At 60.8% G+C, this 57037-nt stretch carries 55 protein-coding genes (1 of these 55 running past the window's edge); 29 read left to right on the top strand and 26 right to left on the bottom strand.

The genetic code is table 11. The features are described from left to right. Nucleotides 1–319, top strand: the 3' portion of a protein-coding gene (locus GSQ82_RS22605) for a hypothetical protein (protein ID WP_158794535.1). The gene continues 179 nt to the left of window position 1, outside the view; only the last 319 of its 498 coding nucleotides appear in the window; its start codon lies off the left edge, out of view; it ends in the stop codon at nt 317–319. Nucleotides 320–382: 63 nt separating this feature from the next. Here GSQ82_RS22605 and GSQ82_RS22600 read toward each other — a convergent pair whose 3' ends face one another. Continuing rightward, the gene (locus GSQ82_RS22600) at nt 383–2044 is read right to left on the bottom strand and encodes an acyl-CoA carboxylase subunit beta (protein ID WP_158794534.1); all 1662 of its coding nucleotides are present in this window, start codon (nt 2042–2044) and stop codon (nt 383–385) included. Between the two features lie 117 nt (nt 2045–2161). Between GSQ82_RS22600 and GSQ82_RS24810 the strand changes: the two genes are divergently transcribed. The 3 genes from GSQ82_RS24810 (at nt 2162) to GSQ82_RS22590 (ending at nt 3847) form a co-directional block, all read left to right on the top strand. Beyond that, nucleotides 2162–2278: a VOC family protein gene (locus GSQ82_RS24810; RefSeq protein WP_216847160.1), complete on the top strand. Its 117-nt coding sequence runs from the start codon at nt 2162–2164 to the stop codon at nt 2276–2278. 105 nt (nt 2279–2383) lie between these two features. After that, nucleotides 2384–2479, top strand: coding sequence for a VOC family protein (locus GSQ82_RS25845; protein ID WP_371417258.1), 96 nt, complete (start codon nt 2384–2386; stop codon nt 2477–2479). A 30-nt stretch (nt 2480–2509) separates the two neighbouring features. After that, complete coding sequence (locus GSQ82_RS22590) at nt 2510–3847, top strand: DNA polymerase (RefSeq protein ID WP_158794533.1); 1338 nt, start codon at nt 2510–2512, stop codon at nt 3845–3847. A gap of 2 nt (nt 3848–3849) precedes the next feature. On the opposite strand, the gene GSQ82_RS22585 is transcribed toward GSQ82_RS22590, so the two are convergent. Then, nucleotides 3850–4266, bottom strand: coding sequence for an RDD family protein (locus GSQ82_RS22585; protein ID WP_158794532.1), 417 nt, complete (start codon nt 4264–4266; stop codon nt 3850–3852). Between the two features lie 244 nt (nt 4267–4510). Between GSQ82_RS22585 and GSQ82_RS22580 the strand changes: the two genes are divergently transcribed. The 5 genes from GSQ82_RS22580 to GSQ82_RS22560 all read left to right on the top strand — a co-directional run bounded on the left by GSQ82_RS22580 (nt 4511) and on the right by GSQ82_RS22560 (nt 8837). Further along, nucleotides 4511–5455: an ABC transporter ATP-binding protein gene (locus GSQ82_RS22580; RefSeq protein WP_158794531.1), complete on the top strand. Its 945-nt coding sequence runs from the start codon at nt 4511–4513 to the stop codon at nt 5453–5455. A gap of 34 nt (nt 5456–5489) precedes the next feature. Next, on the top strand, nt 5490–6284 hold the full coding sequence (locus GSQ82_RS22575; protein ID WP_158794530.1) for an ABC transporter permease: 795 nt from the start codon (nt 5490–5492) through the stop codon (nt 6282–6284). A 45-nt stretch (nt 6285–6329) separates the two neighbouring features. After that, nucleotides 6330–7499: a sensor histidine kinase gene (locus tag GSQ82_RS22570; protein WP_158794529.1), complete on the top strand. Its 1170-nt coding sequence runs from the start codon at nt 6330–6332 to the stop codon at nt 7497–7499. Further along, a complete protein-coding gene (locus GSQ82_RS22565; protein WP_305794694.1) occupies nt 7484–8110 on the top strand; it encodes a response regulator transcription factor in 627 nt (208 codons plus the stop codon). Before GSQ82_RS22570 ends, GSQ82_RS22565 begins: the two co-directional genes overlap by 16 nt. A 106-nt stretch (nt 8111–8216) precedes the next feature. Then, nucleotides 8217–8837 (top strand): hypothetical protein, encoded by a 621-nt coding sequence (locus tag GSQ82_RS22560; RefSeq protein WP_254061858.1) that lies wholly within the window; start codon nt 8217–8219, stop codon nt 8835–8837. 70 nt (nt 8838–8907) lie between these two features. Here the strand turns inward: GSQ82_RS22560 and GSQ82_RS22555 are convergent, their stop codons facing one another. The 3 genes from GSQ82_RS22555 to GSQ82_RS22545 all read right to left on the bottom strand — a co-directional run bounded on the left by GSQ82_RS22555 (nt 8908) and on the right by GSQ82_RS22545 (nt 13242). Continuing rightward, entirely contained in the window at nt 8908–11337 is a 2430-nt protein-coding gene (locus GSQ82_RS22555; protein ID WP_254061857.1) for a DPP IV N-terminal domain-containing protein, read from the bottom strand. A gap of 110 nt (nt 11338–11447) precedes the next feature. Further along, on the bottom strand, nt 11448–12203 hold the full coding sequence (locus GSQ82_RS22550; RefSeq protein WP_158794528.1) for an RNA methyltransferase: 756 nt from the start codon (nt 12201–12203) through the stop codon (nt 11448–11450). A gap of 79 nt (nt 12204–12282) precedes the next feature. Continuing rightward, nucleotides 12283–13242: a YXWGXW repeat-containing protein gene (locus tag GSQ82_RS22545; protein ID WP_158794527.1), complete on the bottom strand. Its 960-nt coding sequence runs from the start codon at nt 13240–13242 to the stop codon at nt 12283–12285. A 374-nt stretch (nt 13243–13616) separates the two neighbouring features. Between GSQ82_RS22545 and dnaG the strand changes: the two genes are divergently transcribed. The 3 genes from dnaG to GSQ82_RS22530 all read left to right on the top strand — a co-directional run bounded on the left by dnaG (nt 13617) and on the right by GSQ82_RS22530 (nt 19376). Next, a complete protein-coding gene (gene dnaG, locus GSQ82_RS22540; RefSeq protein WP_158794526.1) occupies nt 13617–15410 on the top strand; it encodes a DNA primase in 1794 nt (597 codons plus the stop codon). Nucleotides 15411–15727: 317 nt separating this feature from the next. Further along, a complete protein-coding gene (gene rpoD, locus GSQ82_RS22535; RefSeq protein WP_158794525.1) occupies nt 15728–17437 on the top strand; it encodes an RNA polymerase sigma factor RpoD in 1710 nt (569 codons plus the stop codon). Nucleotides 17438–17585: 148 nt separating this feature from the next. Beyond that, nucleotides 17586–19376, top strand: a complete 1791-nt coding sequence (locus GSQ82_RS22530; protein ID WP_158794524.1) for a hypothetical protein — start codon at nt 17586–17588, stop codon at nt 19374–19376. On the opposite strand, the gene GSQ82_RS22525 is transcribed toward GSQ82_RS22530, so the two are convergent. Further along, the gene (locus GSQ82_RS22525; RefSeq protein WP_158794523.1) at nt 19357–20508 is read right to left on the bottom strand and encodes an acyltransferase; all 1152 of its coding nucleotides are present in this window, start codon (nt 20506–20508) and stop codon (nt 19357–19359) included. The two genes, GSQ82_RS22530 and GSQ82_RS22525, sit on opposite strands and share 20 nt — an antisense overlap. 176 nt (nt 20509–20684) lie before the next feature. Between GSQ82_RS22525 and GSQ82_RS22520 the strand changes: the two genes are divergently transcribed. Continuing rightward, complete coding sequence (locus GSQ82_RS22520) at nt 20685–21836, top strand: glycosyltransferase family 2 protein (RefSeq protein ID WP_216847159.1); 1152 nt, start codon at nt 20685–20687, stop codon at nt 21834–21836. Between the two features lie 146 nt (nt 21837–21982). Here the strand turns inward: GSQ82_RS22520 and GSQ82_RS22515 are convergent, their stop codons facing one another. Beyond that, the gene (locus tag GSQ82_RS22515) at nt 21983–22192 is read right to left on the bottom strand and encodes a hypothetical protein (RefSeq protein ID WP_158794521.1); all 210 of its coding nucleotides are present in this window, start codon (nt 22190–22192) and stop codon (nt 21983–21985) included. A 362-nt stretch (nt 22193–22554) separates the two neighbouring features. Here GSQ82_RS22515 and GSQ82_RS22510 point away from each other — a divergent pair, with 362 nt between their 5' ends. After that, nucleotides 22555–22989 carry an NINE protein gene (locus GSQ82_RS22510; RefSeq protein WP_216847158.1) on the top strand — a complete coding sequence of 145 codons (435 nt, stop codon included), beginning with the start codon at nt 22555–22557 and terminating at the stop codon, nt 22987–22989. Nucleotides 22990–23195: 206 nt separating this feature from the next. On the opposite strand, the gene GSQ82_RS22505 is transcribed toward GSQ82_RS22510, so the two are convergent. The 4 genes from GSQ82_RS22505 to GSQ82_RS22490 form a co-directional block, all read right to left on the bottom strand. Beyond that, complete coding sequence (locus GSQ82_RS22505; protein ID WP_305794693.1) at nt 23196–25448, bottom strand: TIM-barrel domain-containing protein; 2253 nt, start codon at nt 25446–25448, stop codon at nt 23196–23198. A 137-nt stretch (nt 25449–25585) separates the two neighbouring features. Further along, entirely contained in the window at nt 25586–25915 is a 330-nt protein-coding gene (locus tag GSQ82_RS22500; protein WP_158794520.1) for a hypothetical protein, read from the bottom strand. A 157-nt stretch (nt 25916–26072) separates the two neighbouring features. Then, a complete protein-coding gene (locus tag GSQ82_RS22495) occupies nt 26073–27011 on the bottom strand; it encodes a hypothetical protein (RefSeq protein WP_254061856.1) in 939 nt (312 codons plus the stop codon). Between the two features lie 223 nt (nt 27012–27234). Further along, on the bottom strand, nt 27235–27897 hold the full coding sequence (locus GSQ82_RS22490) for a hypothetical protein (protein WP_158794519.1): 663 nt from the start codon (nt 27895–27897) through the stop codon (nt 27235–27237). A 99-nt stretch (nt 27898–27996) separates the two neighbouring features. Between GSQ82_RS22490 and murQ the strand changes: the two genes are divergently transcribed. The 5 genes from murQ (at nt 27997) to GSQ82_RS22465 (ending at nt 33122) form a co-directional block, all read left to right on the top strand. Beyond that, nucleotides 27997–28905: an N-acetylmuramic acid 6-phosphate etherase gene (murQ, locus tag GSQ82_RS22485; RefSeq protein ID WP_158794518.1), complete on the top strand. Its 909-nt coding sequence runs from the start codon at nt 27997–27999 to the stop codon at nt 28903–28905. 462 nt (nt 28906–29367) lie between these two features. Continuing rightward, nucleotides 29368–29853 carry a Holliday junction resolvase RuvX gene (ruvX, locus tag GSQ82_RS22480; RefSeq protein WP_158794517.1) on the top strand — a complete coding sequence of 162 codons (486 nt, stop codon included), beginning with the start codon at nt 29368–29370 and terminating at the stop codon, nt 29851–29853. Between the two features lie 54 nt (nt 29854–29907). After that, nucleotides 29908–30318, top strand: a complete 411-nt coding sequence (locus GSQ82_RS22475; RefSeq protein ID WP_158794516.1) for a DUF4440 domain-containing protein — start codon at nt 29908–29910, stop codon at nt 30316–30318. A gap of 46 nt (nt 30319–30364) precedes the next feature. Then, nucleotides 30365–31564, top strand: coding sequence for a glycerophosphodiester phosphodiesterase family protein (locus tag GSQ82_RS22470; protein ID WP_158794515.1), 1200 nt, complete (start codon nt 30365–30367; stop codon nt 31562–31564). 79 nt (nt 31565–31643) lie between these two features. Next, on the top strand, nt 31644–33122 hold the full coding sequence (locus tag GSQ82_RS22465) for a serine hydrolase (protein ID WP_158794514.1): 1479 nt from the start codon (nt 31644–31646) through the stop codon (nt 33120–33122). A gap of 116 nt (nt 33123–33238) precedes the next feature. Here the strand turns inward: GSQ82_RS22465 and GSQ82_RS22460 are convergent, their stop codons facing one another. The 3 genes from GSQ82_RS22460 to GSQ82_RS22450 form a co-directional block, all read right to left on the bottom strand. Continuing rightward, nucleotides 33239–33715, bottom strand: a complete 477-nt coding sequence (locus GSQ82_RS22460) for a DUF1648 domain-containing protein (RefSeq protein WP_158794513.1) — start codon at nt 33713–33715, stop codon at nt 33239–33241. A 184-nt stretch (nt 33716–33899) separates the two neighbouring features. Beyond that, entirely contained in the window at nt 33900–34967 is a 1068-nt protein-coding gene (gene ruvB / locus GSQ82_RS22455) for a Holliday junction branch migration DNA helicase RuvB (RefSeq protein WP_158794512.1), read from the bottom strand. A 51-nt stretch (nt 34968–35018) separates the two neighbouring features. Beyond that, complete coding sequence (locus GSQ82_RS22450) at nt 35019–36392, bottom strand: glycoside hydrolase family 27 protein (protein ID WP_158794511.1); 1374 nt, start codon at nt 36390–36392, stop codon at nt 35019–35021. Nucleotides 36393–36636: 244 nt separating this feature from the next. Here GSQ82_RS22450 and GSQ82_RS22445 point away from each other — a divergent pair, with 244 nt between their 5' ends. Beyond that, on the top strand, nt 36637–38313 hold the full coding sequence (locus GSQ82_RS22445; RefSeq protein ID WP_158794510.1) for a M28 family peptidase: 1677 nt from the start codon (nt 36637–36639) through the stop codon (nt 38311–38313). Nucleotides 38314–38357: 44 nt separating this feature from the next. Here GSQ82_RS22445 and GSQ82_RS22440 read toward each other — a convergent pair whose 3' ends face one another. Further along, on the bottom strand, nt 38358–39167 hold the full coding sequence (locus GSQ82_RS22440; RefSeq protein WP_158794509.1) for an SDR family oxidoreductase: 810 nt from the start codon (nt 39165–39167) through the stop codon (nt 38358–38360). A gap of 94 nt (nt 39168–39261) precedes the next feature. Here GSQ82_RS22440 and GSQ82_RS22435 point away from each other — a divergent pair, with 94 nt between their 5' ends. Continuing rightward, nucleotides 39262–39900, top strand: coding sequence for a TetR/AcrR family transcriptional regulator (locus GSQ82_RS22435; protein ID WP_158794508.1), 639 nt, complete (start codon nt 39262–39264; stop codon nt 39898–39900). 77 nt (nt 39901–39977) lie between these two features. Here the strand turns inward: GSQ82_RS22435 and GSQ82_RS22430 are convergent, their stop codons facing one another. The 3 genes from GSQ82_RS22430 to GSQ82_RS22420 all read right to left on the bottom strand — a co-directional run bounded on the left by GSQ82_RS22430 (nt 39978) and on the right by GSQ82_RS22420 (nt 41247). Beyond that, on the bottom strand, nt 39978–40298 hold the full coding sequence (locus GSQ82_RS22430; RefSeq protein WP_158794507.1) for a hypothetical protein: 321 nt from the start codon (nt 40296–40298) through the stop codon (nt 39978–39980). A gap of 37 nt (nt 40299–40335) precedes the next feature. Beyond that, nucleotides 40336–40677 (bottom strand): hypothetical protein, encoded by a 342-nt coding sequence (locus GSQ82_RS22425; RefSeq protein WP_158794506.1) that lies wholly within the window; start codon nt 40675–40677, stop codon nt 40336–40338. A gap of 399 nt (nt 40678–41076) precedes the next feature. Then, on the bottom strand, nt 41077–41247 hold the full coding sequence (locus GSQ82_RS22420; protein ID WP_158794505.1) for a hypothetical protein: 171 nt from the start codon (nt 41245–41247) through the stop codon (nt 41077–41079). Between the two features lie 127 nt (nt 41248–41374). Here GSQ82_RS22420 and GSQ82_RS22415 point away from each other — a divergent pair, with 127 nt between their 5' ends. Continuing rightward, a complete protein-coding gene (locus GSQ82_RS22415) occupies nt 41375–41803 on the top strand; it encodes an OsmC family protein (RefSeq protein ID WP_371417267.1) in 429 nt (142 codons plus the stop codon). A 138-nt stretch (nt 41804–41941) separates the two neighbouring features. Here GSQ82_RS22415 and GSQ82_RS22410 read toward each other — a convergent pair whose 3' ends face one another. After that, complete coding sequence (locus tag GSQ82_RS22410) at nt 41942–42889, bottom strand: cation diffusion facilitator family transporter (protein WP_158794879.1); 948 nt, start codon at nt 42887–42889, stop codon at nt 41942–41944. A 97-nt stretch (nt 42890–42986) separates the two neighbouring features. Further along, nucleotides 42987–43496, bottom strand: coding sequence for a hypothetical protein (locus GSQ82_RS22405; protein WP_158794503.1), 510 nt, complete (start codon nt 43494–43496; stop codon nt 42987–42989). A 140-nt stretch (nt 43497–43636) separates the two neighbouring features. On the opposite strand from GSQ82_RS22405, the gene hslV reads away from it, so the two are divergent. From hslV to GSQ82_RS22390, 3 genes are all read left to right on the top strand, one after another. Next, complete coding sequence (gene hslV / locus GSQ82_RS22400) at nt 43637–44293, top strand: ATP-dependent protease subunit HslV (RefSeq protein ID WP_256370109.1); 657 nt, start codon at nt 43637–43639, stop codon at nt 44291–44293. Nucleotides 44294–44355: 62 nt separating this feature from the next. Further along, nucleotides 44356–45936: an ATP-dependent protease ATPase subunit HslU gene (gene hslU / locus GSQ82_RS22395; protein WP_158794502.1), complete on the top strand. Its 1581-nt coding sequence runs from the start codon at nt 44356–44358 to the stop codon at nt 45934–45936. A gap of 444 nt (nt 45937–46380) precedes the next feature. Then, nucleotides 46381–47376 carry a hypothetical protein gene (locus tag GSQ82_RS22390; RefSeq protein WP_158794501.1) on the top strand — a complete coding sequence of 332 codons (996 nt, stop codon included), beginning with the start codon at nt 46381–46383 and terminating at the stop codon, nt 47374–47376. A gap of 83 nt (nt 47377–47459) precedes the next feature. Here GSQ82_RS22390 and GSQ82_RS22385 read toward each other — a convergent pair whose 3' ends face one another. Then, the gene (locus GSQ82_RS22385) at nt 47460–47795 is read right to left on the bottom strand and encodes a YegP family protein (RefSeq protein ID WP_158794500.1); all 336 of its coding nucleotides are present in this window, start codon (nt 47793–47795) and stop codon (nt 47460–47462) included. A 576-nt stretch (nt 47796–48371) separates the two neighbouring features. On the opposite strand from GSQ82_RS22385, the gene GSQ82_RS22380 reads away from it, so the two are divergent. Beyond that, a complete protein-coding gene (locus GSQ82_RS22380; protein WP_158794499.1) occupies nt 48372–49643 on the top strand; it encodes a GGDEF domain-containing protein in 1272 nt (423 codons plus the stop codon). Between the two features lie 71 nt (nt 49644–49714). Here the strand turns inward: GSQ82_RS22380 and GSQ82_RS22375 are convergent, their stop codons facing one another. The 3 genes from GSQ82_RS22375 to GSQ82_RS22365 all read right to left on the bottom strand — a co-directional run bounded on the left by GSQ82_RS22375 (nt 49715) and on the right by GSQ82_RS22365 (nt 52885). Further along, on the bottom strand, nt 49715–50710 hold the full coding sequence (locus GSQ82_RS22375; RefSeq protein WP_158794498.1) for a transaldolase: 996 nt from the start codon (nt 50708–50710) through the stop codon (nt 49715–49717). Between the two features lie 78 nt (nt 50711–50788). After that, nucleotides 50789–51622 (bottom strand): fumarylacetoacetate hydrolase family protein, encoded by an 834-nt coding sequence (locus GSQ82_RS22370; RefSeq protein WP_174243128.1) that lies wholly within the window; start codon nt 51620–51622, stop codon nt 50789–50791. A 3-nt stretch (nt 51623–51625) separates the two neighbouring features. Beyond that, on the bottom strand, nt 51626–52885 hold the full coding sequence (locus GSQ82_RS22365) for a fibronectin type III domain-containing protein (RefSeq protein ID WP_158794497.1): 1260 nt from the start codon (nt 52883–52885) through the stop codon (nt 51626–51628). Between the two features lie 333 nt (nt 52886–53218). Between GSQ82_RS22365 and GSQ82_RS22360 the strand changes: the two genes are divergently transcribed. Continuing rightward, complete coding sequence (locus GSQ82_RS22360; protein ID WP_371417257.1) at nt 53219–54082, top strand: helix-turn-helix domain-containing protein; 864 nt, start codon at nt 53219–53221, stop codon at nt 54080–54082. Nucleotides 54083–54133: 51 nt separating this feature from the next. Here the strand turns inward: GSQ82_RS22360 and GSQ82_RS22355 are convergent, their stop codons facing one another. Both GSQ82_RS22355 and GSQ82_RS22350 read right to left on the bottom strand, forming a co-directional pair. Beyond that, nucleotides 54134–55255, bottom strand: a complete 1122-nt coding sequence (locus GSQ82_RS22355; RefSeq protein ID WP_158794496.1) for an A/G-specific adenine glycosylase — start codon at nt 55253–55255, stop codon at nt 54134–54136. Between the two features lie 123 nt (nt 55256–55378). Beyond that, nucleotides 55379–55765, bottom strand: coding sequence for a DoxX family protein (locus tag GSQ82_RS22350; protein WP_158794495.1), 387 nt, complete (start codon nt 55763–55765; stop codon nt 55379–55381). Between the two features lie 147 nt (nt 55766–55912). Here GSQ82_RS22350 and GSQ82_RS22345 point away from each other — a divergent pair, with 147 nt between their 5' ends. Both GSQ82_RS22345 and GSQ82_RS22340 read left to right on the top strand, forming a co-directional pair. Then, entirely contained in the window at nt 55913–56707 is a 795-nt protein-coding gene (locus tag GSQ82_RS22345; protein ID WP_158794875.1) for an SDR family NAD(P)-dependent oxidoreductase, read from the top strand. A 15-nt stretch (nt 56708–56722) separates the two neighbouring features. Continuing rightward, nucleotides 56723–57037: hypothetical protein (locus tag GSQ82_RS22340; protein WP_158794494.1), on the top strand; the 315-nt coding region annotated here is incomplete at its 3' end.

The following is a 57037-nucleotide window of genomic DNA, read 5'->3' as shown; positions in this document are numbered from 1 at the left end:
GCTTCATGTCATCCTTACCCCAACCTCCGAGATTGCAATCGAATCTCTCGAAGTCACGCTCCACGGTCTATCGCCGAACCCTCGCGTACTCCCCATCAAAGCTTCGTACGACGATGAAGTCACAAAGGCTTTCGACCTTCATCGCAGGAATGGAGAAAAGACTCTTACCGACTTCGACGTGTGGATGAGCAAAGTCGGCGCTCTGCGCTGGCTCGACGTCACCTCCATCACCTACGCCGACGGCACAAGGTGGAGTGCGCCAGCAAATGCAATCTGCCGCGCGATTCCCACTAACTTGCTACTCATCGGACAAAGGTAGCGCAACCGCACATAGAAGAGTTGTCGAAACGAGCCATAAAGGTTCGTTCACTCAGCACATCCTCTACAGCGGGATATTCCCGTGTTTCTTAGCAGGATTTTTATCCCGCTTCGTCGCCAGCATATCCAGTGCCGAGTTCAATCTCCTCCGCGTCTCACTAGGCCGAATCACCGCGTCGATATACCCACGCTCCGCCGCCACATAAGGATTCGCAAACCGCTCCGTAAACTCCTCCACCTTCTCCTTGCGAGCCTCGGCCAGCACAGCCAGCTTCTCCTCCTCGGTGAACGCCCTGCCCTGAGGCCACATCGCCTCCGCTCGCCGCACCGTCGTCTCCAGTTCGCGTTTATAGACGATATTCACCGCACCCTCCGGCCCCATCACCGCAATCTCCGCCGTCGGCCATGCAAGATTTAGATCCGTCCGCAGATGCTTCGAACTCATCACGCAGTACGCGCCGCCATAGGCCTTCCGCGTGATCACCGTCAGCTTCGGCACCGTTGCTTCGGCAAAGGCATACAGCAGCTTTGCTCCATGCCGAATAATCCCGCCGTGCTCCTGCTGTATCCCCGGCATAAAGCCCGGCACATCTTCAAACGTAATCAGCGGAATATTGAACGCATCGCAGAACCGCACAAATCGCGCACCCTTCACGCTGGCATTGATATCCAGAACGCCCGCAAGATACGCAGGCTGGTTCGCCACAATCCCCACAGGCCTTCCTGCCATACGCGCAAAACCCACCACAATATTCTTCGCAAAGTGCTCCTGCACCTGAAAGAAATATCCGTCGTCCACCACGCGCGAGATCACATCCACCATGTCGTACGGTTGGTTGCTCTCAGCCGGAATGATCGTATCGAGCGCAGCGTCGGCCCGCCCTGCGTCGTCCTGCGTCGCCCTCCGTGGCGCATCCTCAAGGTTGTTCGACGGCAAAAATCCAAGCAACTCCCGCACCATCGCCAGGCACTCTTGGTCGTCATGCGCCATAAAGTGCGCCACGCCGGAGATCTCGTTGTGCGTCAACGCCCCGCCCAGCGCATCTTTCGTCACATCCTCATGCGTCACCGTCTTAATCACATCCGGTCCGGTGACGAACATGTAACTCGTCTTCTCCGTCATCAGCGTAAAGTCCGTAATCGCCGGCGAATACACCGCCCCGCCCGCACACGGTCCAAGGATCGCCGAGATCTGCGGCACCACGCCGCTCGCCAGCGTATTGCGCAAAAAGATATCTGTATATCCCGCCAGCGAGACCACCCCCTCCTGGATGCGCGCCCCACCGGAATCGTTCAGTCCCACAATCGGCGCGCCCACCCGCATCGCCGTATCCATCACCTTCACAATCTTCGCCGCATTCGCCTCCGACAGCGACCCGCCAAACACCGTAAAGTCCTGCGCAAACACAAACACGACGCGCCCATTCACGCGCCCGTATCCGGTAATAAACCCATCTCCCGGAACCCGCTGCTCCGCCATCCCAAAGTCCGTGGCGCGATGCGTGACAAACTTGTCCGTCTCCTCGAACGTCCCCTCATCCAGAAGAAAGTCCACCCGCTCCCGCGCCGAAAGCTTACCCGCCTTACGCTCGCGCTCCCGCCGCTCCAGGCCTCCGCCCTCTTCGGCGATGGCGTGTCGCGCCGCAAGCTCTGCCAGTTTGCGCTGATGATTGGTTAACTTCGTGTCGGGGACGTTTTGCTTAATAGGATGCTCGGCTGCGGCCATAGAACGAGATTCTAGCAGCGCCTCCTCCATTCAGTCGTGCAGCACAACCTCCTCATTCCATACGCCTCGCTCTCCCATCGCTACAATCGACATCAAACGATGGCAGGAGCGTGTCCAATGTTCAGGTCAAACAACTGCGTAGCCATCCATCTGGAAGACATCACTGCCGCAGAGAACTTCTACACCAACGTCATGAAGTTTGAACTTCTGAGCCGGACTGAGAAAAATCTCTAATATGACACAGGCCACTTTCTTCTCTACGTCAATCAGGATCTGGACACCCGGCCTCCCATTCCCAGCTTTACCGTCAACGACATTCAGGCTGCCAAGCAATCCCTCATGGAAAACGGATGCACGATCCTGCGCGAAGACCAGAACTCGCTCTACTTCCGCGATCCATTCGGCATTACCTACGACATCATTCAAAGCAAATAAAAGGCGAATATATAATCGTCTTTATTCATCGTGTCCACCGCGCCCCAACCCGACCGTTTCCACTATCTGCACATCGACCTGAATTCTTTCTTCGCGTCGGTGGAGCAGCAGCTCCACGAGGAGTATCGCGGCAAGCCCCTGGCCGTCGTTCCCACTATGGCCGACACAACCATGTGCATCGCCGCCAGCTACGAAGCCAAGGCCCTGGGCATCAAGACCGGCACGCAGGTCGGGAAAGCCAAAGAGATCTGTCCCGACATCATCCTCATCGCCGGCAATCACACCGAGTACGCAAAATACTCCCACCTCATCGCCGAAGCAGTTGAACTCGCCTGCCCTGTCTCCCACACCCCATCTATCGATGAGATGGTCTGCCAGCTCATCGGCCGCGAGCAGGAGCCCCCGCGCGCCCGTCAGATCGCCCTCGACATCAAGCAGTCCATCTACAAAAACGCCGGCGTGGCCCTCCGCTGCTCCATCGGCATGGCGCCCAATCGCTACCTCGCCAAGATCGCCAGCGACATGCAGAAACCCGACGGGCTGATTGGCCTTTTACCATCGCAACTCCCTCGAGCCATAGCCCACCTTGAACTTCGCGACCTCCCCGGCGTAGGCGCCCGCACCGAGATCCGTCTCAACAAAAAAGGCATCACCACCATGGAGCAGCTCCTTGCCCTCGACCGCTCCGGCATGCGCACCCTCTTCGACTCCGTCTGGGGCGATCGCATGTATCACTGGCTGCGCGGCGCCCAGACCGAAGACTCCACCGGCAGCAACGTATCCCAGGCCGAAGTCCAGAAATCTCTCGGCCACTCCCACGTCCTCGCCCCCGAGCACCGTTCCCAAGAAGGTTCCTGGGCCGTTGCCCACAAGCTCCTCCACAAATCCGCCATGCGCCTCCGCATGGAGCACTTCTACACCGGCTCCCTCGCCGTCACCATCCGCTATCAACTCACGCGAGAACAGGCCGAGGCACGGGCAGCGCACAGCAAGGTCAAGCGGCATACCTCAGGCATCAAAAACTCGGGCTGGGCCATGGAAGCCCGTTTCCGTGACTGCCTGGACACCCTCACCCTCCTCGAAGTCCTCCGCGCTCTCTGGGCGCAGCGCCCCCAGGGGGCGGAGTTCAACAAGCCATTCTTCGTCGGCGTCACCCTCCGCAACCTCATCCCCGAAAGCGAGCATCAGGACGAACTCTTCGCCGACCCCAACAACCGCGCCCAGCTCTCCACCACCATGGACAAGCTCAATCTCAAGTACGGCCACACCACCCTGCACTTCGCCGGCATGCTCCCCGCACGCGAGTCCGCTCCCACTCGAATCGCCTTCACCCAGATCCCCGTCCAGTACGGCGTCGACTACATGTAGCGCTACGCCGCTCTCTCATCCACCACAATCGTCTCCGCGATCCTGTCATGCACGCACTGACGATTCCGGTTGATAAAAAACTGCAAAAATCCAAATCCCACCTCAAGCGCCGAAGCCCCATACCCCAGCGCCCGCTCCAGCGCCTGCCAAAGCGAAACCCGCTCGTGCGTCAAGCTCACCACGCGAATCCGAGCGACCCATTTTCCCACCGTCTTGCCGTTCCAGAAAAAGGTACACAGCCCGAAGTACAGCACGATCACCAAAAGACTGCGCCACTCATGAAAGTCCAGCGCGATCAATATCTTTTCGTTATGTTCCACGTAGCGCTGCCACACGTACTCCACAGGGGAAAAGAGCAAAACCGAAATCAATAAATCCACGGCAAACGCCACCGCCCTCTGCCAGAACGCAGCTAACAACCGATGATCCAGGCTATCGACACGCGCTGTCTCATGGGCATGAAATCGCCTTCTGGGTCTGCTCTCTTTTTCGCTCATGACAGACACTATAAACGTCAATCCCCGCACGCTGAACATTCCCTCACCATGTCTCTTCCATAGTTACCTCTGCATGACAACTGTCACATCCGATTCCTGACTCCCGCCACTAACTCCCGTCGCCGAACAAGCTCATGCTCTCTCTTAGAACCAGACAGGAGACGCCATGCCGCTAGCCGCCATCGCCTACGAGACGGAAAGACCCCAAGCGAACACCCCCCACTTCGCGCCCAAACAACCCGTGGCCTCACTCTCCAAAGTCACTCGTCGCTACGGCGGCACCGTCGCACTCGACGGCCTCAGCCTAGCCCTCCATCCCGGAGAAGTCGTCGCCCTCCTCGGCCCTAACGGCGCAGGCAAATCCACTGCCGTCAAACTCCTCCTCGGCCTCATCGCCCCCACCTCCGGCACCGCCCGCGTCTTCGGCAGCGATCCACGCGAAGCCACCACTCGCACCCGTGTAGGCGCCATGCTGCAGGTCGCCCGCATCACGGAGGCCATCCGCGTCCGCGAACACATCGATCTCTTCAGCAGCTACTATCCCAATCCCCTGCCACTCGCTGAAGTTCTCCGCGTCGCCCAGCTCGAAGGCATCGAAGATCGCCAATTCGGCCAGCTCAGCGGAGGCCAGAAACAGCGCGTCCTCTTCGCTCTCGCCCTCTGCGGCAACCCAGACCTCATCTTCCTCGACGAACCCACCGTCGGCATGGACATCGAAGCCCGCCGCGCCCTCTGGCAGCATATCCGCTCACTATCCGCGCAAGGAAAGACCATCCTCCTCACCACCCACTATCTCGAAGAGGCCGACGCCCTCGCCAGCCGCATCATCGTCATCAACAAAGGCCGCGTCATCAGCGAAGGCACCCCGGCCGAGATCAAACGAAGCAGCGGCGGTCGCACCATTCGCTGCAAGACCACGCTCTCCAAAGAATTCCTGCAAGCCCTTCCAGGCGTCACCAACGTCGGCATTCGCGACGGCATCGCAAACGTCACCTCTCCCGAAGCAGAGTCCGTCCTGCGCGAGATGCTACGCAGCGACTCCACACTCAGCGGTCTCGAAGTCGCAAGCCCAGCCCTCGAAGACGCCTTCCTCGCCCTGACCAAAAACTAATCCGCACGCCAAACACCGCACCACGGAGAATCCCATGTCCACCGCCGCCATCACCCACGCCGCCCCAACCTCCGCCCACACCTCTCGCATCTTCCGCAAAGAGACGAAGTACGAGTTCCTCAAACTCATACGCACGCGCTCCTTCTCCCTGGCCACCATTGGTTTTCCCGTCATGTTTTACGTCCTCTTCGGCATCGCCAATCGCAACACCTACGAGGGCAACGTCCACATCGCCAAGTACATGCTCGGCGGCTACGCCTGCTTCGGCCTCATCGGCGCGGCGCTCTTCGGCATCGGCGTCGGTCTGTCCTCCGACATCGCCGCCGGCTGGCTCGAACTCAAACGCGCGAGCCCGATGCCCGTCTCCGCCTACCTCTTCGCAAAGTGCGCCTCCGCCATAGCCTTCGGCCTCATCATCGTCACCATTCTCACCATCATCGGAACATCCTTCGGCGGAGTCCACCTCTCTGCCTCAGAGCTCATCCGCATGTACGGCATGACCGCAGTAGGCTCCGTCTGCTTCGCCAGCATGGGCCTGTTCATCGCGCTGCTCGTGCCCGCCAACGCCGCACCCGGCATCATCAACCTCATCTACCTCCCCATGTCCTTCCTCAGCGGACTCTGGGTGCCGCTCCGCTTCATGCCCCACTGGCTGCAGCATATCGCCCCTGCGCTTCCCACCTATCACCTCGCACAACTCATGCTCAGCATCTTCCACTACAACGACTCCATCTCCCTCGTCACTCACTGGAACGCCCTCATCGGCTTCGCCCTGGTCATGCTCGGCCTCAGCTGGCTGGTCTTTCACCGCAAAGAGCAGAACGCATAACTACGAGCAAAACTCGCAACGGCGTAAACTGCACTGGAACAATCTATGAATGAAGTTGAGATCAACCCGAGGAAGCGCGAACAGAAGTGGGCCTGGCTCTGGCTAGGCTACACTGGCTTCCTCTTCATCGACCCCATCCTCGAACCCAGCTGGCGCCTATGGCTCTGCACCCTCGCCGTCTTCATCACCTTCCTCGGTGTCTTCGCCTCGTACATCCGCGCCACGGACGAAGGCCATCCCACCCGCTATTGGATGATCGCCTTCACCTTCCTCCTCGGCCTCATCACCTTCCCATGGAACGGCGGCGGCTCTACCTTCTTCATCTACGCCGCCGCGTTCCTTCCCTTCACCATCCAATCCAAACGTCATGTTCTAGCCCTGTTCGTCGTTGAATCGATCGCAATCGTCGCAGAAGGCTTTTTCTTCCACGCACGCGGTCACTTCCTCGACATCGGCTGGCCGAACGTCTTCATCGCAATCCTCCTCCTCTTCATCATCGGTGGCAGCAACATCCTCTTCGCCGAACAGCGACGCTCCAACGCCAGACTTCTCAAAGCACAGGACGAGATCGAACAACTCGCCGCCGTGGCCGAACGTGAGCGTATCGCCCGCGATCTGCACGATGTCCTCGGCCACACCCTCTCCGTCATCGTCCTCAAAGCCGAGCTAGCCGGACGTCTTATCGAACGCGACCCGCAGCGCGCCACCCAGGAGATAGCCGACGTCGAACGAACCGCCCGCACAGCCCTCAGCGAGGTACGCGAAGCCATCGGAGGCTATCGCTCCAAGGGTCTTCCCGCCGAGATGGAGCGAGCCCGCACCACCCTTCAAACCGCCGGCGTCACCCTCGCCTGCGAGTCCACGCTCCCCAAATTCACCGCCGCCGAAGAGACCGTCGTCTGTCTCGCCGTCCGCGAAGCCGTCACCAACATCGTTCGTCACGCCAAGGCCACCCACTGCCGCATCAGCTTCACCGCCGCCACCGACGGCCACCATCTCCTCGTCATCTCCGACGACGGCATCCACTCCGTACTTCACGAGGGCAACGGTCTCCGCGGCATGCGCGAACGCATCCAGTCCCTCGGCGGACGGCTCTCCATCACCAACGATCCCGGCGTCACCCTCCACATCGAGCTTCCTCACGCCGCTCAAAGCAACGACGGCCAGCGCAACACCGACCTGCGCAACAAAGACCAGCGATGCGTGACCCTATGACCGCACCCATCCGCGTCGTCCTCGCAGAAGACCAGGCCATGGTCCTCGGCGCCCTCTCAGCCCTCCTCGAACTCGAGCCCGACATCTCCGTCATCTTCAACGCCGCCAACGGCCGCGAAGCCCTCAGCGCCGTAGGCCGTCTCACCCCCGACGTCCTCGTCACCGACATCGAGATGCCCCTCATGACCGGCCTTGAGCTCGCCGCCAATCTGCGCACCAGCCATCCTGCCGTCCGCACCATCATCCTCACCACCTTCGCCCGCTCCGGCTACCTCCGCCGCGCACTCGATGCTGGAGCACGCGGCTATCTCCTCAAAGATCGTCCCGCAGCCGAGCTCGCGGAGTCAGTCCGACGCGTCCATCGCGGCCTGCGTGTCATCGATCCCGCACTCGCCGCCGAAGCCTGGAACGCCGAGCTCGATCCTCTCACCGAACGCGAGCGACAGATCCTGCAGCGCGCCGGCGACGGCCGCAGCAGCACCGAGATCGCCACCGAACTCCATCTCTCCGAAGGCACCGTCCGCAACTACCTCTCCGAAGCCATCGCCAAGCTCGGCGCCTCTAACCGCATCGACGCCGCACGCATCGCACGCACCAAAGGCTGGCTCTAAAATACCCACTCAACAGGCAACCATTTCCGTATAAGACGTTCCCGCTCTCTTCTGCATCCCACGTCAGTGGAAGAAGACAAGAAAGATAAGAAGAGGAGAATCTCCAATGAACCCCCATGCTGTCCGCACCACCCTCCGCTCCGCTGCCATCTGTGGCGCCATCACTCTACTCACATTCGGCTGCAGCAAAAAAGCAGACAACACCATCAACTTCACCAGCGCGATCGACACCTACTACAGCGCACATCCCGCCTGCCTCTGGTCCGACTCCACAAAGTTCCCCGTCCAGGCCAACACCTCGGATACAAGCAAGACCTCAGGCTACGATGCGCTCGTAGACCAGGGCCTTCTCGTCCGCACCACCGGCGAAAAGAAAGTCATGATCATCGCCAGCAAACAAGTGAACAACTACGACCTCTCCGACAAAGGCCGCTCCGCCTGGACCGCCGATGTGAACCAGCCCGGCTTCGGCAACTTCTGCTACGGCCACCGCAAGGTCTCCGGCATCGACAGCAGCACCCCCACCACCAGCGATCCAGGTGCAACCACGCAAGTCGCCTATCACTACACCTTCACCGACGCTCCCACCTGGGCCACCGCAGCCGAAACTCAAAACGCCTATCCACAGCTTCACGCCGACCTCAGCGGTCCGCAGACAGGCCGTGCAACCCTCACCAACACCAGCAACGGCTGGCAGGTCACAGCCCCATCGACCTCAGGCAACTAGCAAAAGCCTGCCGCAAAAGAAAAGGCCGCCTGATGCAATCTCTCGCATCAGACGGCCCATCCACCTTTGTCTACTGCACGTCCACTGTCTCATCCGCATCAGACGGCCCACTCCGCATAGCCGCCATCGCCGCAGCATAAGACTTCATCTCATACTCATGCGGCGGCGTATTCCCCGCCAGATAACGTACAAAATAATCCCACCGCCGCCGCGTCATATACTGCGTCGCCTCGCCATAGCCATGCGCGACGTTCGGAATAATCAACAGGTCAAAGTCCTTGTTCGCCTTGATCAACGCGTCCACAACCAGCAACGTGTTATTCAGCGGCACATTGTTATCCATCGACCCATGCGCCAGCAACAGGTGGCCCTTTAGATTCTTCGCCACATACTGGTTCGCCTGACTGTCGTAGTTCGTCGTGCCGTCAGCATTCTTCACCAACAGCCCATTCCACTTCTCCGCCCAGTCATCCTCGTAGTCCCTCTGGTCGTGATTGCCGCTCTCCGCAATCCCCACCTTGAAGAACTCCGGATAGTGGAACATCGCCGCAGCCGTCGCGTTTCCGCCGCCCGAGTGACCATACATCCCCGCCGCATCCAGATCGATCCATGGATACTTCGCCGCCAGCTCCTTCATACTCGCCACCTGATCTGGAATCGTGTTGTCGCCGAGATCGCCAAAGTAAAACTCATGAAATGCCTTCGAACGAAACGGAGTTCCCATCCCATCGATGCACACCACAACAAAACCAAGCTCCGCCAGCGACTGCATATCTCCATGCGCCGCAGCGAACCCACGTCCACCGCACGAGCCCGTCTGCGGCCCCGGATACACATGGTTCACAATCGGATATTTCTTCGACGCATCCAGATTTGTCGGCTTGAACAGAAAGCCATACAGATCCGTCTTCCCATCCCGCGCCTTCACCGTAATCGGCACCGGAGGAGTCCAACCCGCCGCCACCAGCTTCGTAATATCCTGCTTCGCCACATCCACCACAACCTTGCCGCTGCTATCCCGCACCACCGCCGTCGACGGCTCCGTCACCGTCGAATACACATCCACAAAGTAGCGCCCATCCGCCGAAGGCGTCACCGCATGGTCCGCGTTCTCAGGCGTCAACAGCTTCAAATCCTTCCCATCGAACTTCACGCTGTAGTAGTACGAAAAATAAGGATCGCGTCCCTGCTCCTTGCCCACGCCAAGGAAATAGATCTTCCGCGCCTTCTCATCCACATGCAGCACCTGCGTGACATTACCCTCGCCCTGCGTAATCTGGTTCTTCAACTTACCCGTGGTCAGGTCATACAGATACATCTGCCCCCAACCGTCCCGTTCGCTGAACCACAGCAGCTCGTTCGTCTTCGACAGATACTTCCAGTTCACCTTGCCGTTGCCGCTCTCGAAGAACTTCGCCGTCGTCTCGCCCATCACATCGTGCACCTCACCCGTCGAAGCATCCGCGATCCGCATCCACTCCTGCTTGTGATCACGCGAGGTCGAAACGAACGCCAGGTGCTTGCCATCCTCGCTCCACTGCACGTCATCCCACCCGCTGCCCCCACGGCAGCTGACATCATCGCAAAGTGTAGACCGGTGCTGATCCGGCGGCGTCTGCAGGCGAATCACCTTCGCCCCATCCACATCGATAATCACCCTCTCGATCATCGTCACATCTTTGTCGCCCACCAACGGATACTTCCACGCCTTCAGCTCCGGATGCCCATTCGTCACCGGCACCATATACATCTCGCCCGTCTTGCGCTGATCCTGCTGAAACGTCGCAATCTTTTTTCCATCCGGCGACCACACCAGGATCGCGTTATCGCTCATCTGCCAGCCCGCGTTATCGGTCGCATAGCCAAAGTCCTTCACGCCGTCCGTAGTCAACTGCGTCTCCGCACCTGTCGTCAGATCGCGAACCCACAGGTTGTAGTCGCGAATAAACGCAGCCTTCTTCTTATCCGGCGAAACATCTCCGTGGCTCCGCGCGCTCGCCGCATCATCTCCATCCGTTGACTTCGCCCCCGGCACCACAACCTCCGTACAAACGCCAGCACCACTCAGGTCACAACGAAACTTCCTCGACCCATTCCCCACCACAACCGTCTTATCGCCGTCAGAAAAAGTCATCTCTGTGAGCGTCGTCATATGTTGTGGAGGAACCTTTACTTTGCCGTTCACCGCCGCCGTCAAAGCATTCGCGAGCTTTACATGGTCGAACGCAGGCGTCTTCGTCCCCTTCGCGGGATCGACCACCATGAACGTCAAACCATCCGGACCAAAATCTCTGTACCAGAACCGCCCATCCGCCATCCACATCGGTCGCGCCACCCCGTGGTACACCAGCGGATTGACGTTGTACGCCATGAACTTCTCCGCCCGCGCATAGTCCTCAGTCGTAAGCTGCTTCCCCTGGGCCATCGCACCCACCGTCAAAACCACAGGCAGACAGCACCCCAACATCATCCCAGCAGCCACCGATATCTTCTTGGTCACAAACACGCTCCAGCCTCCGGATCTCACTCGTTCAAAGTAAGGAATGACGCTTAGTCTACAGCCCATCCTCACTTCCTGATATATGAAATCCACCACGCCATCGTCAAACCTCACTCAGCGCCCTCTCCGCGCCCACGCACCTTCCACAACACCTGCCGAAGCACACCCATCCACACCGGCACATCGTCCGCCTTCAGCCCCATCCGCACCACCAGCCGCCGAATCTGAGCCTCATCGCAGTTCGCCGGATGCCGCTTCGTATATCCGGTCTCCTCCAGCATCTCGGCAAACAGCGCCGTCAGCCTCTCCACCTCACCCGCAGTCGCTGCATCACTTCCGGCATCCCCACGAAACTCTACACCTCGCACCAACTCATACAGACACACCGCCACCGCCTGCCCCAGATTCATCGACGGATGCCGCACGCCCTCATGCTCCTGCATCGGAATCGTCAACAACCAATGGCAGTGGCTCAACTCGTCGTTGCTCAACCCCGTCTTCTCCGACCCAAACAGCAGCGCCACCCGCCCCTGCCCCGCCATCTCCCGACCAATCCGTTCGCCCGCATCCGCCAGCGCATACACCGGATGTTGCAACGCCCGCTCCCCCACCGCCGTCGTCCCCACCACCAGCGTGCAGTCCGCCACCGCCTCCGCTACGCCCGCGAACGTCTTCGCCCCATCCAGCACCGCCGACGCATCCACCGCCGACCGCGCCGTCTCAAACGGCACAGCATAATCATTCACCACACGCAGATGCCGAAACCCAAAGTCATGCATCGCCCGCGCCACCGCACCGATATTATTCGGATTGCGCGCCCGCACCAGCACCACCACCACATCGTCCAGATTTTGTACGTTCTCCATCGCCTTCAATTCTAGGCCCGCCAAAAAGAAAAGCGGCCGGCGAAGACATCCGCCAGCCGCTCAGCTCTCTTACACGCTTCTATTTTTTCTCGTGCTCGCCGCCACCTTCATGCGGATGAGCCTGAGTATTCGCGTTGTGCTTATCGTTGTTGATCGATTTGCTCACATTGTTCTGCCGCTGATTGACCTGCTGATGCTCCTGCTGCGTCAGATGACCACCATTGGCCGCACGATCCGCCGACACCTGATGATTGATACTCGACTCGCGATTCTCCAGGTTGCCCGTCTCATGCGCCGTCAACTGACCCGACTGCACTCCCTGTCCAATGCGCTGCTGCTGATTTCCAGCACGAACCCCAGGCCGCGAGAACGCTGCATTCTGCGGACGCCCGCCGTTCACCGAAGCCAGGTTGCTGCGGTCCGAACGCGCCATCTGCATATGACTCTGCTGCTCAGACGTTGGTGCAATATGGTTCTCCCTGGAGAACGCCGCCTCCTGCGCCGAAGGCCGTGCCTGTATGCCTCCCGTCCCGCCATTGAAGCTCGTACGGTTGTAGACCGTCGTATGGTTGATCACCGTCCGGTCTTCGTAGACATTGTGAATCACCGTGCGATTCACATTCACCACCGCGGTGTTATAGGCAAAGTGACCGCCATCCCAGCGCCCGCCGCCAAAGCCGACGCCACCATAGCCGAAGCCATAGTTCACACCGCCATAGAAGCCCACATGCGGCCCCCAATATCCAGCATGGAAGAGATACACTCCACCACCCCAGCCCCAGTAGCCCGGCGTCCACAGCACCCCAACCTGCGGCGGCCGAACCCACACACCCGGAACCCAGTAGTAGCCCGCATCGCCATACGCCCAATAGCCCGGGTTCCAAAGATAGCCATCTCCTGGGCAGATCGGCTGCGTATAAACAGGCAACACTGGGGGAGCAATCGTGATGGAAACAAACACCCCGGCAAAAGATACCGCAGGCACAAGGGCCAATGCAGCACCCACAAACAGCTTACGAACTAAATTGGAAAATCTCATACAGCTACCTCGGAAAGTTGAATGACGGCAAATCTCTGCCGTCGTGTGGATCATTCGAACGGACCTGCTTGACCGTCCGCTCATCTTTAGTTATCCCGTTCTAACCCACCGCCTTGAGATAAGTTCCGCGCCCTGTTTAGATAAGACTCTGAAGATCGCAATAGCTATGACCCAATGGTTGCAGCCGCATCTTCCACAGCCATACAACCCATGCAACGGCTCACATGAAAAAAATGATCCTCATCCACTGCCTATAAAGTGATTAAGAGGCAGTGAAACCAGCATCCTCGCCGCCGCCCGTCTAAACTATCTGTTAGCCTGCCGCCCAGACTCACCCCGCACGCAGCGCCAACGAGAGAGCAACACAGTCACCCATGTCCGACAACTTCGCCCAGCTGGTCAAACAACAAGCCGACATCGTCCGCATCATCGGCGACTACGTCAAGCTGCGCAAATCCGGCGCCCAGAACTACTCCGGCCTCTGTCCCTTCCACAAAGAAAAAACCGGCTCCTTCTCCGTCAACGCCACCCACGGCTACTTCTACTGCTTCGGCTGCCACGAGAAGGGCGACGTCTTCACCTTCATCATGAAGCTCGAGAGCATCAGCTTTCCCGAGGCCGTCCGCGCCGTCGCCACCAAGTGCGGCATCCCCCTCCCCAAGCGCGAGTTCAACTCCCCCGAAGAGGCCCGCGAAGCCGGCCAGCGCCGTCAGCTCCTCGACATCCACGAAGCCGCCACTCAATACTTCGAAGCCGCCCTCAAAGCCCCCGAGGCCGCCCGCGCACGCGAGTACCTCACCGGCCGCGGCGTCACCCCCGACACCATCGCCAAGTTCCGCATCGGCTACGCCCCCGACGACTTCAACCACATGCGCAACGCCCTCAAGCCGCACTTCTCCGAAGACATCCTCCGCACCAGCGGCCTCTTCAAATCCAAGGAGCAAGCCGACGGCAACCAGGGCCAGCTCTACGCCCTCTTTCGCAAACGCATCACCTTTCCCATCTGCAACGAGCAGGGCAAGACCATCGCCTTCACCGCCCGCGCCCTCGACAGCCAGGACGAAAAAGGCCGCGACATCGCCAAGTACCTCAACTCCCCCGAAGGCCCCCTCTACAGCAAGGGACAGGTCCTCTTCAACCTCGACAAAGCCAAGGCCGACATCCGCTCCCTCGGCTTCGCGCTCCTCGTCGAAGGCCAGATGGACTGCATCTCCGTCTACATGGCCGGCATCAAGAACGTCGTCGCCACCTCCGGCACCGCCTTCACCGAGATGCAGGTCCGCCTCCTCAGCCGCTTCACTCCCAACAAGCAAGTCATCCTCAACTTCGATCCCGACACCGCAGGAAAAAACGCCGCCGAAAAAGCCAGCACCCTCCTCACCGAAGAGGACTTCGAAGTAAGAATCGTCACCCTCGAAGGCGGCCTCGACCCCGACCGCTTCATCCGCGAACAAGGCATCCAGGCCTACACCGCAGCCATCCGCGGCGCCAAACGCTACATGGACTACCTCATCGACCGCGCCCGAGAAGAGTTCCCCGGCCGCACCTCCGACGCCAAGGTCAAAGCCCTCAACTTCCTCCTTCCCCACATCCGCCGCATCCCCAACCGCATCCAGCGCGACGAGTTCGCCGCCGACGCCGCGCAAAAACTAGGCATCGACTCCGCCATCCTCCGCCAGGAGCTCAAACAAGCCGCCGCCCAGCGTGTCGAAAGCGTTCGCTCCCACACCCAGGACCCAGCCAGCGAGACCGAGCGCGTCCTCCTCCGCGCCCTCGTCCTGCCCGAAGGCGACCCCGCCCGCACCCTCGTCGTGGAACAGTTCATCCAGCACCCCGAGTGGTACGACGGCCTTCCCTCCTCCCCGCTCCTCGAATCCCTCGCCAACGGCCCCGCTCCACCTAACCTTCTTGACGCCGCGCCCGACCAGCAGAGCCGCGCTCTCCTCGCCCGCACCCTCCACGAGGCCGAAGATCCCTCCTCCACCACCCAACCCATGACCGAGCAGGTCGAAAACGCCCTCCACACCCTCGAGCATCGTCAGCTCGAACGCCGCCAGCGCGAACTCCGCACCCTCATCGCCGAAGCCGACCGCCGTAACGACCACGAGATGCTCACCCGCCTCACCTCCGAAAAACTCCAAATCGATCGCAAACTACGCCTTCACTAACCTCTCCAGTCCCGAATCTCTCACGCTGCAACCACGACGGACAGGATTCGGCCATTCAGTGCCGCCGAAAACCCACTCCCATGAATCTTTTTCCCCTAAAAAACGTCTAAATATTGTGGTATCCTATGATTCGCTGGGAACGTGTGCCTTCGAATGCCCCGACCTTCTGAGGTCATCGGGCTTGCCAAAGCGGTCTAAACCGCAATCTGTTCCCCGCCCAATCACGCAACAACCAAGGGATGAGTTCGCCTGGATACCAATGATTACCTCCGGCGGCATCCCAACCAAAAGAATCTTTCGCAGGAGTGCGCACAGCCGTGGCTGAAGAAATCGACAAGTACGAAGACGACATAGACAAGCTCATCGACACCGGGAAAGAAAAGGGCTATCTCACCTACGGCGAGGTCAACGACCTCCTCCCAGGTGACATCACCACACCCGACGACCTCGATGACCTTCTGACCACCATCAACACCCAGGGCATCGACGTCCTCAACGGCGACGAGCGCATGGGCGGCCGCGACAAGTACGAGCCCGAAGCCGGAGAAGAGTCCGACGACGTAGAGCTCGACCTCTCGCCAGGCACCCTCGAGAAGACCAACGACCCCGTCCGCATGTACCTCCGCGAGATGGGCACCGTTCCCCTGCTCACCCGCGAGGGTGAGGTCGAGATCGCCAAGCGCATCGAACGCGGACAGCTCCGCGTCATGAAGGCCATCTCCCGCTCGCCCATCGTCATCCGCGAGATCGTCGGCCTCGGCGAAGACCTGCGCCGTGGCGTGCGCAACATCAAGGAAGTCGTCACCTTCGACGAAGAAGAGCTCACCGAAGAGATCCTCCAGGCCCGCGTCCGCGCCACAGCTGGTCGTATCGACGTCATCGTCAAGCACCAGAAGAAGCTGCAGGGTCTTGAAGAGAAGCTCGAAGCCCCCGCCGCCAAGGACGCCAAGACCAAGGCCAAAGAGGTCCGCAAGACCCGCTGGCTCATCGGTCGCGAGCACGTCTACATCAATCGCATCGTCCGCGAGCTCAAGTACACCAACGGCGAAAAGAAGCGCCTCCTCGACAAGGTCAACAAGACCGTAGACTCCATGCGCACCCTCGAGCGCCAGATCAAGACCCTCGAGACCAAGCACGAAGCCTCCAAGTCCGAGGAGCTCCGCAAGGAGTACCGCCGCCAGCAGAAGAACTGCCGCATCGACCTCGAGCGCGTTGAAGCCGACGCAGGCATCTCCATCACTGACCTCAAGCGCACCCAGCGCGAGATGATCCAGGGCGACATGGACGCCGAGCGCGCCAAGCGCGAGCTCATCGAGGCCAACCTTCGCCTCGTCGTCTCCATCGCCAAAAAGTACACCAACCGCGGCCTCCAGTTCCTCGACCTCATCCAGGAGGGCAACATCGGCCTCATGAAGGCCGTCGACAAGTTCGAGTACCGTCGCGGTTACAAATTCTCGACCTACGCCACCTGGTGGATTCGTCAGGCCATCACGCGAGCAATCGCCGATCAGGCCCGCACCATCCGCATCCCGGTGCACATGATCGAGACCATCAACAAGCTCATCCGCACCAGCCGTCAGCTCGTGCAGGAGCTTGGCCGCGAAGCCTCCTCGGAAGAGATCGCCCGCCGCATGGACATCCCCGTCGCGAAGGTCCGCAAGGTCCTCAAGATCGCGCAGGAGCCCATCTCGCTCGAGACCCCCATCGGAGAAGAAGAAGACTCGCACCTTGGAGACTTCATCGAAGACCGCATGGCCGTCAGCCCCTCCGACGCCGTCATCTCGGTCAACCTCAAGGAGTACACCTCGCAGGTCCTCCGCACCCTGACCCCGCGCGAAGAGCGTGTCATCAAGATGCGCTTCGGCCTCGAAGACGGCTCCGAGCACACCCTCGAAGAGGTCGGCCAGTCCTTCCAGGTCACCCGCGAGCGCATCCGCCAGATCGAAGCCAAGGCCCTCCGCAAGCTCCGTCACCCCAGCCGAAGCCGCAAGCTGAAGGCCTTCGTCGACGGCGTAAAAGACGTGTAACCATTACTGTCACAAATAAGAGACTGGGCAACGGCGCAAGCTGTTGCCCACTTCCATTTGCAGCCCGTCCAAATCCCACCCGAAGCAAATCAACCGAACATCTCCTCCGCCAAGATGATACAAACACATCGGAGGGAACACCCGCCGCATGACAGCCATCTCCCCGGAGCCCACCCGTCTCCCCTACTGGATGCGCCGTCTCTGGCCTGCCTACTGCCTCCTCGCCGCACTCGCCACCTTCGGCTACGCCCTCTACGACCCCTACCAGATCGACGGCGACGCAGTCTCCTACATGGACATCGCCGACCTCATCCGCGCCCACAACTGGCACGCCGTCATCAGCGGCTATTGGAACCCCCTCTACCCCGCACTCCTCGCTCTCGGCCAAACCGTCTTCCACCCCACCCGCTTCACCGAGCTCCACGCCTACTACATGGTCAACTTCGGCATCTTTCTCCTCCAGATGCTCGCCATCGTAGTCTTCACCGATGCCCTCATCCAACTCCGCACCCTCCGCGAAACCTCCACGGCCAAACCAACCGCAGCGCCCTTCCTCCTCGACCGCTACACCATCCGCTACCTCGGCATCGCCCTTCTCGTCCTCTCCGCCCAGCGCGAACTAAGCATGGGCAAGGTCCGCCCCGACGCCCTCCTCCAGGCCTTCCTTCTCTTCGCCCTCGCCGCACTCCTCAAACACCTCGCCACCCACCACCTCCGCTACGCCGCGCTCCTGGGCCTCGCCCTCGGCCTCGCCTACCTCACCAAATCCTTCGCCTTCGCCTTCACCCTCCTCTGCATCCTCGCCCTCATCATCTTCCGCATCCTCTGGCAGCGCAGCTCTCCCACCCTAGCCATAGCCTCCGGCCTCCTCGCCCTCCTCTGCTTCGCCATCATCACCGGTCCCTACATCGCCGCACTCTCCCATCAGAAAGACCGCTTCGACATCGGCGACTCCGGCCCCCTCAACTACGCGTGGTTCGTCAGCGGCACCGAACAAATGCATCTCCAGCCCAACCAGCCCAGCCTCTACGGCACCGCCGAGGTCCACCTCAAACACCCTCAGCAGCAGCTCCTGGCCTCACCCCGCATCTACAGCTACCGCCAGCTCCCCTACGGCACCTACCCCAACTGGTTCGACCCCTCCTACTGGAACGACCAGGTCAAACCCCACATGAACCCCCGCCTCCAAATAGCGATCCTCAAAGACTGCACACTTCGCAACCTCCGCTTCCTCGCCAACCACCCCGAACCCTGGCTCCTGCTCTTCCTCCTCCTGCTTACAGGAGCACGCCTTCATCGCGAAGGCACCCCATCCACCAACGCCTTCTGGATCTGCCCCATCGCACTCGGCCTCGCCCTGATCTGCATCTACAGCACAGTCCACGTCGAAGATCGCTACGTCACCACCGGCTTCCTCTTCCTTCTGCTTCCTCTCTTCGCATCGCTTCGTCTCTCTCCATCCATCGAAGCCGCCATCCCCCGCACCGCCGCCACATCCGCCATCCTTCTCCTCGCTCTCCTCGCCGTCGGTGAATCCGCCCGCTCAGTCGGCGAGCTTCGCCGCGCCCTCATCAACGCCGGCTCTACCTCCGGCTGGTATCAGCTCGAGATCTTCCAGGCCGCCCACGCCCTCAACGCTCTCGGCGTCGGCCCCGGCGACACCATCGCCTGCGTCGGAGACCGCGCCTGCCTGCGCGATCAGTACTGGGCCCGTCTCGCCGGTGTCCGCATCCTCACCGAGATCGACGAACCCGCCGAACCCCTCAACGCCGCATTCGCCTCCATGCCAAACCGCGACCAGGCCCTCGCACTCCTCCGCCAGCAGGACGCCAAACTCCTCGTCGGTCACTTCAAAGGCAACTCCTCCGTCAGCCCCATCTGGCACCAGCTAGGAGACTCCCGCTTCTACTTCCTTCCCCTCAATCCCGCGTGGCCATAGCCTGACTACGGCCACGCTCCAGCCCAGCAAAGAACGAGCGCAGTACTCTCCTCGCCGGATCTTCCACCGCCTTGAACAAAAAGAATGAGACTCCAAGGAGCACAACCATCGTCAGCCCCATTCTGACGATCTCCGACCGCACATGCAGATGCCCCGCAACCGAACTTACCGAGCTCTTCACCGGCATCTGCATCAAATAAACCGAGTAGCTTATCCCTCCGCCAAGCAGCATCGTCTTCGTCGAAAGAAAGCGCGAGAGCAGAGTCCTCTCTGCTGCCAACCCGAAGATCAGCGCCGAAAACCCAATCACGACAAGCGACGTCCAGCGGCCCGGCGCACGGCACAACAAACCAACAGTGGCTAAGGCCGAAAGATAAGTCCAAACACCCGCGCCGCGCAGCACGGCACCTCCGCTCCCAGCCGAAGCGAATACAAAACGCTGCAGAAAATAGTTCCCCAGTCCAACTCCGGCGATGAACTCAAACAGGTGCAGCGGAGCAAGAGGAATCCAGCGATAGACCCCCTGCGCCTCAGATCCGAGAGTCCTCGAAGCCGAGTTCGTCGCAACACACAACAGCAGCATCACTCCAATAAAGAAGAGCATCATGCGAGGACTGCGCCGCTCCAGCCAGATCTGTATCCACGGAAAGCACAAATAAAATAGCGCCTCTGCCGACAACGTCCAGCAGACGATATTCCACGCCCCCGCCATCCCCAGGTTGAACGGGTTCCAGGCCTGCACCATCAGCAGCGTCGCCAACCCCACAGCCGGCTTCGGAAGAGTCATGCTCACAACCGAGGAGAGCAGCAGTGACACGGCATACACCGGCCAGATACGCGCAAATCGAGCCTCCCAGAAGCGTCGATAGTCCCCTCGCCCCTCAATCTGGCCGTTATACGTGTACGCCAGAATAAACCCCGACAGCAGGAAGAACAGCGGCACCGCAAGGTACCCGCTCCCGAAGAAATAACCCGCGGCCCGGTGGCCATGATCCGACAACACCGCCGCAATCCTGGTATGAAACACAACAACATAAAACGCCGCGAAGAAGCGGATTCCAGTCAGAGCCCCCAGAGGTCTTCGATGGGCCGTCAGTTCGCTGGCTGCAGCCCGCGGTAAAGCACCTTCCATTACGGAACTCCTTCAATCCCGGCCAGGGCTCTAAGCTGCAACCCGCTCGACCGTCCTTCTCTTTCTACAGCAAGCCAGGAGAAAAACGTCAGGATTCTTCACCACCTGATAGCCCCTCTGAGTCCGCACCAAACTCCGTGCCAAGTCCCCTCAGTCTCTTTGGTAGCATGCAGACAATGAGTGAGCTGACTGTAACCATCCTTATGCCCTGCCTCAACGAAGCAGAGACACTCGCCTTCTGCGTTCGGCAGGCCGTAGCCGCTCTCCGAGACAACAATGTCACCGGCGAAGTCCTCATCGCCGACAACGGCAGCACCGACGGCTCCCAGAAGATCGCCACCGACGAAGGAGCCCGCCTCGTCCCCGTCCCCACCCGCGGCTACGGAGCCGCACTCATGGCAGGCATCGAAGCCGCCCGCAGCAAGTACATCCTCATGGCCGACGCAGACGCCAGCTACGACTTCGGCCACCTCCCCCGCTTCCTCGTCAAACTCGAAGAGGGCAACGACCTCGTCATGGGCAACCGCTTCGGCGGCGAGATCAAACCCGGAGCCATGCCGCCACTCCACCGCTACCTCGGCAACCCCGTCCTCAGCTTCATCGGCCGCCTCTTCTTCAACATCCCCGCCCGCGACTTCCACTGCGGCATCCGCGCCTTCCGCCGAGAGTCCATGCTCGGCCTCAACCTCCGCACCACCGGCATGGAGTTCGCCAGCGAGATGGTCGTCAAATCCTCCCTCGCCGGCCTCCGCCTCGCCGAAGTCCCCACCACCCTCTCCCCCGACGGCCGCAGCCGCGCCCCGCACCTCCGCACCTGGCGCGACGGCTGGCGTCACCTCCGCTTCCTTCTCCTCTACAGTCCCCGCTGGCTCTTCCTCTATCCAGGAATCGCTGCCTTCGTCGTCGGTCTTCTGCTCTCGTGCTGGCTCATCCCCGCCCCCCGCACCATAGGCCGTTGGACCTTCGACGTCGACACCCTCACCTACGCCCTCGGTCTCGTCCTCATCGGAGCCCACATCTCCGTCTTCGCCGTCAGCGCCAGGGTCTTCGGCACACAGGAGGGCTTCCTTCCACCCAATCCGAAGTTCGAACGCATCTTCAAATACATCAACCTAGAGGTAGGACTGACCTTCGGCTGCCTGCTCCTACTCGCAGGCTTCAGCATCCTCGGCTACGCACTCCACATCTGGCACGCCGCCGGATTCGGCAATCTCTCGCCGCAGCGCATGCTCCGCCTCACGCTTCCGTCAGCCACCTGCTTCATGCTCGGAGTCGAAGCCATCTTCGGCAGCTTCTTCCTAAGCCTTCTAGGCCTGAACCGCCGCTAACCAATCAGCGCCAAAGCCGAGCAACGCGAGGCCCATCGCACATCACCCTGCCGAGACAAGGTACAAAAGTCACGAAGTGACCTCCCGCCGAGCAGGCGGCCCGTCCGGCAGGACAAAGTCTTTCCGCCTGCAGACAATCTTTCTAACTAAGCCTGAGCCGCCGGCACAAACCCATCGCATCCACTAATCGGCGACACCTTCAAATGCAGCGCCGCATGCTTCGGATGCCCGCACTCATCCAACACATCCGCATCTGCTTTCTTGCTCGACAGAATCGTCACCAACACCTTGCTCTTCGCATGGTGCTCGCCAAAGTGATTACAAAGACCGCACTGTCCGCTGTGAACTGCCTGCATAAAAACCTCCTGGTTTCTCTTCCTTTTCAGACTCGCGTTTCACTGCTTCCGTTGCATCCAAATCTCCACGAATCGCAATCACCCGATCACCAGAGCCGCTCCAAACGCCCTTGCCTTGGAACTGCCCCTCAATCTACGCCCCACCCAACTCCATGTAAATTGCGACCACAATCGTCGGAGAATCCCGGAGCATGCAGTACCTAACCTGCTGTGCTTCAAGAATCCAAGCCATAGCCTTAGTTCTCTCAACCTCACAAGTAACGAGGACAACGACAGATACGCCCCGCAGGAACCGCAGCTCCCGCCTTCACGTATATCTCTATGCAGCTCACGCAGCTGCCGCAACTCAGGAAGGACAGAACATGCGAGTAGCCGACCCCATCCACACCGCCGCCATGACCGACCAGCAACGCGCCTGGTTCCACGCCGAATATCAACGCGCCAGCAAAGATGAAGTCGTCGGCGTCCTCTTCGCGCTCCTGCTCGGCAGCTTCGGCATCCACCAGTTCTATCTCCGCCGCGACGGCCTCGGCATCCTCTATCTCGTCTTCTCCTGGACCGGCATCCCCGCCATCCTCGGCTTCATCGAGTGCTTCTTCATGCCAGCCCGCGTCCGCCAGTACAACGCCATCCAGGCAATCCACATCTCCAACCAGATCCTCGCCTCCTCCAGCCCCTACACTGCACCGGCAGTCGCCCCTCACTGTCCCGCCTGCGGCATCCCCACCGACCCCACCGCCGCCTTCTGCACCCACTGCGGAGCTGCCACCCACCCCACACCCCAACCCACATATTAGAGCCAATTCGCTACCGCTGAAGGGCAACTGATCCACTAATTAGAAATCAGAAGGCCGTCATTCTGAGCGAAGCGAAGAACCCCTGTATTGCGTCGTTGCCGTTGCATCTGCTTTTGCAGTTGCATCTGCAGTTGCAGTTGCAGTTGCAGTTGCAGTTGCAGTTGCAGTTGCAGTTGCTTTAAATCAGCTGCGAAATGCCTACTAACTCACTGCCAACTCACCACACTCTCCTTCAAGTGGTCGAACTCCACATACGATCCACCCTCCCCCGTCTGCACCTTCACCTCCGCACCACCCACCGTCACGCTCCGCACCTTCGCAAACCTCCACCGCACCACCACATGCGCCGCTGAATCCCCGCTGATCACAAGCCTGTTTCCCGTCCGCGTCACCACCCTCCCCTCAAAATCCCTCATCTTCGACTCAGCCGACTCGCCCCCGCCATACACCTCATACACCCGCCTGTCGTCCATCGACCGCACCTGCGTATTCCCACTCTCGCTCTGCGGCACCAGCGTCATCACGTCCTCAGGAATCTTCGCAATCACCGCCCCCGCCCGCACCCACAGCGGAAGCGAATCCACCGCAGCCTCCACCACTACCGTCTTTCCCCCGCTCACCTGCGCCCCCGTCCAGTAGTCCACCCACTCCCCCACCGGCAGATACACCGGCCGCGCCGTCCCTTCATCCAACACCGGAGCCACCAACAAATCCGGCCCCAGCATGTACTCATCCTTCGCCTCACGAGCGCGCCTGTCATCCTGATTCCCCAACACCAGCGACCTCATCAACGGCATCCCCGTCTTCGCCGCCTCCTGCGCCGCCGCATACCGGTAAGGAAACAAACTCATGTGCAACACCGCGAACTTCCTGTACGTCGCCAGCGCCTGCTCGCCGTAGTCCCAAGGCCCCCGGTTCGACTCCGACATCACCTCCATCACCGGAGACATCGCCGCATACTCCGTCCATCGCTGAAACAGCACCGGATCCGCCGCCCCCGAACCCTCATACCCACCCAAATCCGAAGTCCAAAGCGGCATCCCGCTCAACCCAGCGCCCAGCCCCGCCGTCACTACCGTAGGCAGGCCATTCTCTTTACTGAAGTTCGCCTCATTATCCCCGCCCCACAACATCCCAATCCCATTCGCCCCCGCATGCCCGTCAGTCGAAACGCTCCGCGCAAACAAAACCCCATTCCCCTTCAGGTCCTTCTGGATCAACTCCTCCATCGCATTGTTGTAGAGCACCGCATACCTGTTCCTCATCAGCCGCGAATCCGACCCATCCGCAAACTTCACCCGCCCCACATAACTTCCCTCGCCATCATCGTCTTTGAACCCGTCCGCCCCTGCATGAATCGCCTGCCTCACCTGGTCCTGCCACCACCGCTTCGCCGAAGGATTCGTAAAGTCGATCATCGACCCCATCCCCTTCCACCACCGCCCCACATACGGCGTTCCGTCCGCATTCTTCACGAAGTACCCATTCCCCGCCGCCTCCGCATAGTTCTCCGCCATCGGCGCAATCTTCCCCTCAAATCCCGCCTCATGCGGCGCATCCGACTGCGAGTTGATCCACGGCGTATGCCACAGCACCAATTTGTAACCGTGATCGTGAACATACTTCACCATGCCCGGCGCATCGTCAAACTGTTTCGGATTGAATTTGTAACTGTTATAGGTCGTAGCCCACGGAGAATCGATCAAGATCACGCTCGCCGGCAGCCCCAGCTCCCGCGTCTTGTCCACATCCTCCTTCACCTGTGCATCGTTCTGATGAAAGTCCCTCGCCTTCCAAGGCGCAAACGCCCAATACGGAGGCAGAATCGCCCGCCCCGCCAACCCCGTGAACCGCTCCAGAATCACCGGAAACTCCGGCCCCGCAAACAACACCAGCCGCAGCTTCTCCGCCGTCACATCTACGATCACATCCGTATCGCTCGACGCATTCATGTCGAACGTAGCCTCCGCCGTCGTATCCACCCACATCCCATACCCCGTCGTGCTCATAAAAAACGGCACCGGCTTATAGCTCGAACTCCCCTTCGGCCCACCCGTATCCTGCGACACGCTCTTCACCACCGTATGCGCATGGTTCAGCGCGTCAAACCGCTCCCCCAACCCGTAGTAGTTCCCACTGTCCCGCACCCGAAACCTCCACTCTCCCACCGAATAAGCAACGCTCGTCACCTCCACCACACCCGGCGAAAGCTCCTTGAAGTGCAGCTTGTTCGTCGGCACCACCTCACCCTCAAACTCAAACTCCCGCACCTCCAGCTCATGCCCACCCGGCAGCGCCATCGTCACCGTATACGCGTCCTTGCGCGCCATCCCCGCAACCTCAGCCTCCGCTGCACGCCCCACCGGAGCCGCCTGCGCCACCCCCACAACCTGAGCCCCCAGCCCACGACCACACACCACCGCCGCCGCAACCACCAACATCACTCGAACAATCCGCATCCCTCTACGATAAACACTCCCGACAAGCACTCGCCGCAAAACACCCGCTCATCAACCACGCAAAAAGGAAAAGGGCCCCAACCGGGGCCCTTCCTATCAACCTTCTGAACACACAACAGGCTCAACCGTCTCCGGTCTTATACGCCCGAGTCGTGCTTCACAGCGGCTTCATAACCAGACACAAAGCTCGAACGATATTCATCGCGAGCCGTGCCCTTCACCGGTGGGTGAACATACAGGTGAGACGACTTCGCGTCGATCTTCCGCTTCGCCGCCTTATCCAGCTGAGCCGCCTGCAGTCCATCGCGGTAGCCCTGCTGTGCCTGTTCCGTACCCGCCGGAGGTGTATTCCAATCCTGCACCTGCGAGGTTGTTGCCTGGTTATTCTGGGCATGCGCGAAAAGTGGCGCGCCGCTCATAAGTGCCACTGCAATCAGTGGTGTTGCAATCCGAATTAGTTTTTTCATCCTTGTTTCCTCTCGCCCTTCAGATCCAAAATGCACCTTGGGGCCAGACGGAAGTTACCACACCCCGATAATCATTGGCAAATCATCATGACAGTCCGATGAACCCCAATAAACTCGCGGCTTTTATTCAAACAACATACACCCTTTGCCCGCCAGCCTACATATTCGTATGGCCGCCGCGCATATCCTCGTTGAACGTCGGCTTAATGAACGCCAGCGCCGCCGCAACCTCAGCAGCATACTGCGCGCGATGCCCCATCAGAGCCTCCGTAGGCCTCGCATACTCCGTATCCATCGCAAGCGTCACCAGACCCTCACCCGCCAGCACCGCCGTCGTCTTCTTCAACTCTTCCACCGTCGTGTTCAGATACTGCGCATCCCGCGGATCCAGCGTCCACACCGGCTCCCCGCCGCCCAGCACACCCGACAGCCAGAACACCTTCGCCGCCAGATACTCCTGCCGCTGCGCCTCGGTCGTATCGTTGAAATTAAACTTCTTCTGCCACGAGCTGTAGTACCGCGTCGTCACCGGCACCGGCTGACGGTTCCCGCTCTTCACCAGCTCCAGCTGTCCCTGGTCCATCGTCTTCCGCACCGCGTTATAGATAAACGTCTCCGCAAACGGCTGCTCCGGAGCCTTCACAATCTCCGCAAACGTCACCGTCATCGCCGCCGCAACCTTCGCATGCAGCACGCTCTCGGTCCCATCCTCCAACCTCACCTCGCCGTGCACCAGGAACGTATCCGCTCCCGACGTCGATCCATGGAACGGCCACGCAAACTTATCGAACCGCAGCGGCAGCCCATGCAGCGTCACGTAGCAGTCCTGCTGCGGATTCTTCAACCGCTTCGCTGCCTCCTTCAGATACACCGCCACATCCGCCAGCAGGTCCGCCCGGCTGAAGTCGAACTTGTCGCTCAGCTCCAGCACCTGTGTCTTCGCGGTATTCTCCGCCAGCGCCAACTGAAACCGTGTCGTCGGGTTCCCTGAAAAATCCTGTCCTACCGCGCTCGAAGCGACGACCAGCCCAGCCGCCTTCGCTGCTGCCTCTACCTGCCCAGCCAGAACTGCCTGCGCGTCCATTCCAATACCCATCTCTCGAATCGTCCTTTAGGTTTACGTTATCCCCTCTATTTTACCTTTTAAATGCGTATGTCCTGCCGGACGGGCCGCCTGCTCGGCGGGAGGTCACTTCGTGACGTGTATACCTGCCAAGCCCGCGCAGGCAGTAAATCTCCTCCCGTTGGAGTATACAAGTCACGAAGTGACCTCCCCACGAGCAGTGGGCCCGTCCGGCAGGACAGAATCTTTCCAATCCCTAAGGCTTCTTCTCAGCAGCAGCCAGCGCCCGCCGAAACTCTTTCACCGCAGGCATCGCCGGCGGACGCAGCCCATCCCGCTCGACATAGCTCCACCCCACCTCACCCGTCGCATCATGCGGACGCTCCGGATCGCCCTTGTACACCAGAAACAAATCATTCGTCCCCGCAGCCGTATCAGGATGCCCCAGCGTCTGCGTACCAGCATCGTGAGTCCCCGCACCCCACCCATCCGGCTGCCGACCGTTCTGCGCCCCAATCCCCGCCCCCGGACTCATCGGACTCACCACATGCGTCCGATCATCCTGCCGAGGATCGCTAAGACCATTGGTCGTACTATCCAACGCCTGCCCGTTCCCCTTGCGAACCACGATCACCAGATCAGGCACATGCCCATTCATCACCGGCTCAAACCGCCCCCAGCTCTGCAGCGCCGCCTCCACATCCCTCCGCGCCGCCAGATTCGCCTGCGTGTCCTCCACCGACGTCCCCGCCTCCGGACTCATGATCACCGCCACCGTCTTCGCATGAAGAATATAGTCCGGCAGCTCCTTCTTGTTCTTCGCCAACGCCAAGCCCGAAACCATCAGCCCCAAGCCAATAACCGAAATGAAGAACCGAAAGCCAGCCGCAGAAAGAATCAAACCACCACGCCTACGCATACTCAGCCTCCTCCTCCATCGGCACAGATTCTACGCCCGCCCACACAGAAAAACACCCACCCCAACTAACCCCATCCTCATGCATCATGGAGACACACCATGAACCTCGCCACCCTCCTCACCGAAGCCCGCAACCCCGCCACCGAGCACATCGACCAGCTCCCCACCCTCGACATGCTCCGCCTCCTCAACGACGAGGACGCCAAAGTCGCCTCCGCCGTCGCCGCCGTCCTCCCCGAAATAGCCCACGCCATCGACGAGATCGCAGCCCGCATCCACGACGGCGGCCGCCTCTTCTACATCGGAGCAGGCACCAGCGGCCGTCTCGGCGTTCTCGACGCCAGCGAGTGCCCCCCCACCTTCTCCGTCCCTCCAACCCTCATCCAGGGCCTCATCGCTGGCGGCGACTCCGCCCTCCGCAAGTCCAGCGAACAATCCGAAGACTCCCCCGAACAAGGCGCCGCCGACCTCGCCGCCGCAGGCTTCACCGGCCAGGACACCCTCGTCGGCATCGCCGCCAGCGGCCGCACCCCCTACGTCCTCGGAGCACTCCAGCACGCCAACCCCCTCGGCGCCCTCACCATCTCCCTTACCTGCGTCCCCAACTCACCCATGGCCGCCCTCGCCGACATCGCCATCGCCCCCCTCACCGGCCCCGAAGCCCTCACCGGCAGCACCCGCCTCAAAGCCGGCACCGCCACCAAGCTCGTCCTCAACATGCTCTCCACCGGCGTCATGATCAAGACCGGAGCCGTCTACGGCAACCTCATGGTCAACATGCAGACCACCAACGCCAAACTCGTCGACCGCGCCCAGCGCATCATCATCGCCGCCACCGGCCTCGAAGGCCCCGAAGCCCAGCCCGCCGCCGCCGCCCTCCTCACCGAAGCCGGCTCCATCAAAACCGCCATCGTCATGCAAAAACTCTCCCTCGACCGCCCCACCGCCGAAGCCAAACTCGCCGCCCACCACGGCAACCTCACCGCCCTCCTGCACCCGAAGCCCTAGGCAGTATCGACATCTAGCCTAAGCGTAAGTGATAGATGGATAGATAGTGTCTTGACCTGAGCGTAAGTGATAGATGGATTGATAGAAAGCGTCATCCTGAGCGGAGCCTCTCGCAGTTTCATCGCGAGAGGCGCAGTCGAAGGACCTGCCACACCCTCAATGTGCCAATACTCTCTCCTCATCTCGCACCACATCCGAACAGTTTCCGCATCGTTCTATAGGTCGATATCACCTAGTCCGCCCTCTCGTCTAAGAAGCTATCCAAAACCACCACGAAGAACCTGCGTCGTTGCCTGTTTTGCTCCGTTGCCTGTTTACGTCGTCATCCTGAACGCAGTGAAGGACCCCTGTATTTGTCCCTGCAGTTGCTTTTGTCCATTCTTCAGGTCAGCCCCGTACACATCCATGCCAAACCTTCAGTTCCTGGACAAATCCAAACAGCCGCAGCAGTAAACTAACTCCATGACGACCGGCCGCATCATGGCGTTGGACGTAGGAAAGATCCGCGTCGGTGTCGCCCTCTCAGACCCCCTGGGATACACCGCCCAACCCCTCCTCACCCTCTGGCGCAAGACCCGCGGCGAAGACATGCGCAGCCTCCTCCGTCTCATCCGCAAGCACGAAGTCGTCAAAATCATCGTCGGCAATCCCCTCCACATGTCCGGCGACATCAGCCCCTGGGCCGCCAAGGTCCACGAGTTCGCCGACGAGCTAGAAAAGCGCTCCGGCCTGCCCCTCCAACTTTGGGACGAGCGCCTCAGCTCCGTCGCCGCCCACGAGATCCTCAACGAAGCCGGACACGACCGCCGCGACCGCAAGTACGTCATCGACCAGGTCGCCGCCGTCGTCATCCTGCGCGGCTGGATGGAAGCCGCAGAACAAGCCGCCGCCAAAGCCTCCCTGCAACAAACCGACCCGAGCAACGAAGACCCCACCGAAGAAAAATGAAGTGAAGTAACGCCTTGCACAGCAAGAGCCGCATCTGCTATCCCTGTTCCGCATATGGCCGAACTCATCGACGCCGTCATCCGCCAGATCGAGCAGATCCATTCAACCTGGATCGCCTACGAACTCGCCGGAGACAATCGCATCGCAATGGCACTGTGCGCCGACGACATCGAACTGTGGCCCCCTGACGCCCAGCCCGTGCTTGGACGCGCCGCCGTCGCAGCAGAGATGGCGCAGTGCACCGCGAAGATCCACTCCATCGACATAACCGACCGCCGTATCCGAGGCTCAGACAAGATCGCCTATCTAACCGCCAGCTACAAAACCACCTTCACCAACGCCGAAGACCCCACTCCCCAACAAATCCTCGGCAGCCACCTCTGGATACTGCGAAGCCATACCGGCACCTGGAAAATTCATCTCATCAGCTGGTCGTCCTGGCCGTCCAGCAACCCCAAAACATAACCCGTGTTCACACCTCATCCACTCCAACCCGCTATCATCAACCGCAATGCCAGCCTTCACCCGAACGCTCCTCACCACCGCGAGCATCCTCCTCACCACGACCCTCACCGCCCAGCAGGCTCCTATGCCAAATCCCTTCCTCACCCTCATGATCGCCGCCGCCGCCCACGCCAAATCCCACGGCGCACCCACCCCCACGCTCTCCCCCCTCGACGTCACCCTCCTCGGCCCCAACCCCTCCGTCGACGTAGTCCAGCTCCACGCCGACGGCTTCAAAGTCATTCCTTGGACCACCAACGACCCCGCAAAGATGCGCGCCCTCATCGCCCTCCACGTCGACGGCATCATCTCCGACTACCCCGACATCCTTCAGCAAGTCCTCGCCGAAGAAAAAGCCGCCCACCCCGAAGACGCCGCCTACCTCCGCACCTTCGACGTCGCCGCCCATCGCGGAGGCCGCGGTCTCCGCCCCGAAAACACCCTCCCCTCCTTCGAGTCCGGCCTCGACCACCTCGCCACCACTCTCGAGACCGACACCGGCGTCACCACCGACCACGTCTCCCTCATCTGGCACGACCAGTTCCTCAACCCCGAGTCCTGCCGCCGCGCCGACGGCCAGCCCTACACCCACGAACACCGCATCTACACCCGCGACCTCTCCCTCGCCGAAGCCCAGCGCACCTTCATCTGCGACAAGCTCCATCAAGGCCCCACCTACAGCGCCCACTTCGACCAGCAGCAAAACGACCTCGCCCTCTCCCCCGTCGCCGTCGCCTTCGCCAAGCACGAGCACCTCATCAGCCCATACGTCCCCACCTACGTCGAGCAACTCTTCCGCTTCACCCGCTTCTACGCCGACTTCTACACCGCCGGCCCAGGCAAATCCCACCCCGACGCCGCCGCCCGCGCCGCCAACGCCCGCACCGTCCGCTTCAACCTCGAAACCAAGATCTTGCCCCTACCCGAAGATCCCGCAAATCCAACCGCCCCACCACCGCCAATCCCCGACCACACCGAACCCACCACCAACCACACCGTCGACCCGCAAACCTTCGTCACCGCCCTCTGCGGCGCCATCACCCGCAGCCACATGGAGTCCCGTGCCGAAGTCCAAAGCTTCGACTTCCGCACCCTCATCCTCGTCGAAGAGCAGTTCCCCAAAATCCCCACCTTCTACCTCACCGAATCCCCCGACACCCTCTCCACCAACCTCGTCCCCCCATCCCTCCGCCAACCCAATCCATAGAAACCTGCTTCGGAAGCCACAAAAAAATAGCCTCCCCAACATCTAAACTCCAGCGCGGACGCGGTATCCTCTCCCTACCATGCCCAGCCATCGTGCAGCCTCCCTCCTGCTTGCGCTCTCTCCCTGCCTGATCGCACAAACCCCCGCGTCCCCCGCCCCATTGGACGGCATATGGCTCGGCACCCTCCACACCGGCGGCCCCTCCCTCCGCATCCAGATTCATCTCCATCAGGACGCCGCCGGCAAGTGGACCTGCTCCCTCGACTCCCTCGACCAGAACGGCGTCGGCATCCCCTGCACCCTCAGCTCCGCCACCAACCCCATCGCCATCGACATCCCCGCCGTCCACGCCAAATGGTCCGGCAGCCTCACCGCCAACACCCTCGACGGCACCTTCACCCAGGGCGCCGATATGCCCCTCACCCTCGAGCGCCAATCCACCATGACCAAACCCACGCCGCCCGCCACGCCCGACGCAGCCCTTCCCCCCGCCGACGCCACCACCATCCGCGCCATCCTCGACAAAGACCTCGCCGCCGCTCTCTCCTCCGGCGCACTCGCCCCCTCCACCAACGCCGGCGTTACCATCGGCGTCCTCGCCCACGGCAAGCGCACCATCTTCACCTACGGCACCGCCAAACCCGACTCCGTCTTCGAGATCGGCTCCATCTCCAAGACCTTCACCGGCCTCCTCCTCGCCCAAATGGTCGAACAGAAATCCGTCCAGCTCAACGAACCCGTCCGCGATCTCCTTCCCCCCGGCACCGTAGCCAAGCCCGCCTCCGGCTCCGAGATCACCCTCCTCGACCTCAGCGACCAGCACTCCGGCCTCCCCCGCATGCCCGACAACTTCGCCCCCGCCGACACCACCAACCCCTACGCCGACTACGACTCCAAACTCCTCTACGCCGACATCGCCCACCACGGCGTCTCCATCGCCCCCGGCGCACCCTTCGGCTACAGCAACCTCGGCGTCGGCCTCCTCGGATCCGCACTCGCCAACCGCGCCAACCTCCCCTACAACGATCTTCTCCACCAGCAGATCACCGGCCCGCTCAACATGACCGACACCTCCGTCGTCCTCTCCCCCTCCATGCGCTCCCGCCTCATCCAGGGCCACGACGCCGCCCACAACTCAGCCCGCCCCTGGGACCTCGACGCCCTCGCCGGCGCAGGCGGCATCCGCTCCACCGCCGCCGACATGCTCACCTACCTCGAAGCCCAGCTCCACCCCAACCAGCTCCCCGCCACCGCCGCATCCACCCCCCAGGGCAAGACCCTCCCCGCCGCCATCCTCGCCTCGCACACCATCCACGCCGACGTCCCGCCGGGCATGCACATCGCCCTCAACTGGTTCCGCGCCGACGCCACCGGCAACTTCTGGCACAACGGCGCCACCGGGGGCTACAGCTCCTTTGCCCTCTTCAACCCCGACAAGGACTTCGCCTTCATCGTCCTCTTCAATACCACCATCAGCGACAAGAGCTTTGCCGACCGCCTGGGCCAGCACATCGCCCAGCGCCTCGCAGGCGACCCAGCAGTCTCCCTAGCAAACTAAGAACCCGACCAGCGGGAGGACCCACGCATCTCACATCCCCCCGACCGGTACAAAAGTCACGAAGTGACCTCCCGCCGAGCAGGCGGCCCGTCCGGCAGGACAAAGCCTTTTAGCCTCTAAACAGCATCCGACCGCTGCAGCAACCCAAAGATCTTCGCCAGATAAAACCCACACGTAACCCCCGTCACCGCCATCATCACCGGCAGAAACGCCCGCTCCGCCCCCAGCTCGATCCCCATCCCGCTCCGCACAATCGCCACGCAAAGATAAGCGAACACCAGTACCATCTCCGCCTTCACCCACCCCACCATCGACAGCACACTCGTCCAGATCACCCGTCTCCGCTCCGGTCCCAGCGCACGCAGCGAGATCATCACCGGAGGCAGAAAGTTGATCGCCGTCAGCAGTCCGTACAGCAGAGCCGCCACCCCCACCAGCACCCACAGCGACGACCTGCCCCCAAACCCATTCGCCTCCCCCGCCGCATTGAAGTGCGTCGCCAGCCTCTCCGGCAGACGCGTATAGAACTCCGCCACCAGTGCGACTGTAAACACCAGCCCAACCAGCGCAATCGCCTCACGAACTGTCTTCATGCGCTCCTCCGAAAAATAAACTTCAAAAATCTGGCGTACGTTTCGGGCTCGTACGACCGTCCTCCCGCACCACACATCTCACCATCCAACAACCACATCCACCATGCAACTCACCACATCCTGCACACCGAAAAACCCAAAAACCCTATAAAAAACGCCACTCCACCACGCAGAAAAAATTCCGCTAAAACAGACTCAACTTCCGCGGCATCTCGATCCCAAGATGCTCATACGCCAGCCGCGTCGCCACCCTCCCCCTGGGAGTCCGATCCAAAAATCCGATCTGAATCAAAAATGGCTCATACACCTCCTCCAGCGCGTCCTGCTCCTCCGCCAGCGCCGCCGCCAGCGTATTCAAACCCACCGGCCCACCATCGTACTTCTCGATAATCGTCCGCAGCAGCCGCCTATCCAACTCATCGAACCCATGCGCATCCACCTCCAGCAGCGTTAGCGCCGCCTGCGCCGTAGGCCGATCAATCACGCCCTGCGCCCGCACCTGCGCATAGTCCCGCACCCGCCGCAGCAGCCTGTTCGCAATCCTCGGCGTCCCCCGCGACCGCATCGCAATCTCCGCCGCGCCGTCCCGATCGATCGGTACCCCCATCACCTCGGCGCTGCGCTCCACCACAAACCGCAGCTCATCGTCCGTATAAAACTCCAGCCGCAGCAAGATCCCAAATCGCGACCGCAGCGGCGAGCTCAACATCCCCGGCCGCGTAGTCGCCGCCACAAACGTGAACGGCCGAATCTCCATCACATGCGTCCGCGCCGCAGGCCCCTGCCCAATGATGATGTCCAGCTTATAGTCCTCAAGCGCCGTGTAGAGCTTCTCCTCCAGCACCGGTTGCAGCCGATGAATCTCATCCAGAAACAGCACCTGCTTCTCCCGCAGATTCGTCAGAATCGCCGTCAGATCCCCCTGAATCTGCAACGCAGGCCCCGACGTCTGTTGATACCCCACTCCCAACTCATTCGCAATAATCGTCGCCAGCGTCGTCTTTCCCAGCCCCGGCGGCCCAAACAGCAGCACATGGTCCAGCGCCTCGCCACGCGACTTCGCCGCCTCCAGCGCAATCGCCAGCTGCTCCTTGGCCTTCTCCTGCCCGATAAACTCCGCCAGCCTTACCGGTCGCAGCTTCAGCTCAAACGCCGCATCATCGTCCACCTTGCCGGCAGACACCAGCCGCTCTGCCTCAGCCGAGGCACTGCGGTTCAGGTCAATCTTCGCTTTGTTCTTGAAAGAGTCCACTCAGGGCGATACTAAGGCGAAGCCAATCTCGAAGCAACCCCGCCCCCCTGCCTACTCCCGTATCGACAGCAGCACCACCCCATGCGGAACCAGGTCGACCGTAAACGCATTCATCACCCCCAGCTCCTTCCTCTGCCACACGTCCCGCACGTTGTACTGCGCCCTGCCCACAAATCCAAACTCCGAGAACGATTTGTTGATGTGCGCCGGCGCATCTCCCGTATTAAATATCGCCACATAATGCGCACCATCCGTCGTCGACTCCGACGTCCACACCGCCACATCCCCATCCGACTCCAGCGGGTGCGCCCCCGCCGAGTGCTGATCCACCGCAATCACCCCCGGATTCGTCAGCAGCACCTTCATCTCATCGTCCATCTGCGTCAGGTTTCCCCCGATAAACAGCGGCGAACGCGCCATCGCCCAAAGCGTAATCATCGTCCTCTGTTCGTCCGTCGTCAGCCGCGAAGCCCTCGCCTTCCCCCAGCCCGGATTAGGCCGCAGCTGCCCTATCGGCAACATATCCGCATCCGGCCATGTCCCCGCCTTCGCGTACTTCGCCCACCCCACCAGCAAACCGAACTGCCCCAACACACCCTGCGGAAAGTCCTTCTCGCTATCGCTCTTCCACAGATCCCACACATCCTCCGAGATACGCCACATCTGCGCGTTCTTCGATACCTCCTCCGCATGAATCAGCGACGTCGGACCCGGCGACAGGCTCAGCACCATCTCCCTCCCCGACCTTCCAATCGCCTTGTGAATCATCCGTATCTCGTCTCCCCGGTACGGATGCGACGAAATGCAGTCCACCTTGATGTAGTCCACTCCCCACGACGCATACTGCTTCATCAGCGCGTCATACCACGCCTGCCCCGCCGCATTGTCGTTCACGCCAAAGTTGTCCGGATTCCACGGACACACATCCTTCGTATTCGCCGCCAGCGACGCGCGAAACCTCGTCGTCCCGATCCGCGTATCCGCCATCGCCGTCTTCTTCGGGATCCCGCGAATGATATGGATGCCGAACTTCAACCCATCCGTATGCGCCGCGTCGCTCAGCGTCTTAAAACCCGCTTCACCCTTCGCCGAAGGAAACCGGTTCACCGCCGGCTCATACTGCCCCTTCGCATTAAACGTATAGCGCAAATTCGCCGGCACATCCGCCGTCTCAGGATTCTCCAGATACCATCCCTCATCCACCACCACATACTGCCACCCAAACTCCTTCAACTGCGCCGCCAGCACCTCCATGTTCGCGCGAAACTGCCCCTCGTTCACCGTCAGCCCATACGAATCCCAGCTGTTCCATCCCATCGGAGGCGTAGGCGCAAGTCCCCTGTCCTCTCCGGCCACCGGTAAAACCATCATCGACAACGACAACGCCGCCGCACAAAGGCGCTTGATTCCCATGCGAATAACCATACCAAAATTATCCTGCAGGACGGGCCCACTGCACGTGGGGTGACCACTTCGTGGTGTGTATACCGGTCAGGGCAGCGCAATTGCCAAAGTCCTCCCGTTGGTCCGGAAAAATAATTCCGACCAACGGGAGGACCAAAGCAGCATATCCTGCAAAGACAAGTTAAAAAGGCGTGCGAACGCCCTCCCGCCGAGAAGGCGGCCCGTCCGGCAGGACAGAGTCTTTCAGAATCCTCAGGAGAACGCAGTGATCAAGACCCTCACCACCCTGGCCCTCACCCTCTCCACCGCCCTCCTTGCCCAATCCATCCCGCCCGCCATCCAGGCTGCCGAGCAGTCCATCAACCCCGAAAACATCCGCGCCCACGTCAAGTTCCTCTCCGACGATCTCCTCGAAGGCCGCGGCCCCGGCCTACGCGGCAGCGAGCTCGCCGCCAAGTACATCGCCACCCAGTTCGCCCTCGACGGCCTCCAGCCCGGCGGCGACAACGGCACCTACCTCCAGCAGATCAACTTCGTCGGCATGAAGATCGTCCCCGCAAAAACCACCTTCTCCCTCGTCCCCAAAAAACCCACCACCGGCATCTCCATCGACCTCTACTCCTACGACCTCACCTACGCCGACGACTACACCGTCTCCAACCCCTCCCTCACCCCCACCGTCGACATCGACGCCCCCATCGTCTTCGTCGGCTACGGCGTCACCGCACCCGAGTTCCACTGGAACGACTACGCCAACATCGACGTCAAAGGCAAGATCATCCTCTGCATCGTCGGCGACCCACCCTCCACCGACCCCAGCTTCTTCGGCGGCGACGCCCTCACCTACTACGGCCGCTGGATCTACAAGTTCGAACAGGCCGCCCGCATGGGAGCCGTCGGCGCCCTCATCATTCACCGCACCGACCTCGCCAGCTACGGCTGGGACGTCGTCAAAAACTCCAACACCAGCGAAAAAACCTACCTCCGCGACAACAAAAATCCCCAACTCGAAGCCGCCAGCTGGATCCAGCTCGACGTCGCCAAAAAACTCTTCACCGCCGCCCACCTCGACGCCGACACCGAGATCACCGCCGCAGGCAAACCCGGCTTCAAACCCATCGAACTCCCCGTCCGCCTCCACGCCCACATCGAGAGCACCGTCCGCCCCTTCCAGTCCCCCAACGTCATCGGCATCCTACCCGGCGCAGCCGCCCCAAACAAAGACCAGGCCGTCCTCTACACCGCCCACTTCGACCACCTCGGCTTCGTCCCCAACATGCCCGGCGACAACATCTACAACGGCGCCGCCGACAACGCCACCGGCGTCGGCATGATCCTCGAACTCGCACGCGCCTGGGCCCAGTCCGGCATCAAGCCGCCCCACACCCTCATCTTCGCCTCCGTCACCGCCGAAGAACAAGGCCTCCTCGGCAGCGAATACCTCGGCCAGCACCCACCCATCCCCGCCGGTCAGATCGCCCTCGACATCAACTACGACATGATCCTCCCCATCGGCATCCCGCTCGAAGCCAACGTCAACGGAGCCCAGCGCACCACCTTCTACCCCACCGTCGAAGCCACCGCCAAACGCTTCCACCTCGCCCTCGTCCCCGACCCGCGCCCCTCCGCCGGCAGCTACTACCGCTCCGACCACTTCTCGCTCTCCCGCGTCGGCATCCCCGCCTTCTCCATCGAGACCGGCGACCTCTACGAAGGCCACGACGCAGCCTGGGGACGCCAGCAGCACGCCGACTTCACCGCCCACGACTACCACAACTTCTCCGACAACTACCACGCCGACTGGGACTTCTCCGGCAACGCCAAACTCGACCGCTTCGGCATGGAGCTAGGCTGGCAAGCCCTCACCGCACCCACCATCATCCAGTGGAATCCCAACGACGAGTTCGAACCCGCCCGCAAAGCCAGCCTCGCCATCAAATAGCCAAAGCCTACGAATCGTGGACACGGCACATCCTCGGCACACTGCTATCGGTCGAAGCCCATACTCTTGGACACATTCGCAGCGATACTCGCAGCAAGGCCCCGAGGAAGAATGCGAGCGATCAAAGTGACCAGGCGTGTGCTGACGCGGCCTGGATATGAAACGACCTTACCGGCGACGAAATCATCCAACGTCCTGCGAGCGACGTCTTCGGCACTGTCCATCTTCTCCAGCTTCACCGTGGTAGGACTCTGATCGAAGAACTCTGTTGCGGTCGCGCCGGGGTTCGCTACCATCACACGCACGCCTGAACCTTTCAGCTCTTCAGCCACCGCCTCGCTAAACATCAGAACAAATGACTTCGTAGCCGCATACGTTGCGTTATATGGAACCGGTTGGAACCCGCCGTTTGACCCGATATTGATAATGCCGCCACTTCCACGCGCCACCATCCTCTCTCCCAGAAGGTGGGTGAGCGCCACGAGACTATGCACATTCACCATCACCGGGGTTAGCTCCTCACCGATCGGCCTGCTGAAGAACTTGCCGCTATAGCCGACCGCCGCGTTGTTCACCAGCAGATCGACATCGACTCCCATCCGCGTAAGTTCATCCAGGATCAACTCCGGCGCAGCCACGTCTGCCAGATCCGCTTGTATCACCTCAACCCGCACGCTGTGATCTCGTCGCAGACCTACGGCAAGCGTCTCCAACGCCGCTTTGGTCCTGGCCACAAGCACCAGATTCGACCCTCTCGCGGCAAGCTCTTCGGCGTAGGCCTTGCCCAGACCTTTCGAAGCCCCCGTGACAAGACTGAACTTCCCCTTGTAATCGAACCTGATTCGCTGTTCCATAACGCCTCCACTAAACGACAACGATCAATGTCGTTACATACGACACTATGCGTTGTCGTATGATGTGTCAAGAGACCTGAATCATGGAGCGACCTTGAAGACCTGGCAGGATGATGACCCAAAGGCATCGTTGATGAAACGGAAGCGCGCACTGATCGTGAACGCTGCGCGGGAGGCGTTTTTGACCGGAGGCTACGCCGACACCTCCATGGACAGCATCGCAAAGGGAGCCGGCGTCTCCATCAAAACCGTCTACCGGCACTTTGAGAACAAGGACGACCTGTTCATGGCAGTGATGCAGGCCGCCTGTTCGGTCGAAGGGAACGAGAGCCCCGCGCCACGCGACTGGCCGGCGAAGAGTCCTCGAACAGGCCTAAATCTCGCGGCCATCGAGTATCTCCGGCATGCCTTGTCGTCAGAGCAACTGGCGCTCTACCGAGTTGTCTTACGCGATGCCGGGAGGTTCCCGGAGCTTGGAAAGCGCTACTCCAAAGAGGTCATCGAAGGCCGCAACGCGCTTATGGTGGAGTACCTGAATCGGTGGAGCCCTTCGCAAGGCTGGAAGATCAAAGACGCCCTCAGGGTTGCGGATGCCTTCGCTGGTCTGTTGCGTTCGGGATGGTTCGAATCGATTCTGCTTGGAACGGCAGCAATCGAAGAGACCGCGCTGTTGCAACACGCTAAATCCGCAGCGTCGCAAATACTCATTCTGATCGAGTCCCGAAAACTGTAGGCAGGCAGTGAACTTACATTAGCAGCCTATGCATCGATCAACAGACTACGGATCGAACGACATGCCACCTCTTCGCCCTACTCTTTCTCCTGTAGTTCTCCCCGCAGCGCGTCCGCAAAATCCGCATTCAGCACCACGGAATCCTCCAGCCCCTCCACCCGGATAATCTCCCCGCCATACTGGTTCTCGTTCGAGCGTCCCCTCAGCATCAATAGCAACATAAGCGACACCGAAACCACCACCACCACCCAGAACAACACGCAGTTCATCGGCAGGAAGTGAGTCCTGCGCGATATCGTCCACGTCAGCCCTGTCGTCTGAGATCCCCACCGTAATGCCGCAAGCGATAGGCATGAACCAATAGCCGCAACCGCCTTCGCCGAACCCGCATCACTCAAATCGCACCTGCGTCTGCACTGTCATACTGTCGAGTCTTTAGTTCTGAGGAGGAGGAGTATTGGCCGTCGAACCACTCGGGCTGGCCTTCTCCTGCGCCTGCAGAGCCTTGTCGTGCTGCTGCTTCGCCTTCGCATCGGCCTTCGCAGCCTTCGCGTTCGCGTTTGCAGCTTTTTCTTCTTTTTTCTGCTGTGCCTTCTGCGCCTTCATCTCCGACTTCGACATCGTCGCCGACGACGGTGATGTCGAGGCTGGCGCTGAAGCAGCCGCCGGAGCCGGAGACGTCTGCGGAGCAGGCGTCGTCTCCTGTGCTACCGCCATCATCCCGCCTAACATCGCAAGCACTACAAACTTCGCTGCAAAAATCTGGGCCCGTCTCATCGTACGTCTCTCCTTGGTAATCGGATCTACAACCTTTGGATGCACATAGCAGCCTTGGGATGGCCCGCCCGAGTGGTCCCACCGCTCTGCCCCTGTTGAAAATCTGTCAAGCCCCACATCGAACAAAACCCGCGCCAGACAAGAAGATTCGCGTGGCGTAGAAGTTATACCCCGCCACCTATACTGGATATAGAGGTAAAAAAGCCCGGCACTCCGACGAAAAAAAGCTCCAAATCCGCGTCCAAAAGAATAACTCCTTTAGAAAGAGATTTTTACCCGCAACCCTCTTCGAATGAATATTTTACATGGACCTAAAATCGTAAAACATTGAAATAAAACCCTTTAGCAAGGGGTACCCCCAGGGGAGGGGGTACCCCCAGAGGTCGAATAGGCGACGCGCTAGTAAAAATCCGCGCAGCTAAGAAAGTAACCGCACGTCCGGCACACCAGCTTGCAACGGCTATCCTCCAGCCGCGAGCTGCACGTCGGGCAGAAGCGGGAGTGATGCTCACTCTCCACTGCGGAGATCGGGCACGCAGCGTCGGATTCATAAGCGGATTCATTCGCCATCGGATCGCCTACCGTCTGCATCCGACGATGCTACCGCACGAAGCCACTTTTTCAACGTCCATTCGCCAAGACCAGGCATCGAAGAAGGTACTGTTGATAGGTAACAGCTGACACGACACAAGGAGAAATCACGATGGATCGTAGCGCAAGCGCAGTCTGGCACGGCAAGATCATGGACGGAACCGGCACCATCTCCACACAGAGCGGCACGCTCAAGGAGACGCAGTACAGCTTCAAGACCCGCTTCGCCGACGGCGTAGGCACCAACCCCGAAGAGCTCATCGCCGCCGCTCACGCCGGCTGCTTCACCATGGCCCTCAGCGGAGAGATCACCAAGGCCGGCCTCACCCCCGACTCCATCGAGACCACCGCCGTCCTCACCCTCGACGTCCACGACGCCCCCACCATCACCAAGATTCACCTCACCACCAAGGCCAAGGTCCCCGGCATCGACAAGGCAAAGTTCGACGAGCTCGCCCACAATGCCGAGATCAACTGCCCTGTCTCCAGGGTCCTCAAGGCCGCAACCATCACCCTCGACGCCACCCTCTTGTAAGCACCTTCGCGCAGCCCTCCCGTTGGTCGGCACAGACATCAAAGCGACCAACGGGAGCCGCAACCGAAGGGATACACAAATCACGAAGTGATCGCCGCCCGCGCAGGGCGACCAGCCGTCAGGCCATATTTTTAGAGATTAGTGAGAGTGCCCATGATGGTCATGCCCATGTGCCCCGACAGCCTCAAGCTCCGGCGGCGCACTGCACCCATGCGTGGTCTCGCATCCAGTCGTTTCAAACTGAATCGTCGTATGCGTAATGTGAAACTTGTCCCGCAGAGCGCAGTTGATCCCCGTCAGAATGCTGCTGCACTCCGACATCGGCATCTCCTCAATCGTGATATGACTAGCCAGCGCATGTGACTGCGAACCAAGACTCCACACATGCAGGTCATGCACATCCAGAACGCCTTCGACCGACTGCATCGCACTGCGAATCTCGCCCAATCGCAGATTGCGCGGCGTTCCTTCGAGCAGGATGTTCAACGTCTCGCGAATGATCCCTACCGAACTCCACAGGATCATCCCTGCAATCACGATCGAGAGCAGCGGATCGATCCACGTGACACCAGTAAAGTAGATCACAGCTCCACCCACGATCACCGCCGCCGTCGAAAGCGTATCGCCGAGCATGTGCAGAAACACGCTACGGATGTTCACATCGCCGGAGAACCGCCAAAGCAGCGTCGCAACCGTCCCGTTCATCAGCACGCCCGCAGCCGCGACGATCATCATCAACACCGGCTGCACCGGAACCGGATGACTCAGCCGATGAATCGCCGCAATCGCAATCCACGCAGCAAGCACCACCAGCGTCGACGCATTGACGAACGCCGCCAGAACACCGGCGCGCTGATAGCCAAAGGTCTTCTGCTCCGTCGCTGGCCGTCCCTGGAAGTACACCGCGACGAACGACAATGCAATCGCCAGCAGGTCGCTGACATTATGACCAGCCTCAGAGATCAGCGCCAGCGAGTGAGCACGAACGCCAAAGTAGAACGTAGCCCCGACATACGCCAGCGTCAGCGCCATGGAAAACTGCAGTACCCGCTGCATCTTCCTGTTCGGGGTTGCGACCATATGCATAACGACAAGTGTAGTCTGCGCCGAGTCCGCATTCAATGAACGATCCGCAAAAGACGAACCAAATCGGCCAAGTCCGTATCAGAACACTCCAGCCAGACTAAACCGTCCCTGCGGAGCTGCTCCGGTGCGGATGCGACGAACTAAGCCTCAGCCCGCTCCACGACTCCGCCACCACGATGCTGTTTCCCGGATTATGCGGAGCGTAGCGAACCTGAATCGGCAGATCCGTGCGAATGTCGTGAACATGCTCCGCCAGAGCAGTCACATCCTGCGCACACTCGTACGACACGCCCGCAATGCGATAGTTGTACAAAATAATCCGCGGCAACGAATCAGAGATCTCATCCTGTGAGAGCATCTCCGCCGCCTCAGCACGGTCATCCTGCGCTTCCGTGACCAAAGTATCCATGATCGTTCCGTCCGTGATGCGCCCCGTCCGGGAGAGCATCTCGCGGCGTTCACGCTCAATCTCTTCAGCTGTCGGCTTCGGCCGAGTCAGTACGTAGCCCGCAATCCCCGCTGTCGCAGCGACTCCCACCCCAATCGCGATGAGGGCCCTCGGCGACCGCAGTGCAAGCGGCAGATGATTTGGAATCAGCGAAATCACAGGCTCTGCCCAAAAGCATAGCCCAAAGCGAGCCAGCTGGCAGCAGGAAGGTGCTGTCTCAGTAATCAGAACACCAAAAAGGGTTCAGAATTCACACATCACCGAGCCGCAGCCGGCAGGCGATATACTGGAGGTTGACCATGAATCCGTCTTTTTCTCACGCTGCAAAGTTGTCCGCCTCCGTCAAAGCCGCTCCCGCATCTCTGCCCGGCCTCGCCCATCCGCTCGATCTCGGAGACGGTCGGCGCATCCGTTCGACCACCGTCATCTGCGTCCGCCGCGGCGACTCCGTGGTCATGGCCGCTGATGGTCAGGTCTCGCTCGGCGCAACCGTCATGAAGTCGTCCGCCAAAAAGATCCGCCGCCTCTATCAAGATAAAGTGCTCGCCGGTTTTGCCGGATCCACCGCGGACGCCTTCTCTCTCTTCGCCCGGTTCGAGGTCAAGCTGGAGCAGTACGCCGGAAACCTGGGACGCGCAGCCGTAGAGCTCGCCAAGGACTGGCGTACCGACAAGATGCTGCGTCAGCTCGAAGCCCTGCTTATCGTGGCCGACCCGAAGCAGACCTTCCTCCTCTCCGGCACCGGCGACGTGATCGATCCGGATGAGGGCATCGCTACTATCGGCAGCGGCGGTAGCTACGCGCTGGCCAGCGCACGCGCCCTCATGGAGAACACCGACCTGAGCGCACGCGAGATCGCCGTGAAGAGCCTCAAGATCGCCGGACAGATCTGCATCTACACCAACGACCAGATGACGATCGAAGAGCTCAAGTCCGAATCGCCGGCGAACCGGTAGCGTCCAACCTTCGTACCACTTAAAATGCGTCGCAGCTTTCTCGCGACCAGGAGTACCGCACCATGGCAATCTTTCTACCCGGAACAGCCGAAGATCAGGCACTCGCACTCGACGAAATGACCCCGCGAGAGATCGTCGCGGAGCTGGACAAATACGTCGTCGGACAGCACGCAGCCAAACGCGCCGTTGCCATCGCACTGCGCAATCGCATGCGCCGCCAGAAGCTATCGCCCGAGCTCGCCGACGAGATCATGCCAAAGAACATCATCATGATCGGCCCCACCGGCGTCGGCAAGACCGAGATCGCCCGGCGTCTTGCGAAGCTGACTAACTCGCCATTCCTGAAAGTCGAAGCCTCGAAGTTTACCGAAGTCGGCTACGTCGGTCGCGACGTCGAGTCGATCGTGCGTGACCTCGTGGAGATCGCCATCGACATGGTGCGCGAAGAGAAGATGGAAGAGGTGGAAGACAAAGCCGAGCTAGCCGCGGAAGATCGCCTCATTGACCTCCTTCTGCCTCCTACGGCCTCCGTCACCGCAGCCGCCGCAACACAGGAGCCCGGAAGCAACATCATTCAACTTCCTCCCGCCGCGCCCGTAGACGACTCCGAAGAGAAGCCCGGAGAGCGCGAACAAAGAAACAGAGAGAAGCTCCGCCAGCAGTTCCGCGAGGGCAAACTCGACGACCGCACCGTGGAGCTCGACGTGCGCGACCGCAATCAGCCCAGCTTCGAGGTCATCTCCAACCAGGGTTCGGAGGACATGGACATCAACCTCAAGGACATGCTCCCCGGACTCTTTGGACAGCGCACGAAGAAGCGCAAGATGAAGGTCGCAGAGGCCTTCGACTACCTCGTCCAGGAGGAGGAAGGCCGTCTGATCGATATGGATCAGGTCACGCGCCTCGCGGTTGAGCGTGTCGAAGACTCGGGCATCGTCTTTCTCGACGAGATCGATAAGATCGCCGGACGCGAAGGCGGCCACGGTCCGGATGTCTCGCGCGAGGGCGTGCAGCGCGACATTCTGCCCATCGTTGAAGGCACTACGGTCAGCACGAAGTATGGCATGGTCTCGACCGATCACATCCTGTTCATCGCGGCCGGAGCCTTTCATGTCTCCAAGCCCAGCGACCTCATCCCGGAGCTGCAGGGCCGATTCCCTATTCGCGTAGAGCTTAACTCATTGACAGTAGAGGACTTCATTCGCATCCTCACGGAGCCGAAGTCGTCGCTGGTCAAGCAGTCTGTAGCGTTGCTTGAGACTGAGGGTTTGAAGCTCGAGTTCACGAAAGAAGCGATCGCTGAGATGGCGCATTTTGCTTTTCGTGTGAACGAAACGACGGAGAACATTGGGGCGCGGCGTCTACATACCATCCTCGAGCGTGTGCTCGACGAGATCAGCTTCCAGGCGCCGGATCTGTTGAAGAGCCCGCGCGCCGAGATCACCGAAGAGGGCGTCGTTGGCGAGGTTCACGTCTCTGCACCGCTTACGTCGGAGCCGCAGAAGCCCTCGCCGCCGCTGCCTGTGATCGAGCGCCAGACCGCGACGGGAACCGAGAAGGTCGTCGTCGTCGATCCGGAGTATGTTCGCCAGCAGGTCGCCTCCATCGTGAAGGATCAGGATCTTTCGCGCTACATTTTGTAGTTTTTTTAGAGTGTGGTGGAGTGGTATTTTTGCAGGGGTTTTTGCAATTTCCTGCGTGCAAACGTGGTGAGTTTGCATGGTGAACGTGGTGAAGTTGTGGTAGTTCGTATGGCTGGAGATGCAATAGAAAAGCTGGCGGAAACTACGCCAGCTTTTTCATTCTTTTCTGAAGATTTTTGAGGCGTCTCGAATCGGGCCTTCCTGATCGCGAGTTCAGACACAAAACCAGGCAGTATCGAGCATCCATCCCGACGCAGGAGTTGGGTCGTCGCGGTGCGCCCGCCGTACATCTTAAACACGGACTTCCGCAAGATGTTGCGTGCGTGACAGAACATAGACAATATCGAAACAACCGCTTGTTTACAGGGGTTTACGCGTGGCATCGAGCTGAAGACGATGTGACTTTTCGCTCTCTGGCACATCTAACATTGCAGAGGTTTGGTTATGAAGATCCCAGGTTTGAAGTTGGCTCTTGCGTTTTCGTTAGCGGCGGCACTGACGGTTCCGACGTATGCCCAGATGGGCCAGATGGGCGGTAACCAGGCCCGTCCCGGCACCCTGAACTATGTAGAGGGTCAGGCGTCGATCGACGGCCACCAGGTCTCGGCCAGTTCGGTCGGTATGGCTGCTCTCGGCGAGGGACAGTACATCTCTACCGCGAACGGCAAGGTGGAGATTCTGCTGACGCCGGGTGTCTTCCTTCGCCTCGACAAGGACACGACCCTGAAGATGGTGACGCCGAACCTGACGCACACCGAGGTGCAGCTGGAGCGCGGACGCGCCGAGATCGAAGCTGACCAGCTCTACCCGCAGAACATGATTCTGATCAACCAGAAGGGCGGTCAGACCCAGATTCTCAAGAATGGCCTGTATGAGTTCAACGCGGACAACAACACCGTGCGTACCTTCGACGGAAAACTAGCCGTCTACCCCGGCAACGATCTGCAGAGCAATGTGAAGCCGGTGGACGTGAAGGGCGGCAAACAGCTTGTATTAGCCAGCGAGGCCGTCAAGCCGCAGGGCTTCGACAAGGATCGCTCGCAGGACGATCTCTACCGCTGGAGCAGTCTGCGCTCGCAGTACCTGGGTGAGGCGAACATCGACCTAGCCTCCGACTATGCGGGCTACGGCCCCGGCTACGGCGGCTTCGCACCCGGCTGGTTCTGGGACGCGGGCCTCTACGGCTACACCTGGCTGCCTGGTGGAGGGCCGTTCTTTAGCCCCTTCGGCTACGGCTTCTACTCGCCGTACTACATCGGCGGCGGTGGGTTCGTCTACGGCCGTGGCTTCTACGGAAGAGGCTATGGAGGCGGCTACGGCTTCCACGGCGGCGGCTACTCCCGTGCAGCGGTAGGCGGCAGCTTCCGTGGTGGCGGCGGATTTAGCGGCGGCGGTGGTGGTGGATTCCACGGCGGCGGCGGCGGCGGCGGTCACCGCTAATCCGCTAGCTGGAATGAATACAGACGCAACGGGAAGGGGCCGGGGGAAAGATCACTCGGCCCCTTATGTTGTGTGGACGACATTCAGACAGTCTCGTCGTGTACCGCGGCGTTCGGCGCGTTTGTCTTCACCGAGGCGATGCCTTCCTCTCGCCCGGAGGTCGACGCATACCCTTGGCTGGTCCCGATGACCTCGTGATTGGCGGCCTTCAGGTTGAACATGGCCTTGCCGTTCTTCTCCTCTTTTCGCTCATACCGGGTGTCGTCCGCAGCGTTTTTCTTGACGGACTCGATACCGTTCTTCGCCGAGGCCTTCTCCGTATAGCTCTCGCTTCTGAGGATGATCTCTCCATTCGCGGCCTTGAGATGGAAGTAAAACTGGCCGTCCTTCGATTTCTTAATCTCAAACGCTCCTGCCATGGTTCCTCCTTGTGGTCTGACCGCTGAATCTCCGAGATTGTACCCGATCCCAAACCGCGAAGCAGCCCCGCATTCGCTCGGCACGCGGAAGAAGCAAGCCTCTGCACCCAGAACGCAGAGATTTTCATTTTCGTTTCGCTGGATTTGTCAGATAATAGCTGCTCCACCTGGCGCGCTGTCTCGAGCATCTGAAGAGATTTCGACAGCGCCAACGGGTAATAAATCTCGTTTGAGATCGCGTTGTTGGTCGTCCTTGATCTGGGTCCCCGTAAGAATGAATGTATTTCGATCCTCTCCGGCAGATCCATCCGCCGAAGAAAGAGGTAACCGGATTGATCTTCTCCGCAACGGTTGGCGCAGGCTCGTGTTCTCTTCATGTGATAAGAGACATCGGCAGGCGTTTCGGCGAGGACGTTGGCCCATCCAAGTGTGTGCGCACAACACTTGTTCGCGTTTCGATTGATGTCCCGCAGTGAAGGATGTTCGGCAGTGAATGAAAGTTTAGCGGTGGAAACAACGCTTCGCCCATGGTGGCAGCAGGCAGCCTAATCCAACATGGGGCAAGCATGGAGTCTGATGAACTACGCCTTCGTTCCTGACCTAATTGCACTCGCGATCCTGATTATTATTCTGATGGTGCTGCGTAGGCGGCATCCGCAGGAACGGGTCGGCCTTTGGCTGCTTGGCCTATTCTTCACGCTAGTGGAGGCGCTCGCCCACACCTTCTACGCGCAGAGCGGACCTCCGGCCAGGCCGCTGCATGTCATCGTGCTGGACTGCTATCTGCTGGCAGGCGTGGTCTTCGTCTGCGCCTCGGGCGAGTTCGAGCTCTCCAGACGCTCGCGGGTGTTGTACCTCTCGCTGAACGCCCTGCCGCTGCTGGCGATCACGACCCTCTATGGACTGCACATCCTGAGATCGACCGCGTATCTCCCCTGCATTGTGCTCGGCCTGCTGATCGGCGTGATCAGCTCGCTCACCATGCGGCAGAGCTGGAGGTCGGCGGCGCTGTACGCCTGCGGATGGCTGACCATGGCGTGGCTGGTGCAGCGCGGCCAGTATCGCGAGACGGTTTACTGGAGCCTGTGCTGCGTCTATGCCATCGCGGCGATCAACTTTCAGCGGCGGCTGCCTGCCAGGAGCACGGGCAGGCTCGCCATCGTCACCGGCTTCACCATCTGGGCGCTCTGCTTCCTGATGCATCCGCAGATCGTGAAGTATCGCGAGTACGCCGACATCGCCTCGCATGTGTGGAACATGCAGAAGTCGCTCATCTCGATCGGGATGATCCTGATCATGCTGGAGGAGCAGGTGTCGAGCAACGAGTGGCTCGCGCTGCACGATGAGTTGACGGGGCTTCCGAACCGGAGGCTCTTCGCGGAACGGCTGGCGCACGCGCTCGAACGCTCCTGCAGGCTGGGCACGCAGCTTGTGCTGGTGATCGTGGACCTGAACGGCTTCAAGGCGATCAACGACACGCTCGGCCATGTGGCGGGCGACCAGGTGCTCCGCGAGGTGTCGAGCAACCTGCATAACGGGGTGCGTTCGTCGGACACGCTGGCCCGGCTGGGAGGCGACGAGTTCATCCTGGTGGCGACGGACTTTGCGCGCGGAGAGCCGGTCGAACATCTTCTCGACTCGATTCAGAGAGCCGTGGAGGAGCCGATTCTTGTGGACGGCCGATCGATGGTCGTTACGGCGAGCCTGGGAATCGCGGTCTATCCGGACGACGCGCAGGACTCGATCCGGCTGCTTCGGATCGCAGACCAGAGGATGTATGCGCGGAAGCGTGGGCCGATACCGGACTCAGGTGAGACCGGAAGTCTTGCCGTCAACGCACGCTGGTAGATCCGAACAAACAGAGAGGGCCGGCAGCTTGCGTAAGCTACCGGCCCTCGTCTGGTTTCGATGAAGCAGGATTAGTGCGTGGTGGCTGGCTCGCTGATCTCGCTGAGGCGCTTCGCGAGCAGCTTCTCGAGGTCTTCGAGCGCCTTCGAGAAGCCTTCGATGCCTTCCTTCAGCTTGTCGTGGGCCATGCGGTCTTCGGCGTGCATCTTGTCGAAGGTCGCCTTGTCGATGGTGAGCTTCTTGATGTCCATCTTCTCGGAGGCGGCAGGATCGAGCTTGCGCGGGAGATCGCCTTCGGTGGCGTCGAGTTCGGCCAGCAGCTTCGGCGCGATGGTGAGGAGGTCGCAACCGGCAAGCTCTTTAATCTCGCCGATGTTGCGGAAGCTCGCGCCCATGACAACTGTCTTGTAGCCGAACTTCTTGTAGTAGTTGTAGATCGTCGTGACCGACTGAACGCCGGGGTCGTCCGCGCCGACGTAGTCCTTGCCGGTGTCCTTCTTGTACCAGTCCAGAATACGTCCGACGAAGGGCGAGACGAGGGTGACCTTGGCCTCCGCGCAGGCGATGGCCTGGTGCAGGCCGAAGAGCAGCGTCAGGTTGCAGTGAATGCCCTCGAGCTCGAGCGCCTCGGCGGCCTTGATGCCCTCCCAGGTGCTGGCGATCTTGATCAGGACGCGGTCGCGGGAGATGCCCGCCTTGTCGTACTGCGCGATGATGTCGCGGGCCTGCGCCTTGGTCTTCTCTGTGTCGTAGGAGAGCCGGGCATCGACCTCGGTGGAGACGCGGCCCGGGACGATGTTGAGGATCTTCTTGCCGAAGGCCACGGCGAGCGACTTGAATGCGAGCGTGGCGACGTCCTTGTCGGAGGCGCTGGAGCCGGCATCCTTGCGGGCCTGCTTCAGTACGTCATCGACGATGGACTGGTAGGCCGGCATCTCGGCGGCGGCGGCGATCAGCGAAGGATTCGTAGTGGAATCCTGCGGCTTGAACTTCTCGATCGAGTTGATGTCGCCACTATCGGCGACGACCTTGGTGTATCCACGAAGCTGTTCCAGTAGTGTGGCCATCGTTGCTCCTTCGCTTCCTGATGCAGATTTTATCAAGCTCTGAGGGATTGCGCTCTGCTGCGGCGAGCGCGGTAGACTTTATTCGGCTGCAAATTGATTTTCGAGGATACCCAGCCCGTCTACTTTAACTTGGATGCGGTCACCGGGCTGAACGGCTCCTACTCCTGCGGGGGTACCAGTGGGAATCAGGTCGCCGGCCTCGAGCGTCATCACCGAGGTGATGTAGCGGAGCAGATCGGCGATCGGAAAGATGAAGTCGGCGGTGGAACCCTGCTGTTTCAACGTGCCGTTCAACCAGGTCGAGACGGTCGTGGGAGCGCCGGCCACCGGGTCGATCTCGTCCGAGACGATAGGGCCGACCGGGCAGAAGGTGTCGAAGCCCTTGCCCCGCGTCCACTGGCTGTCGGACTTCTGGATGTCGCGCGCGGTGACGTCGTTGACGCAGACGTAGCCGCGAATGTACGGGCGAACGTCCTCGTCGGGGCCGATCTTGTAGCAGCGGCGTCCGATGACGATGCCCAGTTCTCCCTCATAATCAACGCGTTTCGAGAGGGCAGGCATGCAGATGGTGCCTCCCGGACCGAGCAGCGACGAGGGTGGTTTGAGGAAGAGCAGAGGCTCCGTGGGGACGTCGTTGCCAAGCTCCGCGGCGTGGTCGCGGTAGTTGCGGCCGACGCACACGATCTTCGAGGGCATCACCGGAGGCAGAAGCTTCAGCTCGCTCAAGGGCTTCGGCTCAAAGTTGATCGAGAGCGTCGGCACCGGCACGCCGCCCAGAATGCGCGCCGTCAGGTCCTCCTGCGGAGCCTGCATGGGCAGCGTCGCCCATAGCTCTCCGTCGCGCTTTTCGACAAGCGCATAGCGTGGGAGACTGGTACCGTTCTCGTTCGACAGGTACTTGCAGTAACGCATGTTTTATTGCTCCCTTAACATCTCCTGCGCCTCAGCGCTGGGTGCACTCTCGTTTCCTGCTGCGTCGATCGCCGAGACCCGGTAGGCATAGCGGTGGCCGGTCAAAGCGGTCTGGTCCCGATAAGCAGGGTCTGCCACCGGGCTGGCGTTCAAACGCGTCGCCGTCCCTGTAGCTGCCCCTGCTGAATCTACATCCTGCCGATACACAATATAACCAACAACATCCAGATCCGTATCGGGAGTCCATGAAAGATCAATAGAACGGTCCGATGCGGTGGCTCCGCCGGGTACAGCCTCCAAGTCCGTGGGAACGCCCGGCGGAAAGATATCCCGCACCGCCAGCGTGACCGGTGCGGAGGCGACGCTCCGCAGCTCCAGCTTGTGGCCGTCCACCGAGATCTCGCGGACTCGCCGTGCAGAGTAGTGGTAGGTCACACCCTTCTGCGCCGTATGGTCGATGGTTCCACCCGCATCGGCAGCCTCGCGCGGCGTTCGCAGCCTCACCTCGACAGGCGCGGGTGGCGCAAGCTGCAGGGTCTTGGACCCAGAAGCAGCGGGCGCACCGGACGCAGCCTGAGTCATCGAAGTTTGAGTCGTCGAAGCCGTGGTACTCAAAGCCGGAGCAGTCGCAGTCTGAGGAGCCTTCGAGGTCTTCGCAGCCTTCCGCTTCTTCGAAGACTTACCCTCATCAGGCTTCGATGTCTTCTTTGAATCTTTGGCGGGCGGCTGAACGTCCGCCCCATCTGCGCCTACCAGATGCCGGTCCAGCACCACCGAGGCGGTAGAGTCGATTCGCTTCCACTCCAGCATCGCGCCCTCGCGGCTCGAAGTCGCATGCAGCTCTTCCACCGCAGGCGGCACGGCACCGGAGGCAGCGAAGGTCTCCGCCGACAGTCCGGCAGAGTGCCCCTTCGCGTTGAAGATCTGGACCCGATAGGCGAGCAGCCCGGCAGGATCGACCGTGAGTGTCGCAGGCAAAGCGTCGGCCCACTCCGATGCACCCGGCTTGACCCGCAGCCGACCGGCAGGAGTGACCGGCACACACGCCGGACCCCCCGCAACACCAGGTGCAGGGGTACCAGAAGAGGCAGCAACAACCGAGGCCGCGCTGGAAGCAGCCGTCGGCGACACGATCCGACAGATCTCCGCCGTCATCGGATTCTTCACCGGGTCCTTGATAAAAAGCTTGTCTGTGGTCTTTTCCGGCGTCGTCCACCGAAGCCTTACCTCTGTACCCACCCGTTCCGCGCTAAGATCTTTCACGATCTCAGGCAGATTCAGCGACGGCGGTCGCGGCGGCGCTGGACTTGCACAGCCAACGGTAAATGCAATCAGCAACATAGCGGATGCGGCCAGCCATCGACTGGAGTGCGAATGGCGGAGGCTGTGCGGAGGCGTCATTGGATTCAGGCTAGCATTTCGCCCGCTCCTATCCTCCCCGATGAGCGCGCCGAGGCGAATCATCGGGTCTCGGTCCGAAATGCGACATAGCACGTTGCACCCCAAATAGCCCGCCATAAAATCCAAAACCCTTCTGTAGCCGTACATCTTTTGATTCGACTTCAACATCTGTTGGTCTAGCTAACTTCTATTCCTATGAGCAAAGATATCCTGTCCTCCGACCCTTCCCTAAGCGCGATTCAAGGCTCCATCTCGCCCGTCGAGCCCTTGGACCGTATCGAGTCGATCGCCTCCGAGATGACCGACGCTCGGCACGTGCAGATCGACGGTGATGTTGCCGAGGCCTTTATCTCAGAGAAGCGCATCGGCGAACGCATCAAACACCTGCGCCTGAAAAAGTCGATGGGTCTGGTCGAGCTTGGCCGCCACACCGGACTCTCCGCGAGCTTTTTGTCGCAGCTTGAGACCGGCCGCGTGGTGCCGACGCTGCGAAACCTGGCGCGCATCGCCATGGTCTTCTCGAAGGACCTGAACTACTTCTTCGAGCCCGAGCCGCAGACCCTCTTCCGCGTGCATCGCCGCGACGAGCGCGTGCGCCTGCCCCAGACCGGGGCCGACGACCCTTCGTACTTCTTCGAGAGCCTCGGCTACCTCGTTCCCGACCGGCAGCTCGACCCCTACTTCGCCGAATTTCTGCCGATGAAGGAGGGCCGTGTCGCGCGTGCCCACCAGCATGCGGGCTGCGAGTTTCTCTATCTGCTCTCCGGCAAACTGGATGTGCGACACGGCGTATCCATGCACCACGTCGAGGCGGGAGACTCCATCTACTTCGACGCCAATACTGTACACAGCTACTCCTGCATCAGCGAGAAGCCGGCGATGGCGGTCATCGTAACCCTGCAGCATCCATTAGTGCAGGGCGGACGCTCCGGCATGTCGAACGGAAGACTGCGCAGCATGCCCGATCCGCTGTCGCCGTCGCCCCAAACCGTACCTCAGGCTGTATCCCGGGCTGCATCCCAGGGCGCAAAGAAGAGTGCAGTCGCGCGGATGCAGTAGCTTGCTGAAATCCGCTGCTCAGAGTCTCTGAACACCTCCCGCTGAGTTCCGCTAAACGCTTCGTCCCCGCGTGGTGGGCTCAGCCGGAAGCACGGGCAGTTGCACCCGCATCACGTCCAACCGCTGCAGAATCTTGCGAGCCAGTCCAGTCAGCGGAAGCGCATTCAGCCGCTTGGTCAGAATCCAGTCCAGGTCGGCCTTGGCTGCGGGAACAGCGCGCCGCAGCCCGCGATCCTGCGTTCCACGCGAGGCGTAGACCTGCACATAGTAGTTCGTATTCGTGATGGCGTGACGAAGCCGCAACACCGGCTCCCTGCCCTGCACCGCATCTTCGGGCAGCGGAGGCAGCTCGTACATCCCCGGCATCAGGCTGGACTCGGCAGGCCGAAGCTTCATCAGCACCTCGGTCAGCGTCCCGCGCTTGCGTAGGCTCAGCAGATACGACGCAGGACGGCTACGCTGCGCCGCCCGCACCGGCGTGACGTGTTCGCCGCGTGTCCGGCACATCGCATGCAACGGACAGTCCAGGCACAACGGAGCACGCGGCAGACAGATGGTCGCACCCAGCTCCATCATCGCCTGGTTATGGTCGCCCGCAGCGTTCAGGTTGTCCTTCATCCGCCGCTTCGGAACCAGCGCATCGGCCTGCCCCTGCACAAAGGCGCGGCCTGCGGCGGTAGATAACTCAGGCCGTCCGGTCAGTCGAAGCAGCACGCGCTCCACGTTGCCATCCACCACCGCGACGCTCTCCCCGAAGGCGATGCTCGCGATGGCCGCGCTTGTGTATTCGCCGATGCCCGGCAGCGTGCGAAGCTCAACGGAGGTCTTCGGCAGCACGCCGCCAAGCTCGCTGGTGACGAACTGCGCGGCCTTGTGCAGCATGCGCGCACGCCTGTAGTAGCCCAGGCCCGACCAGCTCGCCAGCACGTCCGCCTCAGGCGCAAGCGCGAGTGCAAGCACCGTCGGGAAGCGCCGCAGAAAGTCTTCGTAGTGGTCGATCACGGCAGCCACGCGGGTCTGCTGCAGCATCACCTCGGAGACCCAGGTGCGATACGGATCGCTGACCCCGCGCCACGGCAACTCGCGCGCGTGATTGCGGTACCAGCCGATCAGCCTGCGGCGAAGAAGCGCCGCATCCAGTTCAACTGCCTCAGCGGCAGTATGCTGCAACATGGAACCCTGGCCCGTATCCTCTGCACGCAAGAAAGAACGCATCGCTGCCAGTCTAATCCCTCTCGCCGGAAGGCCGAAGCGCGAACCTGTAGCTCCGTCCTGAAGCAAAAGACGCGGCGTCTGCTAGCCGATCTCGTGGCGGTGTTGGAAGATGCCCATAAAGGCCAAGCGGTACGCGTAGATCAGGAAGATCTCAAGCGCGGCGCACACCAGCCCAGGCACGATCCCACTGGGAGCGAGCGTAGCGTGAAACAGCAGAATATTGACGATAATCGGCCCCAGCAGTACAAGGCCAAGCGGAACGTAGCGTCCGATGATCAGAAGAAATCCGCCGACGACATAGAGGATCCCGATGAAGGTGAACCATCCATGCACGAACAAGAGGCCAGCCAGCGCGCCTGCATCGCCCGGCATAGTTTGGTTGGGGATGAAGTGAAGATAGACGTTGAGCCCGAAGACGAAGAAGATAAGTCCAAGCAATATGCGTGCGATCATTACGGCGATCTTCATAGTGCGGAAGCCTCCCTGTTTTACACTCCCTGCGATAGCGAGTGATTACATGACTTGCGTCGCGAGGTACGATTCGGTAGCGTCGAGTATATGCCGACCGAGTACGTGCCGACACGCTCTATGACGACCCAGACTACGCCTACATCGATGGATACGGGAGTAACTATGTCGCTCACCGGTCGCGTGGCCCTGATCACCGGCGGCTCACGCGGAATCGGTGCCGCCACCGTCCATCTCTTTCGCCAGGCTGGAGCGCGTGTCGTCTTCAACTACCGCACCGCCGTCCGCCAGGCCGAGGCTCTGGTCGCAGAGTGCGGCGGCCCGCAGCACTGCCTCGCGATCCACCAGCCGCTCTCCACACCAGAAGACGGACAGGCCCTCGTCGCCGCCGCCGTCGCTGCCTTCGGACGCCTCGACTGCGCCATCCTCAACCACGGCATCTGGCCCTCCCACGACGCACCCATCTCGGAGATGTCGTCCGAACAGTGGCGCACCACCATGGGCACCAACCTCGACAGCGTCTTCGGCGTCATCCGCGCCGCCGTCGCCCAGATGAAAACCCAGCAGTCGCAACCCAGCCAAGCCCGCGGACACATCGTCCTCGTCAGCTCCACCGCCGGGCAGCGCGGCGAAGCCTTCCACGCCGACTACGCCGCCACCAAGGGCGCGCTCATCAGCCTCACCAAGAGCCTCTCGTCCGAACTCATCGGCAACGGCATCTACTGCAACTGCGTCGCCCCCGGCTGGGTCGCCACCGAAGCCACCGTCGATGTCCTCAGCGATCCCGCTACGTCCAAGAAGCTGCTGTCGCTCATCCCGCTCGGACGCCCCGCGCACGTCGAAGAGATTGCCGCACCGATCCTCTTCCTCTGCACTCCTTTCGCAGGCTTCATCTCCGGCGAGATCTTCAACGTCAACGGCGGCGCGGTGCTCGTCGGCTAAACGGAGAACCTGCACATGAAGCAACTCGTCCTCACCATCGCGGCAGGCATCCTCCTCGCATCGTCCCAGCCGCTGTGGTCGCAGGCCAGCGACATCCCCAGCGCCGCTCCCGTCCAGCCCGTCGGCGAAACCCCGGAGCAGCGCGGACGCAAGCAGCTCGACGAGATGGTCGAGGCACTCGGCGGCGACGCCTGGCTGCATCGCAAGAACGTACGCAACATCGGCCACCTCGCCCGCTTCTTCCGCGGCGCTCCCACCGGCATGGTCGTCGAGTTCACCGGCATCCATCAGTTCCCCAGCGAGTCCCGCTTTGAGGCCGAGCGCGTCGGC

Origin of the sequence: Granulicella sp. L60 (assembly GCF_009765825.1) — a bacterium.
Taxonomy (GTDB): Bacteria; Acidobacteriota; Terriglobia; order Terriglobales; family Acidobacteriaceae; genus Edaphobacter.
Note: the sequence above shows the minus strand (reverse complement) of the source record. Positions and strands in the feature narration are given on the sequence as shown.

Coding starts and splice junctions, on each gene's coding strand:
- GSQ82_RS22360 (WP_371417257.1), top strand. CDS start 53,219: ATGAGCAAAGATATCCTGTCCTCCGACCCTTCCCTAAGCGCGATTCAA.
- GSQ82_RS22465 (WP_158794514.1), top strand. CDS start 31,644: ATGCCCAGCCATCGTGCAGCCTCCCTCCTGCTTGCGCTCTCTCCCTGC.
- GSQ82_RS22520 (WP_216847159.1), top strand. CDS start 20,685: ATGAGTGAGCTGACTGTAACCATCCTTATGCCCTGCCTCAACGAAGCA.
- GSQ82_RS22515 (WP_158794521.1), bottom strand. CDS start 22,192: ATGCAGGCAGTTCACAGCGGACAGTGCGGTCTTTGTAATCACTTTGGC.
- GSQ82_RS22510 (WP_216847158.1), top strand. CDS start 22,555: ATGCGAGTAGCCGACCCCATCCACACCGCCGCCATGACCGACCAGCAA.
- ruvX (WP_158794517.1), top strand. CDS start 29,368: ATGACGACCGGCCGCATCATGGCGTTGGACGTAGGAAAGATCCGCGTC.
- GSQ82_RS22490 (WP_158794519.1), bottom strand. CDS start 27,897: ATGCGTAGGCGTGGTGGTTTGATTCTTTCTGCGGCTGGCTTTCGGTTC.
- GSQ82_RS22570 (WP_158794529.1), top strand. CDS start 6,330: ATGAATGAAGTTGAGATCAACCCGAGGAAGCGCGAACAGAAGTGGGCC.
- GSQ82_RS22600 (WP_158794534.1), bottom strand. CDS start 2,044: ATGGCCGCAGCCGAGCATCCTATTAAGCAAAACGTCCCCGACACGAAG.
- GSQ82_RS22565 (WP_305794694.1), top strand. CDS start 7,484: ATGCGTGACCCTATGACCGCACCCATCCGCGTCGTCCTCGCAGAAGAC.
- hslV (WP_256370109.1), top strand. CDS start 43,637: ATGAATCCGTCTTTTTCTCACGCTGCAAAGTTGTCCGCCTCCGTCAAA.
- GSQ82_RS22550 (WP_158794528.1), bottom strand. CDS start 12,203: ATGGAGAACGTACAAAATCTGGACGATGTGGTGGTGGTGCTGGTGCGG.
- GSQ82_RS22355 (WP_158794496.1), bottom strand. CDS start 55,255: ATGTTGCAGCATACTGCCGCTGAGGCAGTTGAACTGGATGCGGCGCTT.
- GSQ82_RS22375 (WP_158794498.1), bottom strand. CDS start 50,710: ATGGCCACACTACTGGAACAGCTTCGTGGATACACCAAGGTCGTCGCC.
- GSQ82_RS22470 (WP_158794515.1), top strand. CDS start 30,365: ATGCCAGCCTTCACCCGAACGCTCCTCACCACCGCGAGCATCCTCCTC.
- GSQ82_RS22425 (WP_158794506.1), bottom strand. CDS start 40,677: ATGAGACGGGCCCAGATTTTTGCAGCGAAGTTTGTAGTGCTTGCGATG.
- GSQ82_RS22420 (WP_158794505.1), bottom strand. CDS start 41,247: ATGGCGAATGAATCCGCTTATGAATCCGACGCTGCGTGCCCGATCTCC.
- GSQ82_RS22560 (WP_254061858.1), top strand. CDS start 8,217: ATGAACCCCCATGCTGTCCGCACCACCCTCCGCTCCGCTGCCATCTGT.
- hslU (WP_158794502.1), top strand. CDS start 44,356: ATGGCAATCTTTCTACCCGGAACAGCCGAAGATCAGGCACTCGCACTC.
- GSQ82_RS22385 (WP_158794500.1), bottom strand. CDS start 47,795: ATGGCAGGAGCGTTTGAGATTAAGAAATCGAAGGACGGCCAGTTTTAC.
- GSQ82_RS22350 (WP_158794495.1), bottom strand. CDS start 55,765: ATGAAGATCGCCGTAATGATCGCACGCATATTGCTTGGACTTATCTTC.
- GSQ82_RS24810 (WP_216847160.1), top strand. CDS start 2,162: ATGTTCAGGTCAAACAACTGCGTAGCCATCCATCTGGAAGACATCACT.
- GSQ82_RS25845 (WP_371417258.1), top strand. CDS start 2,384: ATGGAAAACGGATGCACGATCCTGCGCGAAGACCAGAACTCGCTCTAC.
- GSQ82_RS22410 (WP_158794879.1), bottom strand. CDS start 42,889: ATGCATATGGTCGCAACCCCGAACAGGAAGATGCAGCGGGTACTGCAG.
- dnaG (WP_158794526.1), top strand. CDS start 13,617: ATGTCCGACAACTTCGCCCAGCTGGTCAAACAACAAGCCGACATCGTC.
- GSQ82_RS22345 (WP_158794875.1), top strand. CDS start 55,913: ATGGATACGGGAGTAACTATGTCGCTCACCGGTCGCGTGGCCCTGATC.
- GSQ82_RS22370 (WP_174243128.1), bottom strand. CDS start 51,622: ATGCGTTACTGCAAGTACCTGTCGAACGAGAACGGTACCAGTCTCCCA.
- GSQ82_RS22575 (WP_158794530.1), top strand. CDS start 5,490: ATGTCCACCGCCGCCATCACCCACGCCGCCCCAACCTCCGCCCACACC.
- GSQ82_RS22505 (WP_305794693.1), bottom strand. CDS start 25,448: ATGCGGATTGTTCGAGTGATGTTGGTGGTTGCGGCGGCGGTGGTGTGT.
- GSQ82_RS22545 (WP_158794527.1), bottom strand. CDS start 13,242: ATGAGATTTTCCAATTTAGTTCGTAAGCTGTTTGTGGGTGCTGCATTG.
- GSQ82_RS22440 (WP_158794509.1), bottom strand. CDS start 39,167: ATGGAACAGCGAATCAGGTTCGATTACAAGGGGAAGTTCAGTCTTGTC.
- GSQ82_RS22380 (WP_158794499.1), top strand. CDS start 48,372: ATGAACTACGCCTTCGTTCCTGACCTAATTGCACTCGCGATCCTGATT.
- GSQ82_RS22450 (WP_158794511.1), bottom strand. CDS start 36,392: ATGGTTATTCGCATGGGAATCAAGCGCCTTTGTGCGGCGGCGTTGTCG.
- GSQ82_RS22500 (WP_158794520.1), bottom strand. CDS start 25,915: ATGAAAAAACTAATTCGGATTGCAACACCACTGATTGCAGTGGCACTT.
- GSQ82_RS22460 (WP_158794513.1), bottom strand. CDS start 33,715: ATGAAGACAGTTCGTGAGGCGATTGCGCTGGTTGGGCTGGTGTTTACA.
- GSQ82_RS22530 (WP_158794524.1), top strand. CDS start 17,586: ATGACAGCCATCTCCCCGGAGCCCACCCGTCTCCCCTACTGGATGCGC.
- GSQ82_RS22525 (WP_158794523.1), bottom strand. CDS start 20,508: ATGGAAGGTGCTTTACCGCGGGCTGCAGCCAGCGAACTGACGGCCCAT.
- GSQ82_RS22390 (WP_158794501.1), top strand. CDS start 46,381: ATGAAGATCCCAGGTTTGAAGTTGGCTCTTGCGTTTTCGTTAGCGGCG.
- GSQ82_RS22580 (WP_158794531.1), top strand. CDS start 4,511: ATGCCGCTAGCCGCCATCGCCTACGAGACGGAAAGACCCCAAGCGAAC.
- GSQ82_RS22475 (WP_158794516.1), top strand. CDS start 29,908: ATGGCCGAACTCATCGACGCCGTCATCCGCCAGATCGAGCAGATCCAT.
- GSQ82_RS22495 (WP_254061856.1), bottom strand. CDS start 27,011: ATGGGTATTGGAATGGACGCGCAGGCAGTTCTGGCTGGGCAGGTAGAG.
- murQ (WP_158794518.1), top strand. CDS start 27,997: ATGAACCTCGCCACCCTCCTCACCGAAGCCCGCAACCCCGCCACCGAG.